The following is a 42,056-nucleotide window of genomic DNA, read 5'->3' as shown; positions in this document are numbered from 1 at the left end:
GCCTGGCTTGAAGTTGGCCTGAAACCACCACTGGCGGCCATCCTTGCTGCGCCGCTCCACACGGAAGTTGTCCAGTCCCTGCTCCCTTAGTGCCAGTTGCAAAGCATCTCCGCTGCAGCCGGCGCAAGTGACGGCAAGTGGCGGTAGCCCAGGCACTTCGACGCAATAGACGGGCATGGGCTTAAGGCGATAGCTCAGGCTGCCACAAGAACGGAGTAGGGCTCAGGCTGCGTCATCCGTAGCGGTGGCAACGCAACCCCACGCCCGGCAGGCCTAGGGTTGCAAAACTTCATGATTGGGCTTTGCGGGATGACTTCTACCCCAGATCTGGCCTCCCTCTATCAGTTGCTGTCTCTCCAAGAGCGCCCGATCCTGCCCACGGGTGAGCGTCGCGCAATCCTGGGTTGTGGCTACGTGGGCGAAGCGGTTGCCAAATCCTGGAAGCAGGAGGGGCACGCACTTTGGGGCACCACAACCCGGCGTGAACGCTTGCCAGAGCTGGCCGATCTAGTCGAGAATCCATTGGTTTTTGATTCGACGGATCCCTCCAGCAGCCTGGACTTCGCAACAGATGTCGACGGCATCTTGGTGTCCTTCGCTCCGTCGAAGAGTTCCAGTGTTGAGCTGAGCCAATACGAGCAGACCTTTCTTGGCGGCCTGCAGCGGCTGATCGAAACGCTTAGCCGTAGGCCTGTCAGCTCGCCACTGCAGCTTGTTCACCTCAGCAGCTGTGGCGTGTATGGCAACCGGCAGGGAGCGCTCACAAGTGAGAGCGATCCAACCGATTCAAATCATCCAGTGAATTCCGTGCTCGTGAGAGCAGAGCAGATGATCGCGTCGGTCCGCTCCGACTCGATCAAGGTCTGCGTGTTGCGCCTCGGTGGCATATATGGGCCTGGACGCGATATTCCGGCCATGTTGCTGAGTGCAGCTGGCGGCTTAGTGCAGCGTAATGGCCTGAATGTGCCGTGCTGGATTCACCGCGACGACATTGTTCGCGGTATCAACTTTGCCTTTGATCAAGGTCTCAATGATACCTACAACCTGGTCAATGACACCCAGTACAACGGCCAGGAGCTCACAGATCGGCTGTGTGAGCGCGCTGGCCTGCCACTAGCTAAGTGGTTGACCAGAGACACCAGCGATCGAATCCTTAATGCGCGGGTGAGTAATGAGAAGCTTAAGCAGCTTGGCTTCAGTCTCTCTCATCCATGCATGTTGGGCTGATATCGGCGCTCTATCCAGGCCAAGAGATTGTGATTGGCATCAAACTCAATTGTCAAATGCACAAAGCTTTGTCGATCCAGTATGCAGCCAAAGTGGATGTCAAATGAATGCTTTGGCAAGCTCTCAGGCAGGCTGCAGATTAAATTATCCGTAAACAGCCCATTCACTTCATTCTTGATAAATAATTCGCTACAGAATGGTGTCAACCGCTGATCTGACGTTTCATTTACAGAATTGAATCCTGGTCTGATCACTGACTCCACTCCTTGCCAGCCAAAGACGGTCTCGAATACCGCCTCCAGCGATTGGAACTGAACGCGTTCGGGGTCAGGACTGGTGCGTTGGCAACGGAAGGGTGTGGCGGCGATTGAGTCCAGCAGCATCTGACCATCAGGTTGTTGCTGGTAAAGCGCCACCAGCATCGAACGACTGCGACCGCTGAAGAAGTTCACTTCATGCCCAGCACGGGCGCTGCTGCCGGCCATTTCCAGGCTCGACTGGCCCGCCGTCTGCGGAAAATGCCAGCAGTTATGGCCGAGGTTGTAATTATGCCGATATAGGGGGAAGCGGCGTTCTCCACCGGGCGCGAATCGCAGGCCGGTTCCATGCCATTCACCCGTGTGCGCATCCGAGAAGTGGATGGAGTAAAGCGAGGCCTCCGGGTTAGCGCTGCCCTGCTTCAGGTTCATGGCATGGCCGTTGCGGCCATGCCAAGTGGTTATTCCCTTCCAGTCGCCATCAAAGCTGGCGCGCATGAGGTTCCATTGCCGATCAGCTGCTGCTTTGGCGTGATTGTCTGAACCTTCCATCGTCTTCAGTTCGGTAGTCGGGTTTTCCAGAATCGGCTAGCTGATGTGCGACGGTCGAACGGCTTGGTTGTGAGGGCGTGTCCCTAAACGTTTCTTATTCAACCGAGCGAGTGCAGTTGCCAGCAGTTATAGACGTAAGGTGATGTTTGGCCTCATGATCGCCAAGCCATGGCCAAGGTAGGTGTGCTCCTGCTGAACCTCGGGGGTCCGGAGCGCATCCAGGACGTCGGCCCTTTCCTCTACAACCTCTTCTCGGATCCGGAGATCATCCGGCTACCCAGCCCGGCCCTGCAGAAACCACTGGCTTGGCTGATCAGCAGCCTGCGGGCGAGCAAGTCGCAGGAGGCTTATCGTTCAATCGGCGGGGGCTCACCACTGCGGCGAATCACCGAGCAGCAGGCTCGGGAGCTACAGAGTGCCCTTCGCCTGCTTGGGATCGAGGCCACCAGCTACGTGGCGATGCGCTACTGGCACCCCTTTACCGAATCGGCGGTGGCAGACATCAAAGCCGACGATGTGGACGAGGTGGTGGTGCTGCCTCTTTATCCTCACTTCTCAATTAGCACCAGCGGTTCCAGCTTTAGGGAGCTTCAGCGTCTTCGCCAGGCTGATCCTGTCTTTGCAGCTTTGCCGATTCGATGTATCCGCAGCTACCACGATGACCAGGGCTATATCGACGCCATGGCCGGGCTGATCGCCCGCGAGATCCAGGCCTGCCCGGACCCTGACAGCGCCCATGTGTTCTTCAGCGCCCACGGTGTTCCTAAGAGCTACGTGGAAGAAGCGGGCGATCCCTACCAAGGGGAGATCGAAACCTGCGCCCGGCTGATCATCGAGAAGTTGGAGGCCACATTGGGCCACAGCAACTCTTTCACCCTTGCTTATCAGAGCCGGGTGGGTCCTGTGGAGTGGCTCAAGCCCTACACCGACGAGGCATTGGCGGAGCTAGGGCGGCAGGGTGTGAAGGATCTGGTGGTTGTGCCGATCAGTTTTGTGAGCGAGCACATCGAGACCCTTGAAGAGATCGACATCGAGTACCGCAAGCTGGCTTTCGAGTCGGGCATCACAAATTTTCGGCGTGTGCCGGCGCTTGACACCAACCCTGCGTTCATCCAGGGGCTTGCGCGACTTGTCCAGCAGGCCCTGGATGGGCCCGAAGTGAATATCGACCAGGCGGCGGCTTTGCCCAGCACTGTGAAGCTCTACCCCCAAGACAAGTGGGCTTGGGGCTGGAACAACAGCTCAGAAGTGTGGAATGGCCGCTTAGCTATGGTCGGATTCTCCGCTTTTCTAGTGGAGCTGATCAGTGGAAGTGGGCCTCTTCACGCCATAGGCCTGCTTTGATCTTCTTTTTACTCGGGATAGTGTCTGTCTAGATCGAACAACACCTCATGGATATATGCCTCGGTCCATTCCGCGCCGTGAAAGCGGCTGAGCATCCCTCTTGCCGGATCTTTCTCTGCCCGATAGCTGGTGTAGCGGCGTTGGCCCTCGAGCAATATTGCTGAGCGATCATCTGCTACGGGGGGTGCTTCATCCACGAGCTGTAAATAAAGCTTTAAATACTCAGCAAAGGCTTGAAATATAACGGTGGCTATCAGCTCATCGGAGGCTGCACCCAGAGGTAGACGGGTCCAGAGAAATGCAGGCGAAAAGTAAGGTTCCGCCTCGGCAGGAATGGGCCCGCCATCAGGCAAGTGAGGCTTCCAGCTGTTAAAAATTGGGAGTAATCGATCCCAGACAGGTTGGGTATGGAGGGAATCGCTGCGGTCAACTGGCTGCAGGTCGAGGGCTAGCAGATGGCCTGAGGGCAGCGTGACCAAATCGGCTCCGAAGAAAGGCAGATCAAAACGGCAGTCGGGATTGATAACTAGGTTCAGCACAGACGCTGCTGGTCCCGCTTCCACACAGGCGGCCCTCACCTGGCGAAGCTTGCTGGTTCGACAGGCCCAGGTTGCAGTTTGCACAACTACCGGCTGTGCCTTCGAACCGGTGGATCCGGTTTTTTGCAGAAACTGCTCCGGCACGGGGTAGGCGGCTGGCTGCAACGCCTGAAGCATGTCGACCGCATGATCAAGAAAGGGCTGCCAACGCCAACCGGCGATTCTGACCTGATCAAGGCTGCAGCTTTGCGGTGCTGTCATTGCTGCGGGCTAGATGGGAAGAGGAACTCGTGCAGAAAACGATCCGACCATGCCTTGCCGAAGTGGCTGCTAAACAGGCCATGAGCCGGATCTCTTTCGGCGCTGTAGACATCGTATGCCTCCTGCAGGGTTTTAACCCTTTCTGCTGTAACTATGGAAGTGCGTTGGCTGGCTTCGGCGCTGAGCTGCCAGTAGCAGTCGAGAAAGGCGGTGAAAGCTCTGGGCAACGATTCCTGCGCCTCCTCAGCACCTCCACGGCAGAACAGCAGCCAGGGCGAAAAATATTGGTTTGGATCAAATGAGCGCATGGCCTCAGCACCGTGAAGATCCGGGTGGCGAGAAATAAGTTCTTTTAGGCCTTGATAATAGGTATCAAGATAATTCTGATCTTGCAGTAGGGGCTGAAAATCAAGCACTGCGACCAGCTTGCCGCGGGTGCCGAACCAAAGAAGATCAATTCCCATCAGGGGCTGATCGTTGTTGTATTCGGGATAGGCCACCGAATTCAGCACTTGCAGGCTGTCCCCCGCGTCCATCCTGGTCACCCGCCAGCGTCGGAAACCCGGCACCTGCCAGAGCCAGCTTTGGATCACGCTCTGCCTCTTCAGCGAGCGACATTCAGCGAGCCCATCGGGTGGGGCAATGGGCTGCGCCCCAGACCGTTCCAGCCTGCTATGGAGCTCTTGCAAAAAAGGGTCGAACATCTCGGAGGGCTCAGGAGCAGGGTGGGTTAGCTGAAACCGGCGGCCAGGGAATCGGCGCTTTCCCGAAGCGACTGCAGAGTTGCGTCGGAGGGGCAGCGAAGCTCCGTGCAGTAGGTGGTCATCGACACACCGTCGAGGCACTGCACCGAGCTCACCCGCATTCGCACCTGATCCGTGACGAACCAGCAGCGTTCCGTGCCGACATTGCTGTCGTAGCGCGTGGTAACGGTCATGACGCCATCGCTGGAAAAGTTGTATTGACTGAGGACGGGTTGCTTCTCCACGTAGCCCTTGTCACGGACCAGGAAACCCTGAGAGGGATCTCCTGCCAGAGGGATATCTATTAATACAGCCGCTTGATCTTCTGTTCTAGCTAGGGGTTTTAGATTGCTCTCCCACCAGAAACGGGCCCCTCCTGCTGCTAGATGAGGGTTGATATTGAGAGCTAGGCATATCTGTTCGACGGCTGGATCCTGAGCGGAGAAGGGCTCGATCACAAGATTGGAATCGCCGAATTCATCATCTTGGTGGTCGAGGTGGTGCACAGCCCGTCGCGTCAGCCAGGCCCCTCGACTGGCCGCCAAGAACTGATCCATCGTTCGGGCTGGGTCCACGGGTGCCACGGGCGGGTGAGGGGGATGGGAGTTAGTCCTGTTCGGACTTCTGGGCTTCAAGCTGAGCCAGAATTGCTTCTAGCTTCTGCAGCTCGGGATGCTGAGCCAGGGTGAATTCCACTTGCTTCTGAGGAAGCTTCAGTCTCTGACCCATTCCGATCACATCTTTGATGAGTCGATCGCGGTAGGCCGCTAGCTGATCAATCGACTCCTCCAACTCCTGCCGGCTGGGATCGGATGCGTTGATTGCAGACGTGTCGGCGCGAGCGGTGGTGCCGTCGGTCATGGGTTGAATTGGGCGAATGTCAGCATACGGAGTCGACCGCTGCGATCCACTAGAGCAGCTTCAAATGGGCCGCATCCATGGTGAATATGGAAGAAAAGATAAATCTCCTGGTGCTTTGTTCCGCGATTGGGCGGGAGTGCGTGCCCTCCCCTTGCCAAAACCCTTTGCCAGCGCTGCCTTTTTAAGTCCGACCGCGATGGGTGACGAAAGTTTGCATGATTGCTTTGATCGGGGTCCTGAGGCGGGAGATGACCGTAGTTTCCCCTTACGCCTTCCCCGAGAGGCAGCTAAGCCATGCAGACCTAAACAGATCTAACGATCTTCACTGGCTGTCAACTGGCTGAGCACAAGCACCCCTGGTCCCTTTCCCATGCTCGACGCCTTTTCACGCGCTGTCGTTAGCGCAGATTCGAAGACTGCCCCAATTGGAGGCGGTGAACTCGCTGCTCTCCGTAACTATGTTGCTGAGGGAAATAAGCGTCTAGATGCTGTTAACGCCATCACCAGCAATGCCTCCTGCATCGTTTCAGATGCAGTCACCGGCATGATCTGCGAAAACACTGGCCTGATCCAGGCTGGTGGCAACTGCTACCCCAACCGCCGCATGGCCGCCTGCCTGCGCGACGGCGAAATTGTGCTTCGCTACATCAGCTACGCGCTGCTCGCTGGCGATGCCTCGGTTTTGGACGACCGCTGCCTGAACGGCCTCAAGGAGACCTACATCGCTCTGGGCGTTCCCCTTCAGTCTGCCGCCCGCGCTGTGGCCATCATGAAGGCTTCTTCCACGGCTCACATTAACGAGACAAACACCAGCGGTACCAACCCTGTGGAAACCCGTTTCCGCAAGATGGAAACCGTTCAGGGCGACTGCTCCGCTCTAGTGGCTGAAGCTGCTACCTACTTTGACCGTGTGATCAGCGGCCTCAGCTGATTCATCCGAAGAGATTGCTTTTTTTAAACCACTACAACTCAATTAAACGAGGATCTTCACGATGAAGTCTGTTGTGACCACTGTTGTGACCGCCGCTGATGCCGCTGGTCGCTTCCCCTCCCAGAACGACCTAGAAGCTGTTCAGGGCAACATTCAGCGAGCTACTGCTCGTCTTGAAGCTGCTGAAAAGCTGGCTGCCGGCCTGGACAAAGTGACGAAGGAAGCTGGTGACGCCTGCTTCAGCAAGTACCCCTACCTCAAGCAAGCCGGCGAAGCTGGTGAGAATCAGGTCAAGGTGGACAAGTGCTACCGCGACATCGCTCACTATCTGCGTCTGATCAACTACTGCCTGGTTGTGGGCGGCACCGGCCCTCTCGATGAGTGGGGCATTGCCGGAGCCCGTGAGGTGTACCGCACCCTGCGTCTGCCTACCGCTGCTTACGTGGAAGCTCTCACCTTCACCCGCGATCGGGCTTGCTCCCCTCGTGACATGAGCCCCCAGGCTCTCAATGAGTTGAAGTCGTACCTTGATTACGCAATCAACGCCCTCTCCTGATCAGTTTCTGATTAATTGTTGAGGACAAACCACGGAGGCCTTCGGGCCTCCTTTTTTGTGAGAAAATGAGCCCTCTCCCACCCCCTCTCTTGGATGTAGAAATGGAAGCATTGGATATCTTGTTTGATGACCTTGCTCACCCCAATCCTTATATTCAAAGCCAGGCTTTTATAGCTATGGTCAGGGATTGGCCTCAGCAAGCTCTGCCTCGACTGCTTGGTTTATTGGCCCAACCGGATATAGCTTTACGCAGGGCCTCTGTACGTGGTATTGGCGCTTTTGGCGCAGCAGCCCTGCTGCCTTTAGCGGATCTTCTTAAGGCCAGCACGGACAGCACTATCCGCGCTAGCTGCGTCAAGGCCTATGCCCAGGTGGCTTCAAACCAGCCTGGGATACATTTCCCCGATTCTGCTATGCAGGCCCTCGAAGAGGCGCTTGGCGACGACTCACCGGTTGTGGCTGTAGCTACGGTGATGGCCCTTGGGCAGGTGGGTGAGCAGGCGGTGCCGCTGTTGCTGAGAGTGGTGGGCGGAGATAATCCAGCCCAGGCGGTTGCAGCTGTCAATGCGCTCGCACAGATTGATGATCCTGCAATCGAACGGACTCTTAGAGATCTGCAGAACCAACCACAGCTAGACAGTTATGTGCGAGAGACGCTTGAATCAGCCTTGGCTCGAATAAGGGACCTGCAAGCGCGTCAACCTCAGCCGGGCTGACGCGAGACGATTGCCATCCTCACTTGCTTAGCTGACTGATTGCTAGCTCTAGCACTAATCTGACACTAGGTTGTTCTTCCTGCTCCACACTTGCTTTTAATGCAGGCAATGAATCCCTGGCTCCTAGCTTCATCAGCGATAGAGCAGCATTTTTGCGAACCTGTTCTTCCGAGTCGGTGAGCAGGGGGAGCAGGCGCGGGCAGGCCCATTCTGGCTCCTGCAACTTCCCCATCAGCGTTGCAGCTTCTGCCCGCACTTCGGAGTCCAGGTCATCCAGCGCGGTTAGGAGCAGCTGTCTCGCCTCGTCATCCCCCAACGACTGGATCTGTTCGCCGAGAGCTGCTATCGCTGCCGCTCTTATCCTGGCATCCGGCGAGCTGGCTGCTTGGCGAAGCGCTTCGGGCGCCTTGGCGCCTATAAAAGCGATTCCCCAGCTGGCGAGCCCCTGCTGCATGGCCGAAGCTTTTGGATGAACGAGCACTGAGAAGAGTGGATCGAGAGCCTGGTCGCCGACTGCAGCCATCGCTCCGACAGCTGATCCCTGCACGACGGGATCCGAATCTGAGAGCAGGGTTTCCAGTAAAACGGGCAAGGCAGCTGGATCTGCAATCAGGGTCAGAGTTTTCGCTGCAGCGCGGCGAACGGTGACGTTTTCGTGAGTCCGCAATGCACGGCACAGTGTTGGCACCGCCGCAGCACCTACTGCTCCAAGGCTTTCGGCAAAGGTGAGCCGCATCAAGCCCCTGGTATCGCCGAGACCAGCCACCATGCGCTCAATCGCTGGGCTGTCGGATGAAGGAACTAGCCCCTGACGAAGTTGGGAACGAAGCTCTGCAGCCAGAATGTTGGCTTCCTCAACGCTCAGTTGCTGGATGCCAGATGCGGGGGTAGCGGACAGCTCGGTAGACAAGGGTCGCTCCTATCGAACAAAATTATCAGGGATAGCCGCGGCGTTCCTATGGTGGGCTTAACAAGATCAGGACATGACACGCTTTTTGCTCTCCCACAACCTTCAGGTGGTTTCCGACAACCTGAAGGGCCTGAATTCGGCCGATCTGGCGGCTGGCCTCGTTGCACACCTGTCCACCGATGTCCAGGTTCAGGCAGTCAGCCACCCTCACTGGTTGGTTCAGGTGGAAGCCGATCTGCTGCCCATCGATTTGGCCAATGCCTTACTCCTGGCCTGGCGACAGCTTCGCTGCTCTGCAGGGGCCACTGATCATGATTGCCAGCTGTTGGCCTTGGGTGGGCGCAAGGACGGCCAGGGCGCCCCTGGAGCGTTGCTGCAGCAGAGTGACTGGGGGGTCGATGTGGTGGAGACTCTGAACAGCGCAGCTTTCCTTCAGTCGATCAATTGGGAACTGCTTAAGCAGGGGCGTGCTCCTGATGGTGTGTTCGAGCTTCAAGGCTGAGCTGGACTATTTGCGGCGGCGGCGAGGTGATTGCTGTCCAGGCTTGGGTGATTCGCCTGGCTCCATGGCAGCTTTGGCGGCCACTGCGGAAACTGAGCTGGCCGCCTCCATCAGACCCACCGACGAAACTGGGATTCCATTCTGGTGTAGTTGCTGCATAGTCTGGCTCAGCATATGGAGCGGAACTCGCAGCTTCTTAGCAACCCTCTGGGGAGTTTCAGATTTGATGCTTGTAACAAGCAGAAGTGCACCACATTGATGGGGTCCCATTGTGCTTCTAATTTAGATGGGCTCATATTGAACGCTTCCTGGCTGGGTTGCATCAAGACACATAACTCTTAAACTTTCAGCGCTCTTGCCCTGCCGGCTATCAGAGTTGGAGCAGCTCTCCTTTGAGCTCCACAGCCGCGTCCACTTTGACTTCTGAGGACAGTATTTTGGCAAGCTCCAGCAACAGTTACGACAATATCCATCCCGGGCTCAGCCACCATGATGCGCTAGCGATTCTTGAGCAAACTCTTGACTCGCTTGATTCTGCCAGCGATTACTATATGGCGGCCGCCCATTTGGTGAACTTCCCCGGCGATAAAACGGAGCAAGCTTTATTGCGGCTTATTGATAATTCTTCGGGCGAACAGGCGGTTAACCTTGCGCGCCGCAAAGCGGTCGAAGTTCTGGGCCGGCTTGGGGTTCAACGGGCCATTCCTAGCATCGGGCGTTGCCTTAGGAGCAACGATCACTACCTCGTTGAAAATGCAGCCTGGGCCCTTCTTCAGCTCAATTGCCAGGATGGTGAACTCCATCAGGCGATGCTCCTGCTACTCAATGATCCAGGCCAGAGCCGCAGGGTTCTTATCCAGGCTCTTGTGGGGTTAGAAGTGCATGCGGCCTTACCCGTACTTCAATCGCTGCAGGATGAGGCGAATCCAGGGGTTCGCGGCGCTGCCTTGGCCGGGGTTGCACAGCTCAGTGGCGATAGCAGTCGCCTTCAAGAATTGGAAGATCACCTGACCCTGCCTAACCAAATGGACCGGCAGTCGGCGATTCAGGATTTAATTGACTGTCGGGCTACATATCTATTGCCTTCGATCCTCAAGGCGCCCGTGTCCCCTGTGTTCAGGATGCGAGCTCTGCGGACACTCTGGCCGGGCCAAGACAAAGCACACGCAGGCCTTGACCTGTTTACCTGTTTAGATTCGCTGATGTGGGATCAGCCAGAAGATTTGGTCTTGGCGCACTGCTATGACACTGAACCCACCATATTGTTTTTATTTGATGAGTTTTTTGGTACTGACTTTAGCCGTTGCTACCTATCATTGTCCACATTGAAGCATAGGCCAGCAGAAGAGCTCTGGCCTGTTTTCTGGAAGCGATGGCAGGAGGATGCTTATAATGATTATGGTGCTCACTATTTCTTCATTCAGCTTCTTGGCAGTGTGGACATCTGGCCTGGCGCTGCCATACCTGTCATTAAGGCATTGCTGCTGGAAGCGATGAACAGCAAGCGCCCGCAATTTGGTAAGTCAAGAGCGGCTGCTTGCTTGGCTTTGAATAAACATTTTCCTGGTATATGGTGCAAAAGTGTGCCGCAGCTTTTGGCCTCCGATTTCACACCAAGCTGGGAGTTACGTTATGCTGCATTAATTGGGCTTGATTCAATTGATGTTGGGAATAACCATGAAATATTTCAGCTCTTGCAGAATGCTTTGGCCGTGCAGGATCCCGATATTTTTGTGGATTGTAGGCGTCAATTGCTTATTTCCGAAAACCGGGTTTGAAAGGACCCACGCTCAGCCCAGTAGCGTTGAATTTCCAGGCCTTTGGGCCTCGGCACAGCTGCTTCAGCTCTCAGAATCTTGAATGTTCGACGGGGCCCCATGGGCCAGTTTCCAATTGCTCGTACAGACCGCACTTGCCCATCAAGCATATTTAGACAGGCTTCAAAACGCTCAAGCTGACTATGGTCAATTGTTTCAAAAATAAAGTCTTGGCCTTGGCAAATTAGGTGCTGCGAGCGAATCCAGCTACGGAATTGCTGGATAGTTGGTCCATCAGCTTGCATGGCTTCTATTCTATCCAATTTGTTCAGGATCATCTCCTTTATAATTATTTAGACTCGCCCACTCAGCTGTGACTTCATTCTCAAAGCTAGCCACGCGTTCAAAACGTAGTGGCCCATGTTCGGAGCCCCATTGCAAGGTATTGGTAGCTGGATCAAAACCCTGATCTCTACTAATCCAGTTTTCGTGATCAACCAACACCTCACTCACTAGATAGGTAGGCCGCCCATCACGTGGCACTAGGCATTTATTACCAGGTTCTACCTTTCCGCTGAAGCAACCCGGCTCCGTCTCTTGGAAATGCATCGCACAACCGCAGCGTTGTTTAAGGCGATCAATATGAATAAGCTTGAGCAGTTTAGGAGTGAAGCCTGCTCCAGCTAAGCGAATAGGTTGGTCGAATCCAAAATTCTCAACAATCTGCACCTTCTCGGTCGATATCAGTCGATGTACGCCTTGCCTATAAGGTCGCCAAGGATCGTGCCCATAGCTCTGCTCGGAGTAAAAACCAGGGCCCTGAAATATTTCCCAAGGCAGAGGGCGAAAATAGATATTGATATGGGCAAAATTTACTGGATCGCGTTGCGATTGGGCAAAATTACTGAAATGTCCGGCAAGTAATTTTGCGAATCTAAGGGCAGTGGTTGGCACGGCGAATACTGTTAGCTGAAGGAATCTAATCGGCGGATTTCAGATGCGAAGGAGGTTTGCAGTATTCCTGAGCCGGCTGAAGTTCGCAGCACTGATGAGCGGCAGCGAACATTCTCGGATACGAACCAGATCCTTTCTTCTGCAATTGATTGACCATATTGGGTAGTGAGTATAAAAGTATTATCTTCTAGAAAAGCATAGTTTGATACTGCTTGCTCGGCCTCTGCGTATCCAGCGCTTCGCAGTAAGATTCCTTTTTGATTATCAGTTGGGATTGGAACGAGAATGCATGATCCTGCCGATACTTCACTGGGGCCATCTGGCTCCCAGTCACTTTCTGCACTCCATTCCATTCGGAATGGCAGCAGTGGCTTGGCATCGTGTATCTTGCAGTCTTTAATTAACTTAAGTACCAATGGATCTTGGGGCCCGATTGGTTCAATCAATACTGAACTGCGAACATCCTCAAATTGCTGAAACGCAAGAGAATGTCCACTTCTCATGGATCGCCAGCGGCCTAGGCTCCGAGCAACAAAAGATTCCAGCTGCATCTATGCTGCTCAGGCCTTGGTTCTGTGGGTGGTCTTGGTAATTGGCAGACGACCTGCCTGAACCATGTGTACCCATGTATCGATCATCATGTTGATCGCAGGCTGCGCTTCTTCACTGTTCTGATTAATTTGAGTGCACTCTACTTTGAGATAGTCTTTGTCCTGTAAATCCATGGATTGAAGCCAAGGTGCTTGCTGTTGATGCTTTTGGGAGGTGGCTCAAGAGTTGCCTTAATAATATACTATTAAAGACCTTGAACCGCCTCCAGTTTCGTTTGATTTAGGATTCTTTTACTGATGCGATGCGGCCTCCGCGTCGATGAATTGATTGGATGGCTGATGATAGCGAGCTGAAGGGAACTGTTGTCGTTTGCGTTACGCGTCGATTTAGGCCAACAGGATTAGCGCTTGTCCAGCGAATAGCGTAGCGCTGGTTGTTGCGACCACCTGGCCCGGGTGTCTTTTGACTGCCTCCGGGGGGCGAGCTGGTCGCTAGGCTGATTAATAATTGTGATTGTCCGTCACCATCAAAAGTTGCAAAGCCCGATGTCAATGCACGTGTTCTGTTGTAAGTAAGATTGGATTCACCTTGCTGGCTGGCCGCTCCTCTATCGAAAGGAACTGTATCAAAGCCAAAGACCTCTAGATACTCGGCTCCATATATATAGCTGTTGATTTCCGCTTCGTATCCTTCTGTGGCCAGGAGCTGAACATGCTTGCTCAGTTCAGCTTGATTTCTTGGGGCGCGGCCTAAGAGATGCTTGAAGTTGAGTTCAACAAATCGATAGGGCCCGTTTGCATCAAAAAAGAGACGCCGATAGCTGTCGGAGAGGGCTAGGGCATTGACCAGCCCCTGCACAGTGAGGTCGCCGTTGATGAACAAACTCTCTGCAGAGACTGAGAGCTCTTCATCAAAGAGATGGGCATTGCCAAATACTTGGCGGTAGGCGGCTTTCAGCTGGGCTTGGGCTTCTGATTGGCGTAAATCCGAATTGGGCCGGTCAAGAGTTTCGATTTCCATGGTTTTTTGGTTGGTAGGGGAGTGCAGAAATTAACAGTTGTCCCTAATAAATGAACCAGCGTTTTCTAGGTGATTTCGGTTACAGAAATGATCCGACCACCGCGTCTATGGATGTATCCCAGTTGGCTTGTAATGTCATTGCCGCTTACTACGTAACTGGCGTTCGGGTTGCGTTGGCGGCCGCCTGCAGGCTGGGCATTGACGACAACACGGAACCGCTTGGATGTGGGATCAGCTGATCCAGAGGCTGCACCAAGCCTGTTAATCCGTACGGTTGTATTTGTCCAGTTTGTAGGTGCAGATCTTGTTGCTACCGAATTCAGCAGACTTGAGGCACATTGAATGGTGTCACTGGCTGCATAGCCTTGAACTAGTGCTATGTGGCGATTAAAGGAAACCTGTTCGCGACCATTTTCAGTGGCTACACGCAGATAGGGAACAGTATTTTCACCGAAGGTGTTCTGATACTCTTCGCTATCGACGTAGCTGTTGATTTCTGCGTCATAGCCGTGAATGGCTAGCCTTTGTAGATGCTCACTCATCTCAGCCTGAGATGCGGGTGCACGCCCTAAAATATGTTTGAAATTCAGCTCCACAAAACGGTAGGGAGCATTTGTTTCGAAGAACCGACGGCGATAGTCTGCAGAGAGTCCAATAGCTCTTATAAATTCGCGGGTACTGAGCCTTCCCTCAGCAAACTGGCTTTCTGCTGTTAAGTTACGCTCGCTGTCCATTACATGGGGATTGCCCAGCACTTGGCGGTATACCGAGCGGATCAGCGCAGTAATCTGATCAGCTGAATCACCGTTGCAGCGCTCGAACACTTCCTGCTGGCGCTGGCCAAGCCCAAAGCCAACGTATAGATCACCACGCATTGGTGTTGAGTCGCCTCCATCGGCACTGTTCCGCTTGACAGGCTCTAGCATGCTGCCCGAACCAGCCGCTGTTCTACCCATCTGACTAAGGGAACCAGATCGGTAAACCTGTGCAGGCACTTTTATTGAGAGCCTGTAGCCGCTAACTAGATTGCCTAGCAGCTGACTTTTGGTCCCTACTGCTGTGTCGCTGCCAGCGAAATTCTGCTCAAGTGCTGCGATCCTGTTGAACGCTGCTTGAGGCTGGCCTACTGGTGAGTTCCAGCTTGTTGGGTATGGAACTGTTTCCTCGCCAAAGGAGTTTAGATACTCATCGGAATCAAGATAGCTATTGATTTCGCCTGTGAAGCCACTTGTGGCGATTAATGCCACATGGCTAGCAACCTCTGCTTGATTATGGGGGGGGCGGCCCAGCAAATGCTTGAAGTTAAGCTCAACTGCTCGATGTGGAGATACGGCATCAAAGAAGCGTGAGCGATAAAAATCGGATTGGGCCAATCTTCGTACGAATTCGCGTACGTTGATGTCCCCATTGCGTAATTTTGATTCGGCACTCAGCAGGCGTTCGCTTTCCATCGGCTGAACATTGCCGAATACCTGCCGGTATGCAGCTCTTACTGCGATGTGAAAAGCAGCATTGTCGTTTGCAGTGAATGCTGACGGCGTATTTAGTAGCTGCTGGTTACGAAATTGATCTTCGCTTGTGGCAGCTTCTACGGCATCAGTCCTTTGTCGAGAAAACCTCGCTGGGGCTTCAAGCAGCTGAGTGGCTCCGAAGTCAAGTGAATTGCTTTGATTTGTTGTCATGGGGCTATGGGATTAGCGGACTTGCCTTGTTAATTAGGATATAAGCTGTTAGACGTCTCTGGGACATCTAATGCCTTTGTTTTTGCCGATTTGGGAGCTCTGTTGCTAAATAGGGTAGTTTGTGCAATGGATCAGCTTAATGGTGTGATGCTTGCGATCTTGCCTCCCTCGCGGTGAATAAGTTGATACTGCTCGGATAGCTTGTTGAACGGGACGAAGAGTACTCTGTTAGCTTTCCTATAGCGTGATGTGGGTCGCACGTTATTGGCCCTGTATGCTGTTACTTCAACTCGATAGACTTTGCCTGCTTCACCTGCGAGTACACCTATCCGGGTAACGGGATCTGTCAGGTTGGGAGCTGGGCGGAAGCTCCAGCCTTGGGAATCTTGTGATGAGGGAGCTACCACAGGAAGGGGGCGGTTCTGATAAGCAGCACCGCCAAGACGGCTCCTGATTCCAGCCAAGTTGCCTTTTAGGCTGCTGCTGCTGTTCCCACGTAGCAACTGGAATGACCAGGTGAACTCTTGAAGCGTTGCACAGGATTCTGTTTTCCACCCACGCTGATATGGAACTGTCCACTCACCAAAGGTGTTCTGATATTCGTCAGAATCCAAGAAGCTGTCGATGTCTGCTTCGTAGCCACTTGTATCTAGTCTTTCGGCATGCCCCCGCATTTCCTCAAAATCTGCTGGAGCACGTCCGAGTAGGTGGCGAAAAGCTAGTTCGATATAGCGGTAGCGCGCGCATGAGTCAAAAAAGCGCGTGCTATAAAGATCGCTTTTTGCGATACGTCTTACCAGTTCTCTAACGCTGATCTCGCCTAGCTTGAACTGCGATTCCGCAACAACTTGTCGTTCGCTCTCCATGACGTAGGCATTCCCAAGCACCTGTCTATAGACAGCCCGGATCACTGACTCCTTCGCTTGGTCGTCGTCCCCTGGCACTAGCTCACGTGGTGCTTCGCACTCTTGGGAGTAGCTCTCCACACCCAGGATGGAGGCTGGACCAAACGGCATGACTTTCGTGGCGATACCCTGCAATTATCCCTGGCGTCCCATAGCCCTCGACCGCAGCTTTATAAACCTCAATCTTTTGTTTCAATCGCTTCGCTTTGTCTGGCAGTGCCAGCGCGCTATGCCGTTCTTGTTGCCGATTCAAGCAACGATTCAAGGGTCGCCCTGGTTGCCTGCCGGGTGAGTGGGTTCCAACAATCCAGTTCGATGTGAGAGCGAGTTAGGAGGTTTGCGAGCTGTTTCTTGTCCATGCCTGTTACCTGACTGAAGTCAGCGCCTTGAATACTTTCAGCCCCATCTAGGATTGCCTCTGTTAAATCAGCAGCCCTAAAGTCTGCCTGCTGCAATTGACTGCCGGTAAAGCGTGTTGCGATGCAGCGACAGCCTTGCAATTTCGCAAACCTTAGGTCTGCTCCTACAAAACGTGTTCCGTCTAATACTGCACCACTTAAGTCACATCCGCTTAGGTAGGCACCCATGAAGTTGGTGTTCCGAAGATCCATACCCCTGAGATCTGCACCATTTAGAAAAGCCCCATTAAGAGCTGCACCAGGGCCTACCGCTCCTGACTTTTCAAGATCAAAACCAGCGGGTACACGAGTCTTTTTATCATAACGAGCAAGTGTTAGATTGCATCCTTCTAGTAGGCAGGCGCTTAGGTCTGTTCCCCTTATATCCATGCGACAAAGGTTTGCCTGGCGCAGGTCCAGTGGTTGTAGAACACGGTTGTTCCATCTTGCACCGCGCGCGTCTACGGGTTGATGCTGCGCCGCAGTAGGTTCGCACTTTTCAGGAGCACTCCATTGGCTTGGATCTTCTGGCAACAAAGATGCTTGATGCTTTTGATTCATGTTTAGACGGGATTCACTTCGCTTGTAATCAGATGGGTTGGTGTTCTGTGGTTTAGCTTGCAATGCTAATTGGTTGCCGGGTTTATTTGGCTTCTTGTTTTCCGGGCGAGGTTGGTTGCAAGGCCTTGATCAGATTATCAAAAGCCTTGTCGAGGCAGGTTGCCTCGCGAAGATGGCCAGAAGTTTCTAGGACTTCTGTGGTTAGTGTTTGCATCTGGGCTAGGACATACATCATCGCAGGGATAGGTACTTCCATCTCCTTGTATAACTGACACAATGCTGTCATGCCTGCCGTATCTGTTACTTCTGTGCAATCGCACGCGACCCCGTAAATGATCACCCGTAGAAACTGTTGGCAATCTCGCCAGCAGGCTTCTGCCCTTGGTTCGGGGTGTAATTTTCCGCCAGGCAGGATGAGTTGTGGCTGTTGGGCTAGTAATTGTTGTCTTGCTTTATCAACCATCTGGTTTGACTCGGCTATAAGTAGCTCAATGGCATTTCCTGAGGTATTGCAACATTTGCATATCTCTTCTAATTCTTCTGTGTTTAGGAACCGTTTTGAAGTATCGGCTTTAGCTACCACCGCTCTCACTGCTTCGGGGAGACTGTCTCGATTGCTTATGCCGCATACTTTTGCAGCCTTGGCCAGTTGGCTGATCTCCATCTTTCGATCTGCTTCTCTAGTCAGGTTCACGATTCCACAGGAGTTGCGGTAAGCCAGCCATGTCGCTCCAAATGGAAAGCCCATACTGCTTTCCCGCCTAGGCCTGGACAGTGCTCAGATGCTAGATCCACCAGTTCTTCTGACACTCCGAGGTTTTTGAGTAGATCCCTTGCCTGGGCCGTTCCTTCTACCAATGCAGAACGTATTGCTGCTCCGACTACCCAGGTCAGAGTGGTTTCTGCTAGTTCGCCGCTATTACTCTCGCAGGCAAGCAGAATATTGTTGTTGTCAGGATTTTTGTTGTGATGGGATTTCCAAAGCCCAATGTCTTCAATTCTGAGGTCTATGCGCAAGCGTGCCTCGCTCGTACCGTACTGAATCTCCTGCTCCTCTCCAGCTTGGTTTATTAAGTCTTTTATGCTAAAAATTTCATTGGGCGGCATGGTGGTTTTGTTTTGGCAGGAGGACGGTTTTCCCGGGCTGTATGATTATTGCCGAATCGCTGTGGGCGAACAATTCTTCACGACTGCTGTCTTCATGCTTACCTTCGCCCATCCCTTTATCTTTTGTTCAATAAAAATAGCCTCCCTTCGACGGGGAGGCTATTGATTACGTTCTAAAAAGCAGCTTGATCAAACAAGTGCGTTGATTGCGTAATCGAGGTAATTGTTTGCCTCTGTAGCTGCTTCGCCGGCAAGGCCATGGTTGGCTTTGATGTAGTTAAGAGCCTCAACATACCAAGACGGTGAGAGCTCAAAAGCGCGATTGATTTCATCAATCCCGGCAATCAGGTACTCATCCATGGGGCCGGTGCCACCAGCCACGAGGCAGTAGGTGACCATGCGGAGGTAGTAGCCGATGTCACGAGAGCACTTTGCCTTGCCACGGGCATCAGCGGCATAGTTCGCACCCTGCATCTGGGTGGTGTAGGGGAACTTGTTGTAAACGGCCTGGGCAGCGCCGTTCACCAAGTTGTCTGCATTGGCTGTTAGGCCCTTAGCAGCTGCAAGAGCATTTTTGGCGCGGTCAAAGCGACCAAAAGCGGAGTTGAGCTCAGTATTTGAGAGGAACCGTCCCTGGGAATCAGCTGCTGCGACGGCTTCGGTAAGGGGAGTTTTCATGGGAAGGGGGGAATAAGTTGGGTTGAATTTTTAGTGAGCTGATCAGCCGACGGCTGCTGCAGCGCGGTCGAAGTAGGTGCCGATTTCGCTGATCAAAGCTGAGCAGTCTCCTTGGGTGATGCCGTTGCGGTCGTTGGCAATTGCAATGGCTGCGTCCTTCATCTTGCGAACGCCTTCAGCAACTGAAGCCCCAGGAACGCCGAGCGCTAGGTAGGTCTCCCGTAGGCCGTTGAGGCAGCGGTCTTCCAGCACGGATGCATCGCCGTTGAAAATCGCGTAGGTGATGTAACGGAGGATGATGTCCATGTCGCGTAGGCACGCAGCCATGCGGCGGCTGGTGTAGGCGTTACCACCAGGAGCTGTCAGCGCCGGCTGAGCTTCAAAAAGATCGCGGGCCGCATTGGTGACGATCTTGGATGCGTTGGAGGTGATGCGGTTCACAGCATCCATACGCTTGTTGCTCTCGGAAACCATCGCCGCCAGGGCGTCGATTTGACCGGCGTTGATGAATTCGCCACGGGCATCAGCCTGGGCTACAACCTTGGTGAAGGCGTCGAACATTGGGAGGCTCCTAGTCGCGACGAATAGTCGGAAGGGTGGATAGGGGTTCCAGGCTGGTCAGGGCCCAGGGCTGCGCAGTGCCCCTTGTGGGCAGTGTGCAGCAACCTGGCTGTTGTCAACTTGGTTCCCCCATTCTCTTCAAGATGCCTGCCTGCCTACTGCTCCCTTAACAAACGGTCACTGCCCTGAGGAATGGTGGGCTTGCTCGGTGCAGATGACCACAGCACATACTTCATTTTTAGCTCAACAAAGCGTTGGGTGTGGTGGTTTTCAAAAAACTTGGCCGCGCGATCCACATGGGCCTGTCTCGATCGGATTACAAGGCTTTTGCAATCGTTACAAACGCTGCGCTGCAGGCACTGGGGCGCCAACCCCTGGCGCTTACGGGCTGCGCCGATACCATCCGCCCATTCCATCGGCAATGGTTATGGCTGTTGAGCTAAAGGTTTCAGACTGCACCCAGCGGCTGGCGGACCAGCTGCAGACCCTCTCGGAAGTGGCTGAAGCGATCACCTTCCGGCTGCTTGAACTGGAAGAGCGGCTTGCCGCTCAGGAGTTGAGGCTCGAGCCGCTGCTTGAGGGCCAGGCCGATAGCCAGGGCGTGCTCGCTGACGAGACAGAGCTACGACTCGACGACACCGAAGACCGGCTGGCTCGACTTGAGGGCTTGCTAAAAGGCATTGAGAATCAAGGGGTAGGCCGTCACCTGCGTCCAGTTGTTGCCCCCCAGAGGGGCCATGCCCAGGAGTCCTTACAGGACAGCTTTCTGGATGACAGCCTGGCCGAGCAAACCTTCCTTGATGAAGAGGAGCAACCTTTCCTCGATGAGCTCAGCGCCTGAGACTCAATCCCGCCACTCAATCGCGCCACTGCTCAGTCCAATGGGCTGGTATTTCGTCGCTGTAGTCGTTGGTTCGGGCAAATTCAAAGGGACCCGCCAGGGATCCCCAGAGATGTTCGTGGGTGAGGGGATCGTGGCCCCTGTCGATCGTGCGCATGCCCGCTGGGTTTAGTTCCAGCCGGCTCACCAGGTAGGAGGTGGCTCCCTTGCGCTCCACCAGACAGCGACATCCAGGCTCCACTTCCCCTATGAATCCTTCGCTCTCTTCGCGCACCACGTAGGCACAGCCATCGAGGGGCATGAGGTCACTGGTTTGAATGCGGCCACGGAGTTCGCTGTCCTCTACCGCTCCCCAGAAGCGTTGATCTTCTGCCAGCGCCTGGTTGACGATCGTCAGCTGGCCGTTCAGCGCTTCCGCCCTCAATACCCGAATTCGGTAAGGAGCTGCTGGGTTGATTGCGTAGCTCTGCTCCAGCAGTAGGGAGCCCGGTGCCAGCTGGGGGAGGGGGCGGAATTTGACCAGGATGTGGGCGTAGAGGGGCGGATTCTCAAAAGCCTGCTCCTGGTTGCTGAAGCCACCGCTCAACATCCGCACCAATCGCTCCAAGGAGCTCGCCATCACGCCAGTTCACGGCTGTGAGAATGACGCTACTGGCTGGGCCCGGCCAACCCCAAGAGGCGGAGGCGAAAAGCGGCTACTTGCTGAGCCAGCTCTGGTTGGTTTTGCAGAAAGGGATGGTCGCCAAGCCCCTCGAGCATCAGCTCGACCTTGGCTGCTGGATCGAGGCCGTGGTGGGGGTCGCGCTGCTCATGTTTTTGCCAGGCTTCATCGAAAGCCTGAGCAAAGCTGTCGGCGTTATTGAACACCCGGTTGGAGTTCAGTGGATGTTCACGCATGGCATTGGCTAGGGCTCTGGGGGCCTGGAGTTGGCTGGGCTGGACCAAGCAGCATCTCAAGCAGGGTATTGATTGCCGTATCGCATTTTTCAAGTTCGATTGGGGTGCTGCTTTCGCGCCAGAGGATCTGGCAGTAGTGGCGAAGGAACGACCGCCAGGCATCAATAGTGGATTCTTCGTCCCAGGGTGCTAGCTGGTCCACCTTGGCAAGCACCCGGGTAATGGTTTGGGCCACCGCCATGCCACCACGGCTGCCCAGTAGCCGCTTCAGGGCCAAGGAGCGCCCCCCCGCCACCTCGGGCTCCTTGGGGTCGTGGTCACAGATCAGTTCCGTGATAGTGCTAGCGGCCCCGTAAAGGCCCTTGTTGGAGGTGCCTGGCTCGGCCAGTTCGCCAAAACAGAGGGCGATTTCAAGCAGGGCCCTTCCCATGGTGGCGCTCACCAGCTTGGGATCACGGCTGGGATCAGCTTTGTAGTTGAGGCGCTCGCAATGCTCGATAAAGGCTGCATCGCAGTGCAGGAGTTGGCGAATTTTCTCGCCGACGAAAAAGCCTTGGAGTTGGCTCTGCATGGTGCCGCAATATTCAGCCGTTTCTAGTTGAGCCATTCCAAACCCGGGCAGGTTTTTCGCGACAAGAAAGCAGTGGGATGAGAATGCCAGGACCCAGATTTGAACTGGGGACACGGCGATTTTCAATCGCCTGCTCTACCAACTGAGCTATCCCGGCCCGTCGCCTAAGCAACTTTGCAATCTTAGATCACGGACCTGCCACGGGGTTCGGGCCAGGCAGGCCATGCCAGCCACCTGCCAGCCCTGGTCGCGCAGGGTGGCAGCGGCGGCGCAGGCCGTAGCACCCGTCGTGAGGATGTCGTCCAACAGCACCACCGCAGGTTTATCCCGGGGGTGCTGTTGCTGCCCAGACGCGGAGCAGCGAAAGGCCCCAGCCTGGTTAGCCCAGCGCAGCTCGCGGCTTAGATGGTGCTGGCCCAGCACGGCCCGACTGCGTTGCAGGAGGGGTGCCTGGCGCCAGCCCAGTTGCCAGCTAAGGGCTCTGCCCAGCAGACCGGGCAGAGGGTTGGCTCGCCGCTTCCAGCTGGGGATCGCAACCAGCAGCGGTGGTCTGGCCCAAGGTTCGGCGCCCAGTCTTGCGGCTAGTTGCTGTACCAGAACTGCCACCATGGCTGGATTCGGATGGGTACGCAGATAAAGAAGCTGCCGGCGCAGCCGCCCCGAGTACATGCCAGCGGCCCACCAATGGATGGGATCACTACCCTGGCGTCCCCCCTCGGGTAATTCCGCCGCCAGATCGGCGTGCAGGCTTGGTGGTTTGGCGATCCATTCCAGGGGCAGCAGCTTTAACAGCCCTGCCGTGAGGGGAGTTGGGCCAGGGGGCCAGGAGGCCATGGATGGGTCTGCAGGTTTCCCGCAGGATTCCCACGCCGCCGGCTTCAGCGGGGCAGGGCCCGCAGCATCGCCACCAGGGTGCGATGGGCATCCTCACTGTCACTAAGGCAGTGGTCGAAGGGCACTGTGACCTTGGCGCCATCCACCTCAAGCTCCATGGCTTCGGCTCGGACTGCTACCAGGCTTGCCTCCTCGGCTGCGCCTAGGCCGCCGTAGTGACGGGCATAGGCCAGCACCGCCTCGGCATGGTCGTCATTCATGTGTCGGCAAATCCGATCGCTCACGGCGGGAGTGAGGGGGTCGGCGGCCATGGTGATGCGCGGCGGTGGGGGTGGGAGTGATTCTGGCTCGGACGAAGCTGCTAAGGGAGTTAGGCGGCGCCGAAGCGCTGCCACAACAACAGGCCAAAACGCAGGGCACTGAAGCCCACATAGCCAGCCAGCACCACAAACACCGCCATGGAGATCACAGAGCGCAGGCGGTCGTTCATGGTTTTTGCAGGGCTGTTGCGGCCAGTCTGGCCATGCCAAGGGCAGCTGTGCACCCCGGTCGATTCAGCACCGGTATGCCCAGGCTCTGCTGGCGCAGCCGCCGCCATTGGGGGTTGCGGGCCCCGCCCCCCAGGGTGATCACCCGCTCCAGGGCGGGGGCGCCGGCCGCTTGCAACCGCTGCCAGCCCTGTTTTTCGAGGGCTGTGAGGCCCTCCAGCAGGGCCTGGAGGTAGCGGACGTCGCTGATCGGGCGCGGTCCCAGTAGCGGCTCGAGCTCAGGATCGTCCACAGGAAAGCGCTCCCCACGGGCTGGCAGCGGCCGCAGCTGCAGGCCCGTGGGTTGGCGAGGATCGATCTGGCGGCTCAACTCTTCGATCTGGCCGTCACTGAAGAAGCGCCTCAGGATGCCGGCTCCGGTATTGGAGGCGCCACCTACCAGCCAGCTTCCTGCCACTCGGTGACAGCTGATGCCTGGCCCTTCGATTGGTCTGGGGCTGAACTGTTTGAGCACCAGGGTGGTGCCCAGCACGGTGACGCCATCACCCCTGCCTGGCTGGGCGGCTAGCACCCCGGCGTTGGCGTCGGTGCTGCCTGCAACCACCTGGCAGCCAGGCGCCAGTCCCAGCTTTTGGGCCGTCGTAGCAGCGATTCGCCCCAGCACCGCGCCGCTGGGGCGAATCGCTGGCAAGGCTGTGGCCCACGGCTGGAGCGCGATCGAGCCACTCCAGCCCTGCCTTTGCAGGTCCCAGCCGAGGCGCAGGTTGTTGCCCTCTTCTCCCCAGCTCCAGTCACCAAGCAACCAGCCGGTGAGCCAGTCGGCCTGGTGACGCAGCAGCCAGGGGCCGCCCGCTCCAATTGCTTGGGCCTGAGCCAGCAGGTGCAGGGCCCGGGCCAGGCTGCCATTGGCACTAGCGGCTGGGCCTGAACCGGCAAGGGCTGCAGCAATAGGGGCCTGCTCACGGCAGATGAAGTGATACGCCAAGGCTTTACCTAGGCAGCCAGGGCCGGGCTGGCCATCGGGATGGCACAGCAGCAGGGTGCCGGAGGTGCCATCCACCGCCAGCGCCCCAACTTGCTTTCGGGCAGCGGCTGGCAGCAGCCCGCAGAGGCTTATTAGGCCCTCCACCCAGCCCAAAGGCTCCTCCAGGCTGGATGGATAGGGGCTGGACTCTGCGATCAGCTGCTCGCCGTCTGGCCCTATCAGGGCAATCCGCAGGCCGCTACTGCCCAGATCCACTCCAAGGGCATGTGTCGTGTTCACCCGCAGGGGTGGCAGCTCAGGCGTCGACCTGCGCTGCGGTGACCTGCTTGAGCGTGGCAGCGATGGCGTCCACGTTTTCCCAGGGAAGATCCAGGTCGGTGCGGCCGAAATGGCCGTAAGCAGCCACATCTTGATAGAAGCGGCCGCCGCGTTGCTGGGGCAGCTCCCGTAAGCCGAAGGTTGCGATGATGGCCCCGGGGCGTAGGTCGAACTGCTCCTGCACCAGGGTGGTGAGGTCGTCATTGCTGATGGCGCCCGTGCCGAAGCTTTCCACCAGAATGCTTACCGGTTTGGCTACGCCGATGGCGTAGCTGAGCTGCACTTCGCACTTGCGAGCCAGGCCTGCGGCCACCAGGGCTTTAGCCACGTAGCGGGCGGCGTAGGCGGCGGAGCGATCCACCTTGGTGGGATCCTTGCCCGAGAAGGCGCCACCGCCATGGCGGGCATAGCCGCCGTAGGTATCAACGATGATTTTGCGGCCCGTCAGACCGGCGTCACCCTGGGGGCCGCCCACCACAAATTTGCCGGTGGGGTTCACCAGGAAGCGAGTGTCTGCCTGGGAGGGCTTGAGGGCCAGATCGGCGGTGGCGGGCTCCACCACGTGGCTCCAGAGGTCGGCGGCAATGCGCTCCCGAATCGCTTTTTCGTCCGAGATGCCATCGATCTCAGCTGTGTGCTGGGTGGAGATCAAGATCGTGTCGATCGACACGGGCACCTCGTTTTCGTAGACGACGCTCACCTGGGTTTTGCCGTCGGGCAGCAAGTAGCCGAGGCTGCCGTTGTGACGCACCTCCGCCAGCCGCCGCGCCAGGCGGTGGGCCAGGCTGATCGGCAGAGGCATTAGCTCTGGCGTCTCGTTGCAGGCGTAGCCAAACATGATCCCCTGGTCGCCTGCTCCAACCAGATCGAGGGGGTCGCCGTCGTGGTCGTCGGCCTCATTCACCCCCTGGGCAATATCGGGGGACTGCTGGTCTAGGGCCACCAGCACAGCGCAGCTGTGAGCATCGAAGCCGCCGGCGCGGGCACCGGCGTAACCGATCTGGTTGATCACGCCCCGCACCAGGGTGTTGAAGTCAACCCGGGCGCTTGTTGTTACTTCACCAGTGATCAGGCAAAGGCCAGTGTTGACCACGGTCTCGCAGGCAACTCGAGAAGCAGGGTCCTGGGCCAGCAGGGCATCGAGCACCGCATCGCTCACCTGATCACAGATCTTGTCGGGATGCCCTTCTGTTACAGACTCAGAGGTGAAGACGTAGCGGCTCATGCAGCCTTAATTCAACTGAACTCAGCCTATGTGCTGGCCTGCGTTTACCTGGAGCTCACGCCAATGTTGCAGGCAGGGGAAGCGCGGATCTAGCGGCGGGGCGATGCTCCAGCCCGCCCCATAGCCGAGCACTACGGACACCCCCGCCTGCTGGGCCATGCGCAGGTCGCTATTGGCATCTCCGATCAGGGCGCAACGGTTGGGCTGTATTCCGAGTTGGTCGCAGAGTGCGAGCACAGCCGCCGGGTCTGGCTTGCGCGGGTTGTGGTCGGCACTCCACAGGGCTTGAAACCTGGACCTGAGGTTTTGGCTGGCCAGAAAAGCTTCGATGCCAGCCTCGTCATCGTTGCTGATCACGGCGCACACCACTCCTGCTTCCTGCAGTGCTTGCATCAAGTCGTGGAGTCCGGCGGTGGCGATGGGCCGGTGCTCACTTCCCTGGCCATGCAGGCCATCGGTGGCCGCAAAGACGCTTTCGCTGAGTTCTAGGGCTTCCGGCCAACCAAGGCCAACCTGGGCCAACGCTGTGGCGGTGGAGATCAGGTTGTGGCTGCGGGAGCCGACGGCCGTTGCGCCGGCCGGATGGATGGCGCTACTGCGGAGCCCGTAGGCCCGCTGCAGTAGCTGAGCTAGTTCTTTGGCTCGGCTGGTGGGTAGCTCCGGGTGGCGTTTCCCCAATAGCTCGCAGGCATGAAAAACCCTGGCCTCGGCCAGGGTGTGGAGCATGGGTTCGCTGATGCAAAGGGTGCCGTCCTTGTCGAACAACACCGCTTCGATTGGGAATGATGTTCCCGTCGCATCAGCCAGGGGTTGCCCCCGCAGAAACAGCTCGGCCATGGAGGGCTCGTAGTTGGACCTGGCTCAGTCGAGGGTGACGCCCATTGGTTCGTTGTCTTCGGCCTGCTCAAGCAGCATCTGCTTGTAGCGGGCGGCCATTTCCTCGGCTTTCTCGAACACTTTCTGGGGATCGGTGAGCATGTCTCCGGGCTCGGGCTCGAGGGCCTTGGTCGAGAGGGAGATGCGGCCCCGCTCGGCGTCGAGGTCGATGATCATCACCTTCATCTGGTCGTTGACATTGAGCACCGTGTGCGGTGTCTCGATGTGCTCGTGGCTGATCTCGGAAATGTGCAGCAGGCCGCTGACACCGCCGATGTCGATGAAGGCGCCGTAGGGCTTGATGCCACGCACGGTGCCGAGCACCACTTCGCCCACTTCGAGGCGATTCATCTTGCGCTCCACCAGGGCGCGGCGATGGCTGAGCACCAGGCGGTTGCGCTCTTCGTCCACCTCAAGGAACTTGAGGGGCAGGAAGTCGGCCACCAGCTCTTCTTTGGCCTTGCGGGTGCTGATGTGACTGCCGGGAATGAACCCGCGCAAGCCTTCCACCCGCACGAGGGCGCCACCACGGTTGGTGGCAAATACTTCGCTGTAAATGGTCGCGTCTTCTTTTTGCAGCTGGCGCACCCGTTCCCAGGCACGCTGATATTCGATGCGGCGTATGGAGAGCGAGAGCTGGCCGTCTTCGTTCTCCTCACTCATGATGAAGAACTCGCGCACCTCGCCTGGCACGAGAACGTCGCTGAGGCCTTCAACCCGGTTGATTGACACCTCCTGAACGGGCATAAATGCCGCTGTTTTGGCGCCGATGTCGATCATGGCGCCCTTCGATTCCAGGGCAAACACGGTGCCGTTGACAACGTCACCCGGCTTGAAGTTGTAGTCGTACTTGCTCAGTAGCGACGCAAACTCATCCAGGGTGAAACCCACGCCATCAGCATCGTTGCGGGATGCAGCGCGACTGCTGGGGTCATCGGCGGTGGGAACCTCTTCCGGAATGGCTAGATCGAGGTCATCGCCCATGGCGGCGGCGAAATCGAGCTCGGCCTCGGCACTGGTCGCGTCTTGGTTGAGCGCTTCAGTGCTGGTATCGGAAGGGGTCACGGTCATGGATAGGTGGCGGTCTGCCTGAAGCAGTAGGAAAGGAGTGGGTGATCTGCCCGCCAGCAGAGCAAACCCGATTTATTACTGTACCAATCAGGCCTCACACCAATGGAGCCGCCCACCAGTGAGGCTCCTCTGGGAGGTTTGCTTTGCTCTGCCCCGGCTCAGCTGATCTGATTCAGAAGATCTGGCTCAGCTGACCGTGGCCAAGCTGGCTTTGCGCAAGCGGCCACCACTGCGCTTGTGCAGACCTTCCAAGGTGGCCACAAAATCGCTTACGCCCTGGAACTGGCGATAGACAGAGGCAAAGCGGACATAGGCAACCTCACTCATTTCACTGAGCTGCTGAAGCACAAGTTCACCAATTTCGGCACTGCTCACCTCCCTTCCGCTGCGTTGCTGCAGCTGGAGTTCGATTTCATCCACCACTCCTTCGAGCCTTGCCGGCTCTAGACCTGTTTTTTCGCAGGCGCGCAGTAGCCCGTGCAGCAGCTTGACGCGGTTGAAGGTTTCCCGCGAGGAGTTGCGCTTCACAACAGTGATGGGCACTGTCTCTACCCGCTCATAGGTAGTGAAGCGGAATTCGCAGTTGAGACACTCACGCCGCCGTCTCACGCTGCGACCACTGTCGGCCGCTCGAGATTCGAGCACCCGGCTGTCGGTGTGTTGGCATGAGGGACATTGCATCCCTGGCATCCGGGCGTGTCTTTCAAGTGTAAGCAGCACTTTTTCATTTGGAAAGGCCCGCATTCGCCTATTGCGCAACAAAAAAGCCCCTGCCGAAGCAGGGGCTTTAAAGGGCTCTGGCTGATTATTTGCCGATCTTGGGGGGATCGCGAAAAGCGATTGCAAAGAAGAGCGTGGAGATGGCCAGGGCCAGGATCAGGATGTAAGCGAAGCTTTCCATGGATGTCCTCGGGGGTGCTGGCGGTCAGCTGAGGGGACTGCCTGCCGGGGGCACGTAGCCCTCGGGCAGACGACGGGTGGAGCGGTCGCCCAATTTCTGGAACAGACCGAATTCCACTTGTTCGCCAAGGTCCGGATCAATACCGGCAAACACATCGCGATACAGGGTGCGAGCACCGTGCCAGATGTGACCGAAGAAGAACAGAAGGGCGAAGGTGGCGTGTCCGAAGGTGAACCAACCGCGGGGTGAGCTGCGGAAGGTGCCGTCGGAGTGATAAGTCTCGCGGTCAAATTCGAAGGCTTCGCCGAGCTGGGCCTTGCGAGCCAACCGCTTCACATCGGCAGGATCAGTGAAGACCTGGCCGTTGAGGGCGCCGCCGTAGACGGTCGCTGTCACACCGGTCTGCTCAAAGGAATACTTGGCCTCAGCCCGACGGAAGGGAATGTCGGCGCGAACGATGCCTTCTTGATCCTGGAGAACGACGGGGAAGTTCTCGAAGAAGTTGGGCAGGCGCCGAACCTCAAGGTCCCGACCGTCTTTGTCAGTGAAGGAGATGTGGCCAATCCAGCCGGTGGGGAGGCCGTCGCCATTCACCATCGGACCAACCCGGAACAGGCCGCCTTTGGCAGGACTGTTACCGACGTAGTCATAGAAGGCCAGCTTTTCAGGAATCGAGGCATAGGCCTGTTCCTTGGTGGCTCCGTTGTCGAGAGCGGTTTGGACTCGACGATTGATTTCCGTCTTGAAGTAGCTCTGGTCCCACTGATAGCGGGTGGGGCCAAACAACTCAACTGGAGTTGCCGCAGCGCCGTACCACATCGTTCCGGCAACAATGAAGGCTGCAAAGAAGACAGCTGCGATGGCCGAGGCCAGGACCGTTTCGATGTTGCCCATGCGGAGAGCCTTGTAGAGGCGCTCAGGCGGACGAGTGGTTATGTGGAAGATGCCAGCAATGATTCCAACGATGCCAGCGGCAATGTGGTGGGCCACGATGCCGCCTGGGTTGAAGGGATTGAATCCCTCTGGTCCCCAGGATGGTTGAACTGGCTCTAAGTGTCCCGTAATTCCATATGGATCACTGACCCACATGCCAGGTCCGAAAACCCCAGTGAGGTGGAAGGCCCCGAATCCGAAGCAACCAAGCCCGGCAAGTAGCAGGTGGATGCCAAAGATTTTGGGCAGATCGAGGGCAGGTTCGCCGGTGCGAGGGTCCTGCCAAATCTCTAGATCCCAGTAAGTCCAGTGCCAGATGGCAGCTAGGAAGAGCAGGCCGCTAAAGATGATGTGGGCTGCAGCCACACCTTCAAAACTCCAGAATCCAGGATCAACGCCGGTTTCCCCGGTGATGCTCCAGCCGCCCCAGCTGCCGGTTACTCCTAATCGGGCCATGAAGGGCATGACGAACATGCCTTGGCGCCACATCGGGTTGAGTACCGGGTCGGACGGATCAAAAATTGCGAGCTCATAGAGCGCCATGGAGCCGGCCCAGCCGGCAACCAGGGCGGTGTGCATGAGGTGCACTGCGAGCAATCGGCCCGGGTCGTTAATGACGACCGTGTGCACCCGATACCAGGGCAATCCCATTGGGGTAGTTCTGGGTGGGTTGGGCGATCGTAAGGGGGCTCCGGCCGCCGTGCGCGCCAGGTAACGGACCGCAACGGCCTGGCCCAGAATGAATACCTCTGCAGAAAGGTTTCATGCCCGTGATCCGATTTGTTCGCGAGGGCCGCGACATTGAGTGCTACCCCGGCGAAAACCTGCGAGAAGTGGCTTTGCGGGAGGGCATTCAGCTCTACGGGCTCAAGGGTGCCCTAGGCAATTGCGGCGGCTGCGGCCAGTGCATCACCTGCTTTGTGGCGATTCCGGAGGGCACCGGTGCCCAGGTGCTGAGCGGCCGCACCGCCGTGGAAGACCAAAAACTGCGCCGGCGCCCCCAAACCTGGCGGCTTGCCTGTCAAACCATGGTTCAGGAGTCTGTTTTGGTTTTGACTCGGCCCCAAGTGGGCATGGCCGACCAGGAAAATTTGGTGGCGGAGGCCCAGGCCAAGCCCCTGCCCAGCGGCCCCACAGCCTGGCCTGCCCCTCCGGCGCAGGAAGGCGACGAGGATTTAGAGGATGGGGCTGAAGGTCACAGCGAGGGCGGAGAACAGGCCCCAACCGCAACGAGCGGTGAAGCCTCCTGAAAAGCGCCCATTTGGCGGTGATACCCTCCCCTCACTTCCCCTTCAGCCATGGAAACCAACGATCTCGGCTTTGTTGCCAGCCTTTTGTTCGTGTTGGTTCCCGCGGTCTTTTTAATCATTCTTTACATCCAAACCAACAGTCGCCAGGGGGGCTAGTTCCTCCCTTCGGGCTCCCGCACCAGCAACACAGGTGCTGGGGCATGAACGCGGATGTAGTCGCTCACCGAGCTGCCCAGTAGCCGGTCGATGTCGACGAGCCCGCGTGCAACCACTGGGCGCCGATCCTGGGAAGCGATCACCAGCAGGTCGGCTTTGAGATCCTCAGCGGCGGCGCACACGCTGCGGCCGACATCGCCGCTGAGGTGCACCGCCTTGAGCTCCACTCCGTAGCCACGGGCTCGTTGGGAGGCTTTTTCGAGCACGTCATCGGCTGGGGATTTGCCGCCCCGAGAAGGGGTGATGTCTTGGCGGGTGACATGCACGCCTGTGAGGCTGCCGCCAGGAATCTCCCGCACAAGCTCGCAGGCAAGTTTCAGGGCGTCGTCGCCGACCCCGGTGCCATCGATGGCCACCATCACCCGGTTGATGTGGCGGATGTAAAGGTCGTCGCGCACCAGCAGCATCGGCCTGGTCGAAAGCTGGAATACGTATTGGCTGGCGCTGTTGCTAAGGATCGACTGAAGGCGGCCCATGCCTCTGGAGCCCATCACGATCAGGTCGCTGTTGAGTTCGTCGGCCACTTTCAGCACCGTTTGCTTGGTGTCTCCCTGGCGAATGATTGTGTTCACCTCGCTGGGGTTGAGTCCGAGCCGCTGCACCGCTTCGGCGGCGATACTCGCCGCTTTTTGGGATTGGTCCGCGAAGCTCTCACCAGCCTGCTCAGGCACCACGTGCAGCAGGTTGATGCGGGCCGCACGCACCGCCGGGATGTCGCGCAGCATGCGCACCATCTCTTCCACGTGGCCTTTGCCGGAATCGGCGATTAGAACGTTGCGAAACACTGAGACGACTCGAAGTAGCAGGCTGCCTGTCAGCCTATGGCCGATCTGCAAGCGCAAGTCATCTGCCCGTTACACCGCAACCATCCCGCTCCGGCCAAGCTGGCCCGGCTGTGTTGAAGAAAGTGTCTGAAGGCTGGTTGCTGGAGCGCCGTGTGCTGCCCCAGCACACGGACCACGCCGGCGTCATGTGGCATGGCGCTTACTTGGCTTGGCTTGAGGAGGCGCGGGTGGAGGCCCTGGCTGCAGCTGGTATCGCCTACAGCGATCTTTCCGCTCGGGGCTTTGAGCTGCCGGTGGTGAGCTTGACCATTGACTACAAGCAACCCCTGTTTCACGGCGATGCTGTCCAGCTGTGGAGCGAGGTGCTGCCGCGCTCTGGTCTGAAATTGCCATGGCGAAGCCGTTTTGTTGCTGCAAGCGGAAAGCTGGCGGCTGAGGCAAGGGTTGAACTTGTCCTGGTGGAGAGCGCCCCTGGGCTGGATCAGCGCCGGCTGGTGCGCCGCTTGCCCCCTGATCTAGAGGCCGCGGTTACGGCCCTGGTCCGGGGACCGCATTAAGATCAGTACATCTGTACTGAAGGCGGTATGGCGATTCAAGGGCTGCTGCGGAGCGCCGATGGCTCCGGTTGGAATCAGGAGCAGCGGCTTTGGTGGCTGCTGTGGTCGGGTTGTCCGGGGATTGGCGCCCAGCGGCTGGTTGCCATTCGGGACAACTTCTGTGGCTGGGCGGCAGCCTGGGGCGCTCCGCTGGAGGCCTTTGCTGCCCTTGCCGGTTTTGGTGCGGTGGGCTGCCGCCAGCTGCAGCGTTATCGCGATCGCTGGGGTCCCGATCCCTTGCCCCGTTTCGGTCAAGAGCTGCGCGGCGGCAAGGGGGTGTTGGTACCAGCTGATCCGGCCTTTCCGCCCGAGTTGCTCTCCTTGGCGCGGCCGCCTCTGCGCCTGTGTTGGCGGGGTAAGGGCTGGTTGTGGCCCCTGCTTCGTCGCCGCCAGGCCATTGCGGTCGTGGGGACGCGCCGGCCCTCCCTGCATGGGTTGGCCATGGCTGAGGCGATCGGTGCGGCCCTTGCCCAGGCGGGTTGGCCGGTGGTGAGTGGCCTGGCAGAAGGGATCGACGGAGCCGCACACCGGGGCTGCTTGTCCAAGGGCGGCCGACCTGTGGGGGTGTTGGGCACTCCCCTTGAGCGGGTTTATCCCAGGCACCATCAGCAGCTACAGGCTGAGGTGGGTGCCGCGGGGCTGCTTGTGAGCGAGTTGCCGGCGGGCACTGCGGTGCAGGCAGGTCATTTTGCGGCTCGCAACCGGCTGCAGGTCGGCCTGGCTCGGGCGGTGGTGGTGGTCGAGTGCCCTATGCGCAGTGGAGCTCTCCAGTCGGCCACCCTCGCCATGCAGCAGGAGTTGCCGGTCTGGGCCGTGCCGGCTGATGCGGGCAAGTCATCTGCTGCTGGTAGCAATCGTCTGCTCGCCCAAGACGCCACTGTGCTGCTTGAGCCCGCAGATTTAATTCGACAGCTAGGTCCTGGCCCCCTGGCGTCGCCAGATCCCGCTGCTCCTGCGGCCGCCCACGGGCTACTGCGATCAGCCGATCCCGCGCTGCTAACAGCCTTGGGGCACGGAGCTTCGCTTGAGCAGCTCTGTCTGATGCTGGAGGAGCCTGCGGCCACCCTTGCCTCCCGTCTGCTGGCATTAGAGCTTCAGGGGCTGGTGCGGGCTGAGCCTGGGCTTTGCTGGCGTCCGGCCTAGCCTGAATGCATGGTGAATGGGCAGCTCGATGGGGAGCAGTTGTTGGCCTGGCGGCGACAGCAACTAGCCCTGGGCGGGAGCCCTGGAGACTTTGACTGGCTGCTGGATCTGGCGGGAGGCCTGCCCTGGCGGGCTCAACAGCAGCTGCGTCTTCATGCTCAGCTGCCGGTTCAACTGGCCTGTGATCTCAACAAATTGGAGGCGATGTGGCGCCGCCATCTCGATACCGCCGAGCCGCTTCAATACCTTGTGGGGCGCTGCCCCTGGCGTGACCTGGAAATTAGCGTGGCCCCAGGAGTGCTGATTCCTAGACAGGAAACGGAATTACTGGTGGAGCTGGCCCTGGAGCTGGCCCCTTCCGGCCCGGGCTATTGGGCTGATCTCGGCACCGGCTCTGGCTGTATGGCCCTGGCCTTGGCCCTGGCCTGGCCGTCCAGTCGCGGCTGGGCCATCGACTGCAGTCCAGGGGCTCTTCGCCAGGCGGCCCTCAATCTGGCGGCAGGTGGCGTGGCTGATCGGGTGCAATTGCTGGAGGGCAGTTGGTGGCAGCCGTTGAGCTCCTGGTGGGGACAGTTGGAGCTGGTGGTGAGCAATCCCCCCTACATACCGACTGAGGTATGGGCTGGTTTGGAGCCCGGCGTGAGGGAGCATGAGCCTTTAATTGCCCTCGATGGCGGAGTCGATGGACTGGATGCCTTGCGCCTAATAGTGGCGGGTGGGGCGGCGGCCCTTGCTCCAGGAGGCCTGTTGCTGATGGAGCATCACTTCGACCAGAGCCATGCGGTGAACGACCTACTCAGTTCTGCCGGATATGCCGAGGTGTGCTCCCATAGGGATCTCGAAGGTGTAGGGCGCTTCGCGTCGGCTCGCTGGCCAGGATCGGGCAGGGATTGCCATGACCATTAAGCCTGGATTGTTGCCGGTTCCATCTCCAGCTTTGGAGCCACCAGATCTGGCGGCATTGCTCCTTGAGGGTTCAGCTGCCCTGTTCCCCACAGATACCTTGCCAGCCCTGGCGGCTTCACCGGGCCAGGCCAACCAGCTTTGGTGCCTGAAACAACGCCCGGCAGACAAGCCTTTGATTTTGATGGCGGCCAGCTCCGAAGCTCTGTTTGCTTGCCTGGGCATAGCGCCGCGCTCTGAGTGGTTGGAGATGGCTGCCTGGGCCTGGCCTGGGGCGGTCACTTTGGTGCTACCTGCCGTTGGAGTGGTGGCAGAGGCCCTCAATCCCGGTGGGTCGAGCCTGGGCCTGCGGCTGCCGGCCAGTGCGGAAGCCCAGGCCTTGCTGCAGCTCAGTGGCCCCTTGGCTACAACCAGCGCCAATATTTCAGGCTGTCCGGCTGCCTGCACAGCTCAGGAGGCTGCCGAGCAATTTCCAGGGGTGCCGCTTCTGGCACCGATCCCCTGGCCCCTCGGCGCAGGTCAGGCCAGCACGGTTGTTGCTTGGCGCCCCGAGAGAGGCTGGCGGGTATTGCGGGCCGGTGCTCTACTGCCCCCAGGCATTTAGGAGCGTGTAGGCATGGGGGCTCTGATTGTTGTGGTGGCGGTCTCGGTAGCGGTGTTTTATTGGGCTATGGAGCCCTTGCTTCAGGTGTTGTCCGACTTGATGGAGCTCAGCTTTTTGCCCTGGTTGCTGCTGGCCCTTGGTATCTGGCTTCTGGCTGGGCGAGCCCAGGGGGAAACCTAGGGCGCCTGGGTTTGGACTACTAACGGTTTGGCGGTGGCGTACAGATTGGCCAGCATCAAGTTTTCGCCACTTTGGTTTTTATTTCCGCTGCGATAGAGGTAGGCGCCAAGCACCCCAGTCGTAGCGACAGCTGCCGAAGTTTTTCCAGCGGGGAGCTTTGAGTTGCCGGATCTTGTCCAAGATGGCTTGCTCTTTGGTGCTGGCCTCGGTTGCTATTTGGGCCTGGGCGGTTCCGGGGCTCACCATGGGGGAGCCCAACGCTACGAGAGCCAGGATATGGCCATTGGGAGCTGCCGCTGCAGGTGGTGATGCGTTGCTTTTAAGGGCATAAACGGGAAATCGGAGAACAAGCTTGAATGTCCTAAGGCGTCGGTTAGGGGCGAGATAGTCGACCTAACATATTTTGATCACCTGCTGGCTGTCTTAGTCGATTGATTTGAATTCAACGCCATAGCGATAGCTGTAGCCATAGCCGTCAACCAGGTGCCTGGCACTGGTGAACTTGGCTCTGTGTATTTCAGGTGGCACCTGTTTCTGCTGCATAATTAGGCAGGCAAGATCTGCGGAGAGCCCATGACAGTCCTTGTTGCTCTAGTTGCTTCCTTGGCCGTGGCATGGATGGTTGGAAAACTCAGTGCAGGCAAGCCTAGGGCTCAAAGAGAAGGCCTAAAGACTATTAACTTCGAACCGGAACGGCCAAGGGCTCTTTCCTACACAGAGATGATGAACTCTGGTCGGCAACGGATGGTTGAACCACTGCGAGGTGATGATTGAGATCTCTCCTGGGCTGCTTGACAAAGAAGAATGATCAGTGTTGGATCCTTCCGCATCTTGACATCGAATCAAGTCCCATCCGAGGGATATAACTGGCTAGCTATGTCCTGGATCGTCTCGGCAGCGAGTAGGCAAATCCCCTGCCGTTGCAACTGGCGCGGATCTCGCCGTCGTTATCTTTGAGCAATTGCCTTTAATGCCGACCCGAACAATGGATTGGAAGGGTTAGATGCTGTTGTAGGGAGTTTGACAAGACAAGCTGGTCTCAGGTTCTCGTAGTCGATCTTTACTCCTCAACGCGTGCACTTTGTGCCCCTGCAAATTTGATCGACTTGTCTCGATCATTTACGGTCAGGGATGCCACGCGACGCTTCTTGTCGAGCATTTAAGTGAGCATCCCATCTGGCAACTGGACTGAGCTGGCAGACTTCGTGCCACGAATGAAAAAATCAAGTCCTGCCTATTCCACCGGGCATGACCCTTGTGCATGGCCTACGCCGCGACTTTTCCTCGGTGCCCGTCAAGGCCAAGGATTTAAAACCGCTGAGCTTGGGGATGCTGATGGCCATGGGTAGTCACTGGGGCTAACGGCCACGGCCTTCCCGATTCTGTTGGGCGATTGCTTCGGTGCCATTTCGCCTGGCAGGAATCCCAGAACACAAGCCGGCCAGTGAAGTCCAGCCCATACTTAAGGCTTACGTTCTGAGTCCGTGGACCAGCAAACCGTCCATGCTTACATCGAGGAGGTGCCTCGCTGGCAAGACGGTGCTGAGTTGCCCGGCCCGCCCCTCTCCAGCATGCAGTGGCTGGTGTGGTCGCTGGCGACGGCGGGAAAATTTTTTGAGGGGCTCATCGTCTTCATGGGTGGTATCGCCCTGCCCCTGGTGAGCGAACAGTTCGCCATGAGCGCCACCGATCGCGGCTTTGTGACCGCCGCCACCCTGTTCGGGATCATGATTGGCGCCCTCGCCTTGGGCGGCCTGGCCGATCGCTTCGGCCGCAAGCCGGTCTTCATCGCTGAAATGGTGTTGCTGCTGATTGGTTTGGTGGCAGCAGCCTTTAGCCCCAATACCACTTGGCTGGTGGGCTGCCTGTTTGTGATCGGTCTGGCCCTGGGCGCTGACTATCCCACGGCTCATCTGGTGATTTCCGAGAGCATTCCGGCAAGCATCCGGGGCCGCCTGGTGCTCGGAGCATTCAGCTTCCAGGCCGTTGGAGCCGTTGTGGGAACAGCCTTGGCGGCGGTGCTGCTGGCGAGCCGCCCCGACCTCGAAACCTGGCGGATCTTCTATTTGATGCCGGTGTTGCCCGTGGCTTTGGTGGTGTGGGGCCGCCTGTTTCTGCCCGAAAGCAGCCACTGGTTGATCAGCCGCGGCGAGGTGGAAGAAGCACAGACCCACCTGGAGCGTTTGCGCAATCGCCAAGACGTTGCCCTTGCCATGGCGTCCGCTTCTGATGGTTCAATCCGAGACCATTCCAAGCCCGCCGACTGGCGAGAACTGTTTCAGGGCCGGCTGCTGAAGGCCACCACCCTGGCATCCGTGCCGTGGTTCCTCCAAGACCTCTCCACCTACGGCATCGGTATCTTCACCCCGGTGATCATCGCCGCCGCCTTTGGCATGCAGTCGGGCGACCACAACGTAGTAAGCGTAATCCGTGACGATCTGCTCGCTGCCCGGGGCACGGCCTTGATCGATGTGGCCTTCCTGGTTGGGATCAGTGTGGCGATCGTTTTGGCGGATCGCTGGGGGCGGATCCCCTTGCAGATCCTTGGCTTTATCGGCTGTGCCCTAGGCCTGGTTCTGGCCGCCGCCGGAGCCGGCTCCGCTGAGAGCGCCAACAACCTGCCCTTGATTGTGGCGGGCTTTGTGCTGTTCCAATTCATGACCAACCTGGGCCCCAATTCCCAGACGTACCTGCTTGCTGGGGAGGTGTTCCCCACCCGGCTGCGGGGCCTGGGCGCCGGAGTCGCCGCCGCCGCCGGCAAGGTGGGCGCCGTCATCACAGCCTTTCTCTTCCCGGTCTTACTCACCCATTGGGGCACTCAGAGGCTGCTGCCCTTGCTGGCGATTACCTCCCTGGTGGGGGCCGCCATCACCTGGTTTTACCGAATCGAAACCAAGGGCCTCGATCTCGAAAGGTTGCATTGATCGAGCTGGCCGGTGGTGATCGCCCGCAGGGCCATGTCGGGATGGGTTGTGCTGCCCTGGCGCAGGTTCACCTAGATGACCTGCACATTCCAGACCCCGTTGATGCGCCATCAGGTGGGCGTCAGCACTTAATCGATCAAGGGCCGTGAAGAAAGACAAGGGGGGTGTCAGTTGGGTTCTGGGCTTGGTTCAAGGCCCTGGCTGGCTACTTGGCTGGCCCGATTGTCACGGGGTGCTTACGCCTTGTCTTTTGTCCGACTAGCTATGCAAGTTGAGTTCCCAGGGACGGGCTTCGCTTAGTACCCCCGGGCCCCATGTCTTGACAACCATTCATTAGTCAACCTATGGGGCTCCAGGCGCTGTTCCTCACTGCCGCAACCGATCTGAACCTAAAAGCCGGCTAACGGATTTGAACCGATGGCCTTCGCTTTACAAAAGCGCTGCTCTACCACTGAGCTAAGCCGGCAATGGAAGTCGCTATGCGGCAACCATGTATTGAGCTTATCGCTCACCCAGCGCCCAGAGCAGCAGCTGGGTGCGGCTTTGACAGCCGGTTTTGGCCAGTAGGCTCGACATATGGCTTTCGACCGTGCGCCTGCTAAGAATTAAGGCTGCGGCAATTGCTTTGTTGCTGTAGCCCAGTTCCAATTGCTGGAGCACACGCCGCTCAGCGGCGGAGAGTTCTGGATGCTCGAAGGCGGTTGAACAGGGCATGGCATTGGTGCGGCTGCCCCTCAGCGTTCCCACACTGTCTCAGGAATTGAGCTCGCTCTCCAGGGTTGGCTCAGAGATAGGGGCGGGAGCCGGCAGCTTGGCTCGCCGAATCGGCAGGTTGGCTACCAGGGCCGTTACTCGGTCCTCCGTTTCCAGGGTCACATCCCCTTCCTCAAAGTCGATTTCCACATAACGACTCACAACCTCAAGGATTTCCCGGCGCATTTGTTGCAGCAGCTCGGGATTGAGGTCGCTGCGGTCGTGGGCTAGCACCAACTGCAGTCGTTGCTTAGCCGTGTTGGCACTGGCGGGCTGCCGCCCCAACAGTTTGTTGATCACATCAAGCAAGGTCATCGGCTTCAGAAGATCTTGGTTTGCATCAGTCGCCCAATCGTGGCCCGCAGCCCTTGGCGCTCTTTGCTCGGATCGATCAGTGGCACCTCTTCACCCTGCAGGCGGCGAGCCACATTCGTGTAAGCGCGGCCAGCCGGTGAACTATTGCCGGTGAGGGTGAGGGGCTCACCTCGATTGGTGCTCACAATCACCTGTTCGTCTTCCAGGACTAGGCCAAGTAACGGCAGGGCCAGGATGTCGGTGACATCGCTTACTCCCAGCATCTCCTGATTTGCCATCATTTTTGGCCGCACCCGGTTCAGCACAAGCTGGATCGGCTTAACGCCTTCACTGTTGAGCAGGCCAATCACCCGGTCGGCATCTCGCACGGCCGAAACCTCCGGGGTTGTGACCACGATTGCTTCGCCTGCGGCCGCCATGGCGTTCTTGAAGCCGCCCTCAATGCCCGCCGGTGCATCGATTAATACGTAATTGAAATGCTCGCCAAGCATGGCAGCGATCTTGCGCATGTCGTCGGGCTGGAGCCACTCGAGCATCCGTGGATTTCCAGCGGGAAGCAAGGCCAGATTTGGCTCCTGCTTGTGCTTTACCAATGCTTGCTCGAGGCGACAGGTTTCTGCCAGCACCTCCTGGGCTGTGTAAACGATCCGGTTTTCCAAGCCGAGCAACAAGTCGAGGTTGCGTAGGCCGAAGTCGGCATCGAGCACGGCGGTGCGGGCACCTTGCTTGGCAAGGGCAATGCCGAGGTTGGCGGTGAGGGTGGTTTTGCCCACGCCTCCTTTGCCGGAGCAGATCAGGATGTAGCGGGTAGACGTGGCGGCCACGGCACAGGCTGGATTGAGGGCAGGTTAAGGCCAAAGCCTTGAGTTGCAGGTATCGGGGCTGGCATTGCTACTGGCGGCAGCTGCTCTAAAAGGGGTGATCAGGCTCCGAGAAGGGATGACTCAAACCCCAGGCGGGCTTAACCATCTGCACCATCACCAGCAGCTGCTGGTGATGCCCGATGACGGCCCAGTGGCTGTGGTGGCCTTGATTGATGCTGCCCAGGAGAGACTTCGGCTCAAGCAGTTCAAGTTGCAGTCGGAGACCATCGAGCAGGCCTTGATCCGGGCGCAGCAGCGTGGCGTGCAGGTGCGGGTGATGCTCAATCCACACACTTCCGGCGGCGACCGTTGGAATGATGAGGCCTATGCGCGCCTCGGCGCCTGCGGCATTGAGGTGGCCTGGACCAGCGAAGCCTTTCCAGTGACCCACGAGAAATCGCTGGTAGTGGATTCCAACTGCGTGCTGGTTGCCACCTTCAACCTCAGCGACAAATACTTCACTGAGACCCGTGACTACGGGGTCGTCAGCTACGCGGTGCCTGTTGTAGAGCAGGTGATCGCTGGCTTTGAGGCCGACTGGAACCGCAGCTTTTTCCATCCCGATCTCACTGTGGGCCTGGTGTGGAGCAGCGTTCACAGTCGCGGCCAAATGGCCAGGATCATCGATATGGCGCTCGAGAGCCTTTGGATTCAGCACCCAAAATTTGTGGATGCGGTGATTTTGGAGAGAATAATTTCTGCCCGGGAGCGCGGCGTGAAGGTGCGCTTCCTCTGTGGTGGCAAGCACGGCATTTCCGACTGGGACATCTACGACACTTTCTCTTCACTGCGTGTGATGGAGCGCTTTGGCGTGAAGGTGCGCCGGCAGAAGCACCTAAAACTGCACGCCAAGTTACTTTTGGTTGACGGTGCCTACGCCCAGACCGGTTCGATGAACATCGATCGCAGCGCTTTTGATCTGCGTCGCGAACTCGGCATCGAATCCGATGCCCCCGAGGTGGTGGCGAGGCTGCGCAGCACGTTCCAGGCCGACTGGGATGCGGCAAAGAAATATCACGCTCCAGATCCACTTGATCCCAGCCAACACGAGGACGGTGAATTGCCACCGGATCCCCACTTCGTCCATGACTGAGCCGCGCCCCAGCCTTTCTGAGTTGTTCTGGGGGATGCTTCAGGTGGCGCTCTCGGCCTTTGGTGGTGGCCTGTCGGCCTGGAGCCAGCGGATTGTGGTTGAGCAGCGCCGTTGGATGTCCAACGAGCAATTCCTCACTGGACTCACGGTTGCCCGCCTTTTCCCGGGGCCAAACCAGATCAACATGGCCGTGTACATCGGCGCCGAGTTCCACGGTTTGCCAGGCGCTTTGGTAGCCCTTGCCGGCATGCTGCTGCTCCCCTTCAGCCTGTTGATGGGGCTGGGTTTGGCCTACTTCCATTTCCACACCATCCCCTCGGTAGATCGGGTGCTGGCCGGGGTGGTGGCTGCGGCAGCAGGGATGGCCCTTTCCATGGGATTCAAGATTCTTGATCAATATTGGAATGATCGGGTTGCTTTGTTGCTTGCTGCGGTGGTCTTTTTGGCACTCAGCTTGTTTGACCAGCGCTTGATTCCAGTGGTGTTGATCGCCGGGCCTTTGGCCATGGCTTGGTATTGGCCCCGCCGGCAGAGCAATCCATGAGTGGGCTGCTGGCCGTGGCGGTGGCGTGTGAGCCAGCGCGCCTCTCTGATTTGGGCACCTTGGTGCAGGTGCTGTGGCAGTTTTTATCGCTGTCGCTGTTTTCACTCGGCGGTGGCAACACCCTGCTGGCGGAATATCACCATTTGGCGGTGGCCCAGTTTTGCTGGCTCACTAATACCCAATTTGCCGATCTTTATGCCCTGGCGGAGGCGGCGCCTGGCCCCAGCTCAATGTTGGTGGGCTTGCTTGGGCTCGGGGCCGGCTGGCGGGAGGGGCCTCTCTGGGCCCTGCTCTCCGCCTACGGCGCCGAAGCAGCGATCCTTTTGCCCTCTACCTTGCTGATGGTCATCGCCTGCCTTAGTTGGAAGCGCCT

The 42,056-nt window shown here is 57.8% G+C and carries 53 protein-coding genes and 2 tRNA genes; 19 read left to right on the top strand and 36 right to left on the bottom strand.

Annotated features, from left to right (window positions below; all coding sequences use genetic code 11):
• Window positions 1-309 precede the first annotated feature (309 nt).
• Complete coding sequence (locus KBY75_RS12925; protein ID WP_255024192.1) at window positions 310-1,227, top strand: NAD-dependent epimerase/dehydratase family protein; 918 nt, start codon at window positions 310-312, stop codon at window positions 1,225-1,227.
• On the opposite strand, the gene KBY75_RS12920 is transcribed toward KBY75_RS12925, so the two are convergent.
• Window positions 1,206-2,036: a hypothetical protein gene (locus KBY75_RS12920; RefSeq protein ID WP_255024191.1), complete on the bottom strand. Its 831-nt coding sequence runs from the start codon at window positions 2,034-2,036 to the stop codon at window positions 1,206-1,208. The genes KBY75_RS12925 and KBY75_RS12920 overlap by 22 nt on opposite strands.
• 168 nt (window positions 2,037-2,204) lie before the next feature.
• On the opposite strand from KBY75_RS12920, the gene hemH reads away from it, so the two are divergent.
• Entirely contained in the window at window positions 2,205-3,380 is a 1,176-nt protein-coding gene (gene hemH / locus KBY75_RS12915; protein WP_255024190.1) for a ferrochelatase, read from the top strand.
• A gap of 8 nt (window positions 3,381-3,388) precedes the next feature.
• Here hemH and KBY75_RS12910 read toward each other — a convergent pair whose 3' ends face one another.
• From KBY75_RS12910 to KBY75_RS12895, 4 genes are read right to left on the bottom strand one after another with little or no spacing between them, the layout of a single operon-like run.
• Window positions 3,389-4,180, bottom strand: coding sequence for a phycoerythrobilin:ferredoxin oxidoreductase (locus tag KBY75_RS12910; RefSeq protein ID WP_255024189.1), 792 nt, complete (start codon window positions 4,178-4,180; stop codon window positions 3,389-3,391).
• Window positions 4,177-4,884 carry a 15,16-dihydrobiliverdin:ferredoxin oxidoreductase gene (locus tag KBY75_RS12905; protein ID WP_255024188.1) on the bottom strand — a complete coding sequence of 236 codons (708 nt, stop codon included), beginning with the start codon at window positions 4,882-4,884 and terminating at the stop codon, window positions 4,177-4,179. Before KBY75_RS12905 ends, KBY75_RS12910 begins: the two co-directional genes overlap by 4 nt.
• Window positions 4,885-4,910: 26 nt before the next feature.
• Window positions 4,911-5,480 (bottom strand): phycobiliprotein lyase, encoded by a 570-nt coding sequence (locus KBY75_RS12900; protein ID WP_255024194.1) that lies wholly within the window; start codon window positions 5,478-5,480, stop codon window positions 4,911-4,913.
• A 49-nt stretch (window positions 5,481-5,529) separates the two neighbouring features.
• Complete coding sequence (locus KBY75_RS12895; RefSeq protein WP_254937579.1) at window positions 5,530-5,784, bottom strand: hypothetical protein; 255 nt, start codon at window positions 5,782-5,784, stop codon at window positions 5,530-5,532.
• 370 nt (window positions 5,785-6,154) lie between these two features.
• Between KBY75_RS12895 and cpeB the strand changes: the two genes are divergently transcribed.
• From cpeB to KBY75_RS12880, 3 genes are all read left to right on the top strand, one after another.
• Window positions 6,155-6,715, top strand: a complete 561-nt coding sequence (gene cpeB / locus KBY75_RS12890) for a class 1 C-phycoerythrin subunit beta (RefSeq protein WP_197148055.1) — start codon at window positions 6,155-6,157, stop codon at window positions 6,713-6,715.
• Between the two features lie 61 nt (window positions 6,716-6,776).
• On the top strand, window positions 6,777-7,271 hold the full coding sequence (cpeA, locus tag KBY75_RS12885) for a class 1 C-phycoerythrin subunit alpha (protein WP_106632843.1): 495 nt from the start codon (window positions 6,777-6,779) through the stop codon (window positions 7,269-7,271).
• Window positions 7,272-7,360: 89 nt separating this feature from the next.
• Window positions 7,361-7,987 (top strand): HEAT repeat domain-containing protein, encoded by a 627-nt coding sequence (locus KBY75_RS12880; RefSeq protein ID WP_255024187.1) that lies wholly within the window; start codon window positions 7,361-7,363, stop codon window positions 7,985-7,987.
• A 19-nt stretch (window positions 7,988-8,006) separates the two neighbouring features.
• Here the strand turns inward: KBY75_RS12880 and KBY75_RS12875 are convergent, their stop codons facing one another.
• Window positions 8,007-8,756: a HEAT repeat domain-containing protein gene (locus KBY75_RS12875; RefSeq protein WP_255024186.1), complete on the bottom strand. Its 750-nt coding sequence runs from the start codon at window positions 8,754-8,756 to the stop codon at window positions 8,007-8,009.
• Between the two features lie 214 nt (window positions 8,757-8,970).
• Here KBY75_RS12875 and KBY75_RS12870 point away from each other — a divergent pair, with 214 nt between their 5' ends.
• Together KBY75_RS12870 and KBY75_RS12865 are read left to right on the top strand one after the other, a co-directional pair.
• Complete coding sequence (locus KBY75_RS12870; protein WP_255024185.1) at window positions 8,971-9,399, top strand: DUF2656 family protein; 429 nt, start codon at window positions 8,971-8,973, stop codon at window positions 9,397-9,399.
• A 392-nt stretch (window positions 9,400-9,791) separates the two neighbouring features.
• The gene (locus KBY75_RS12865) at window positions 9,792-11,177 is read left to right on the top strand and encodes a HEAT repeat domain-containing protein (protein ID WP_255024184.1); all 1,386 of its coding nucleotides are present in this window, start codon (window positions 9,792-9,794) and stop codon (window positions 11,175-11,177) included.
• A 294-nt stretch (window positions 11,178-11,471) separates the two neighbouring features.
• Here the strand turns inward: KBY75_RS12865 and KBY75_RS12855 are convergent, their stop codons facing one another.
• The 11 genes from KBY75_RS12855 to KBY75_RS12805 all read right to left on the bottom strand — a co-directional run bounded on the left by KBY75_RS12855 (window position 11,472) and on the right by KBY75_RS12805 (window position 19,574).
• Complete coding sequence (locus tag KBY75_RS12855; protein WP_255024182.1) at window positions 11,472-12,110, bottom strand: chromophore lyase CpcT/CpeT; 639 nt, start codon at window positions 12,108-12,110, stop codon at window positions 11,472-11,474.
• An 11-nt stretch (window positions 12,111-12,121) separates the two neighbouring features.
• Window positions 12,122-12,661 carry a phycobiliprotein lyase gene (locus KBY75_RS12850; RefSeq protein WP_255024181.1) on the bottom strand — a complete coding sequence of 180 codons (540 nt, stop codon included), beginning with the start codon at window positions 12,659-12,661 and terminating at the stop codon, window positions 12,122-12,124.
• A 9-nt stretch (window positions 12,662-12,670) separates the two neighbouring features.
• Window positions 12,671-12,835 carry a hypothetical protein gene (locus tag KBY75_RS12845; protein ID WP_255024180.1) on the bottom strand — a complete coding sequence of 55 codons (165 nt, stop codon included), beginning with the start codon at window positions 12,833-12,835 and terminating at the stop codon, window positions 12,671-12,673.
• A gap of 106 nt (window positions 12,836-12,941) precedes the next feature.
• Window positions 12,942-13,682, bottom strand: a complete 741-nt coding sequence (locus KBY75_RS12840; protein WP_255024179.1) for a phycobilisome rod-core linker polypeptide — start codon at window positions 13,680-13,682, stop codon at window positions 12,942-12,944.
• Between the two features lie 65 nt (window positions 13,683-13,747).
• Window positions 13,748-15,364: a phycobilisome rod-core linker polypeptide gene (locus KBY75_RS12835; protein ID WP_255024178.1), complete on the bottom strand. Its 1,617-nt coding sequence runs from the start codon at window positions 15,362-15,364 to the stop codon at window positions 13,748-13,750.
• Between the two features lie 131 nt (window positions 15,365-15,495).
• Complete coding sequence (locus tag KBY75_RS12830; RefSeq protein ID WP_255024193.1) at window positions 15,496-16,380, bottom strand: phycobilisome linker polypeptide; 885 nt, start codon at window positions 16,378-16,380, stop codon at window positions 15,496-15,498.
• A gap of 116 nt (window positions 16,381-16,496) precedes the next feature.
• On the bottom strand, window positions 16,497-17,291 hold the full coding sequence (locus KBY75_RS12825; protein WP_255024177.1) for a pentapeptide repeat-containing protein: 795 nt from the start codon (window positions 17,289-17,291) through the stop codon (window positions 16,497-16,499).
• 19 nt (window positions 17,292-17,310) lie between these two features.
• Window positions 17,311-17,892 carry a phycobilisome polypeptide gene (locus tag KBY75_RS12820; protein WP_255024176.1) on the bottom strand — a complete coding sequence of 194 codons (582 nt, stop codon included), beginning with the start codon at window positions 17,890-17,892 and terminating at the stop codon, window positions 17,311-17,313.
• Window positions 17,893-17,918: 26 nt separating this feature from the next.
• Window positions 17,919-18,335, bottom strand: a complete 417-nt coding sequence (locus tag KBY75_RS12815; RefSeq protein WP_255024175.1) for a hypothetical protein — start codon at window positions 18,333-18,335, stop codon at window positions 17,919-17,921.
• A gap of 189 nt (window positions 18,336-18,524) precedes the next feature.
• Window positions 18,525-19,013 (bottom strand): phycocyanin subunit alpha, encoded by a 489-nt coding sequence (gene cpcA, locus KBY75_RS12810; RefSeq protein ID WP_254937566.1) that lies wholly within the window; start codon window positions 19,011-19,013, stop codon window positions 18,525-18,527.
• 42 nt (window positions 19,014-19,055) lie between these two features.
• Complete coding sequence (locus KBY75_RS12805; RefSeq protein ID WP_094559988.1) at window positions 19,056-19,574, bottom strand: phycocyanin subunit beta; 519 nt, start codon at window positions 19,572-19,574, stop codon at window positions 19,056-19,058.
• 427 nt (window positions 19,575-20,001) lie between these two features.
• Here KBY75_RS12805 and KBY75_RS12800 point away from each other — a divergent pair, with 427 nt between their 5' ends.
• On the top strand, window positions 20,002-20,415 hold the full coding sequence (locus KBY75_RS12800) for a hypothetical protein (protein WP_255024174.1): 414 nt from the start codon (window positions 20,002-20,004) through the stop codon (window positions 20,413-20,415).
• Between the two features lie 16 nt (window positions 20,416-20,431).
• Here the strand turns inward: KBY75_RS12800 and KBY75_RS12795 are convergent, their stop codons facing one another.
• The 13 genes from KBY75_RS12795 to psbB form a co-directional block, all read right to left on the bottom strand.
• On the bottom strand, window positions 20,432-21,034 hold the full coding sequence (locus tag KBY75_RS12795; protein WP_255024173.1) for a chromophore lyase CpcT/CpeT: 603 nt from the start codon (window positions 21,032-21,034) through the stop codon (window positions 20,432-20,434).
• 29 nt (window positions 21,035-21,063) lie between these two features.
• Window positions 21,064-21,312: a hypothetical protein gene (locus tag KBY75_RS12790; RefSeq protein ID WP_254937561.1), complete on the bottom strand. Its 249-nt coding sequence runs from the start codon at window positions 21,310-21,312 to the stop codon at window positions 21,064-21,066.
• Window positions 21,305-21,883, bottom strand: a complete 579-nt coding sequence (locus tag KBY75_RS12785) for a hypothetical protein (protein ID WP_255024172.1) — start codon at window positions 21,881-21,883, stop codon at window positions 21,305-21,307. Before KBY75_RS12785 ends, KBY75_RS12790 begins: the two co-directional genes overlap by 8 nt.
• A gap of 84 nt (window positions 21,884-21,967) precedes the next feature.
• Window positions 21,968-22,040 (bottom strand) — tRNA-Phe (locus KBY75_RS12780).
• Window positions 22,031-22,717: a ComF family protein gene (locus tag KBY75_RS12775; protein WP_255024171.1), complete on the bottom strand. Its 687-nt coding sequence runs from the start codon at window positions 22,715-22,717 to the stop codon at window positions 22,031-22,033. The genes KBY75_RS12780 and KBY75_RS12775 overlap by 10 nt, the downstream gene beginning before the upstream one ends.
• Before the next feature lie 44 nt (window positions 22,718-22,761).
• Window positions 22,762-23,028 (bottom strand): DUF2470 domain-containing protein, encoded by a 267-nt coding sequence (locus tag KBY75_RS12770; RefSeq protein WP_255024170.1) that lies wholly within the window; start codon window positions 23,026-23,028, stop codon window positions 22,762-22,764.
• Between the two features lie 175 nt (window positions 23,029-23,203).
• A complete protein-coding gene (locus tag KBY75_RS12765; RefSeq protein ID WP_396098336.1) occupies window positions 23,204-24,475 on the bottom strand; it encodes an FGGY-family carbohydrate kinase in 1,272 nt (423 codons plus the stop codon).
• Window positions 24,476-24,485: 10 nt separating this feature from the next.
• On the bottom strand, window positions 24,486-25,733 hold the full coding sequence (metK, locus tag KBY75_RS12760; RefSeq protein WP_254937556.1) for a methionine adenosyltransferase: 1,248 nt from the start codon (window positions 25,731-25,733) through the stop codon (window positions 24,486-24,488).
• A 21-nt stretch (window positions 25,734-25,754) separates the two neighbouring features.
• Window positions 25,755-26,570 carry an HAD family hydrolase gene (locus tag KBY75_RS12755; protein ID WP_255024168.1) on the bottom strand — a complete coding sequence of 272 codons (816 nt, stop codon included), beginning with the start codon at window positions 26,568-26,570 and terminating at the stop codon, window positions 25,755-25,757.
• Window positions 26,571-26,594: 24 nt separating this feature from the next.
• A complete protein-coding gene (locus KBY75_RS12750) occupies window positions 26,595-27,680 on the bottom strand; it encodes a 30S ribosomal protein S1 (protein WP_254937554.1) in 1,086 nt (361 codons plus the stop codon).
• 186 nt (window positions 27,681-27,866) lie between these two features.
• Window positions 27,867-28,361: a transcriptional regulator NrdR gene (nrdR, locus tag KBY75_RS12745; RefSeq protein WP_254937553.1), complete on the bottom strand. Its 495-nt coding sequence runs from the start codon at window positions 28,359-28,361 to the stop codon at window positions 27,867-27,869.
• A 124-nt stretch (window positions 28,362-28,485) separates the two neighbouring features.
• Window positions 28,486-28,581 (bottom strand): photosystem II reaction center protein T, encoded by a 96-nt coding sequence (locus KBY75_RS12740; protein WP_010314684.1) that lies wholly within the window; start codon window positions 28,579-28,581, stop codon window positions 28,486-28,488.
• A 24-nt stretch (window positions 28,582-28,605) separates the two neighbouring features.
• On the bottom strand, window positions 28,606-30,165 hold the full coding sequence (gene psbB, locus KBY75_RS12735; RefSeq protein WP_255024167.1) for a photosystem II chlorophyll-binding protein CP47: 1,560 nt from the start codon (window positions 30,163-30,165) through the stop codon (window positions 28,606-28,608).
• 113 nt (window positions 30,166-30,278) lie between these two features.
• Here psbB and KBY75_RS12730 point away from each other — a divergent pair, with 113 nt between their 5' ends.
• Together KBY75_RS12730 and psbM are read left to right on the top strand one after the other, a co-directional pair.
• On the top strand, window positions 30,279-30,764 hold the full coding sequence (locus KBY75_RS12730; protein ID WP_255024166.1) for a 2Fe-2S iron-sulfur cluster-binding protein: 486 nt from the start codon (window positions 30,279-30,281) through the stop codon (window positions 30,762-30,764).
• Window positions 30,765-30,812: 48 nt separating this feature from the next.
• Entirely contained in the window at window positions 30,813-30,920 is a 108-nt protein-coding gene (gene psbM, locus KBY75_RS12725) for a photosystem II reaction center protein PsbM (RefSeq protein WP_015109223.1), read from the top strand.
• On the opposite strand, the gene KBY75_RS12720 is transcribed toward psbM, so the two are convergent.
• On the bottom strand, window positions 30,917-31,765 hold the full coding sequence (locus KBY75_RS12720) for a universal stress protein (protein ID WP_255024165.1): 849 nt from the start codon (window positions 31,763-31,765) through the stop codon (window positions 30,917-30,919). The two genes, psbM and KBY75_RS12720, sit on opposite strands and share 4 nt — an antisense overlap.
• Window positions 31,766-31,878: 113 nt before the next feature.
• On the opposite strand from KBY75_RS12720, the gene KBY75_RS12715 reads away from it, so the two are divergent.
• From KBY75_RS12715 to KBY75_RS12695, 5 genes are read left to right on the top strand one after another with little or no spacing between them, the layout of a single operon-like run.
• A complete protein-coding gene (locus KBY75_RS12715; RefSeq protein WP_255024164.1) occupies window positions 31,879-32,322 on the top strand; it encodes a thioesterase family protein in 444 nt (147 codons plus the stop codon).
• Window positions 32,323-32,349: 27 nt separating this feature from the next.
• Window positions 32,350-33,504, top strand: a complete 1,155-nt coding sequence (locus KBY75_RS12710; protein ID WP_255024163.1) for a DNA-processing protein DprA — start codon at window positions 32,350-32,352, stop codon at window positions 33,502-33,504.
• Between the two features lie 9 nt (window positions 33,505-33,513).
• On the top strand, window positions 33,514-34,410 hold the full coding sequence (prmC, locus tag KBY75_RS12705; protein WP_255024162.1) for a peptide chain release factor N(5)-glutamine methyltransferase: 897 nt from the start codon (window positions 33,514-33,516) through the stop codon (window positions 34,408-34,410).
• Window positions 34,400-35,011 carry an L-threonylcarbamoyladenylate synthase gene (locus tag KBY75_RS12700; protein ID WP_255024161.1) on the top strand — a complete coding sequence of 204 codons (612 nt, stop codon included), beginning with the start codon at window positions 34,400-34,402 and terminating at the stop codon, window positions 35,009-35,011. The genes prmC and KBY75_RS12700 overlap by 11 nt, the downstream gene beginning before the upstream one ends.
• Before the next feature lie 12 nt (window positions 35,012-35,023).
• Window positions 35,024-35,191, top strand: a complete 168-nt coding sequence (locus KBY75_RS12695) for a hypothetical protein (protein WP_255024160.1) — start codon at window positions 35,024-35,026, stop codon at window positions 35,189-35,191.
• Between the two features lie 78 nt (window positions 35,192-35,269).
• On the opposite strand, the gene KBY75_RS12690 is transcribed toward KBY75_RS12695, so the two are convergent.
• On the bottom strand, window positions 35,270-35,437 hold the full coding sequence (locus KBY75_RS12690) for a hypothetical protein (RefSeq protein WP_255024159.1): 168 nt from the start codon (window positions 35,435-35,437) through the stop codon (window positions 35,270-35,272).
• 1,238 nt (window positions 35,438-36,675) lie between these two features.
• On the opposite strand from KBY75_RS12690, the gene KBY75_RS12685 reads away from it, so the two are divergent.
• A complete protein-coding gene (locus KBY75_RS12685; RefSeq protein ID WP_255024158.1) occupies window positions 36,676-38,115 on the top strand; it encodes an MFS transporter in 1,440 nt (479 codons plus the stop codon).
• 394 nt (window positions 38,116-38,509) lie between these two features.
• On the opposite strand, the gene KBY75_RS12680 is transcribed toward KBY75_RS12685, so the two are convergent.
• The 4 genes from KBY75_RS12680 to minD all read right to left on the bottom strand — a co-directional run bounded on the left by KBY75_RS12680 (window position 38,510) and on the right by minD (window position 40,007).
• Window positions 38,510-38,581, bottom strand: a tRNA-Thr gene (locus KBY75_RS12680).
• 35 nt (window positions 38,582-38,616) lie between these two features.
• Window positions 38,617-38,829 (bottom strand): response regulator transcription factor, encoded by a 213-nt coding sequence (locus tag KBY75_RS12675; protein WP_254937542.1) that lies wholly within the window; start codon window positions 38,827-38,829, stop codon window positions 38,617-38,619.
• Window positions 38,830-38,868: 39 nt separating this feature from the next.
• Window positions 38,869-39,183, bottom strand: coding sequence for a cell division topological specificity factor MinE (minE, locus tag KBY75_RS12670; RefSeq protein ID WP_254937541.1), 315 nt, complete (start codon window positions 39,181-39,183; stop codon window positions 38,869-38,871).
• 5 nt (window positions 39,184-39,188) lie between these two features.
• On the bottom strand, window positions 39,189-40,007 hold the full coding sequence (gene minD / locus KBY75_RS12665; RefSeq protein WP_255024157.1) for a septum site-determining protein MinD: 819 nt from the start codon (window positions 40,005-40,007) through the stop codon (window positions 39,189-39,191).
• 115 nt (window positions 40,008-40,122) lie between these two features.
• Between minD and KBY75_RS12660 the strand changes: the two genes are divergently transcribed.
• From KBY75_RS12660 to KBY75_RS12650, 3 genes are all read left to right on the top strand, one after another.
• Window positions 40,123-41,139 (top strand): phospholipase D-like domain-containing protein, encoded by a 1,017-nt coding sequence (locus tag KBY75_RS12660; RefSeq protein ID WP_255024156.1) that lies wholly within the window; start codon window positions 40,123-40,125, stop codon window positions 41,137-41,139.
• A complete protein-coding gene (locus tag KBY75_RS12655; RefSeq protein WP_254937538.1) occupies window positions 41,132-41,683 on the top strand; it encodes a chromate transporter in 552 nt (183 codons plus the stop codon). Before KBY75_RS12660 ends, KBY75_RS12655 begins: the two co-directional genes overlap by 8 nt.
• Window positions 41,680-42,056, top strand: a 377-nt coding sequence (locus KBY75_RS12650) for a chromate transporter (RefSeq protein WP_255024155.1), incomplete at its 3' end; no start/stop codon positions are given. The genes KBY75_RS12655 and KBY75_RS12650, both read left to right, overlap by 4 nt.

This window comes from Cyanobium sp. T1G-Tous (assembly GCF_024345455.1).
Taxonomy (GTDB): domain Bacteria; phylum Cyanobacteriota; class Cyanobacteriia; order PCC-6307; family Cyanobiaceae; genus Cyanobium_A.
This window is presented reverse-complemented; position numbering and strand designations above follow the sequence as displayed.

Bases quoted from the DNA above. Each gene is read 5' to 3' on its own strand.
- KBY75_RS12660 (WP_255024156.1), top strand. From the start codon at position 40,123: ATGACTCAAACCCCAGGCGGGCTTAACCATCTGCACCATCACCAGCAG.
- KBY75_RS12800 (WP_255024174.1), top strand. From the start codon at position 20,002: ATGGCTGTTGAGCTAAAGGTTTCAGACTGCACCCAGCGGCTGGCGGAC.
- KBY75_RS12830 (WP_255024193.1), bottom strand. From the start codon at position 16,380: ATGCCGTTTGGTCCAGCCTCCATCCTGGGTGTGGAGAGCTACTCCCAA.
- KBY75_RS12835 (WP_255024178.1), bottom strand. From the start codon at position 15,364: ATGACAACAAATCAAAGCAATTCACTTGACTTCGGAGCCACTCAGCTG.
- KBY75_RS12845 (WP_255024180.1), bottom strand. From the start codon at position 12,835: ATGGATTTACAGGACAAAGACTATCTCAAAGTAGAGTGCACTCAAATT.
- KBY75_RS12895 (WP_254937579.1), bottom strand. From the start codon at position 5,784: ATGACCGACGGCACCACCGCTCGCGCCGACACGTCTGCAATCAACGCA.
- KBY75_RS12850 (WP_255024181.1), bottom strand. From the start codon at position 12,661: ATGCAGCTGGAATCTTTTGTTGCTCGGAGCCTAGGCCGCTGGCGATCC.
- KBY75_RS12840 (WP_255024179.1), bottom strand. From the start codon at position 13,682: ATGGAAATCGAAACTCTTGACCGGCCCAATTCGGATTTACGCCAATCA.
- KBY75_RS12770 (WP_255024170.1), bottom strand. From the start codon at position 23,028: ATGGCCGCCGACCCCCTCACTCCCGCCGTGAGCGATCGGATTTGCCGA.
- KBY75_RS12695 (WP_255024160.1), top strand. From the start codon at position 35,024: ATGGGGGCTCTGATTGTTGTGGTGGCGGTCTCGGTAGCGGTGTTTTAT.
- nrdR (WP_254937553.1), bottom strand. From the start codon at position 28,361: ATGCAATGTCCCTCATGCCAACACACCGACAGCCGGGTGCTCGAATCT.
- KBY75_RS12875 (WP_255024186.1), bottom strand. From the start codon at position 8,756: ATGGTGGCTGGTCTCGGCGATACCAGGGGCTTGATGCGGCTCACCTTT.
- KBY75_RS12805 (WP_094559988.1), bottom strand. From the start codon at position 19,574: ATGTTCGACGCCTTCACCAAGGTTGTAGCCCAGGCTGATGCCCGTGGC.
- KBY75_RS12790 (WP_254937561.1), bottom strand. From the start codon at position 21,312: ATGCGTGAACATCCACTGAACTCCAACCGGGTGTTCAATAACGCCGAC.
- KBY75_RS12740 (WP_010314684.1), bottom strand. From the start codon at position 28,581: ATGGAAAGCTTCGCTTACATCCTGATCCTGGCCCTGGCCATCTCCACG.
- hemH (WP_255024190.1), top strand. From the start codon at position 2,205: ATGGCCAAGGTAGGTGTGCTCCTGCTGAACCTCGGGGGTCCGGAGCGC.
- KBY75_RS12690 (WP_255024159.1), bottom strand. From the start codon at position 35,437: ATGGTGAGCCCCGGAACCGCCCAGGCCCAAATAGCAACCGAGGCCAGC.
- KBY75_RS12750 (WP_254937554.1), bottom strand. From the start codon at position 27,680: ATGACCGTGACCCCTTCCGATACCAGCACTGAAGCGCTCAACCAAGAC.
- psbM (WP_015109223.1), top strand. From the start codon at position 30,813: ATGGAAACCAACGATCTCGGCTTTGTTGCCAGCCTTTTGTTCGTGTTG.
- KBY75_RS12710 (WP_255024163.1), top strand. From the start codon at position 32,350: ATGGCGATTCAAGGGCTGCTGCGGAGCGCCGATGGCTCCGGTTGGAAT.
- KBY75_RS12730 (WP_255024166.1), top strand. From the start codon at position 30,279: ATGCCCGTGATCCGATTTGTTCGCGAGGGCCGCGACATTGAGTGCTAC.
- KBY75_RS12905 (WP_255024188.1), bottom strand. From the start codon at position 4,884: ATGTTCGACCCTTTTTTGCAAGAGCTCCATAGCAGGCTGGAACGGTCT.
- minE (WP_254937541.1), bottom strand. From the start codon at position 39,183: ATGACCTTGCTTGATGTGATCAACAAACTGTTGGGGCGGCAGCCCGCC.
- KBY75_RS12870 (WP_255024185.1), top strand. From the start codon at position 8,971: ATGACACGCTTTTTGCTCTCCCACAACCTTCAGGTGGTTTCCGACAAC.
- KBY75_RS12910 (WP_255024189.1), bottom strand. From the start codon at position 4,180: ATGACAGCACCGCAAAGCTGCAGCCTTGATCAGGTCAGAATCGCCGGT.
- KBY75_RS12815 (WP_255024175.1), bottom strand. From the start codon at position 18,335: ATGCCGCCCAATGAAATTTTTAGCATAAAAGACTTAATAAACCAAGCT.
- cpeB (WP_197148055.1), top strand. From the start codon at position 6,155: ATGCTCGACGCCTTTTCACGCGCTGTCGTTAGCGCAGATTCGAAGACT.
- KBY75_RS12775 (WP_255024171.1), bottom strand. From the start codon at position 22,717: ATGGCCTCCTGGCCCCCTGGCCCAACTCCCCTCACGGCAGGGCTGTTA.
- KBY75_RS12675 (WP_254937542.1), bottom strand. From the start codon at position 38,829: ATGCCCTGTTCAACCGCCTTCGAGCATCCAGAACTCTCCGCCGCTGAG.
- KBY75_RS12925 (WP_255024192.1), top strand. From the start codon at position 310: ATGACTTCTACCCCAGATCTGGCCTCCCTCTATCAGTTGCTGTCTCTC.
- metK (WP_254937556.1), bottom strand. From the start codon at position 25,733: ATGAGCCGCTACGTCTTCACCTCTGAGTCTGTAACAGAAGGGCATCCC.
- KBY75_RS12920 (WP_255024191.1), bottom strand. From the start codon at position 2,036: ATGGAAGGTTCAGACAATCACGCCAAAGCAGCAGCTGATCGGCAATGG.
- KBY75_RS12785 (WP_255024172.1), bottom strand. From the start codon at position 21,883: ATGCAGAGCCAACTCCAAGGCTTTTTCGTCGGCGAGAAAATTCGCCAA.
- cpcA (WP_254937566.1), bottom strand. From the start codon at position 19,013: ATGAAAACTCCCCTTACCGAAGCCGTCGCAGCAGCTGATTCCCAGGGA.
- psbB (WP_255024167.1), bottom strand. From the start codon at position 30,165: ATGGGATTGCCCTGGTATCGGGTGCACACGGTCGTCATTAACGACCCG.
- KBY75_RS12700 (WP_255024161.1), top strand. From the start codon at position 34,400: ATGACCATTAAGCCTGGATTGTTGCCGGTTCCATCTCCAGCTTTGGAG.
- KBY75_RS12755 (WP_255024168.1), bottom strand. From the start codon at position 26,570: ATGGCCGAGCTGTTTCTGCGGGGGCAACCCCTGGCTGATGCGACGGGA.
- prmC (WP_255024162.1), top strand. From the start codon at position 33,514: ATGGTGAATGGGCAGCTCGATGGGGAGCAGTTGTTGGCCTGGCGGCGA.
- KBY75_RS12655 (WP_254937538.1), top strand. From the start codon at position 41,132: ATGACTGAGCCGCGCCCCAGCCTTTCTGAGTTGTTCTGGGGGATGCTT.
- KBY75_RS12820 (WP_255024176.1), bottom strand. From the start codon at position 17,892: ATGGAGATCAGCCAACTGGCCAAGGCTGCAAAAGTATGCGGCATAAGC.
- KBY75_RS12900 (WP_255024194.1), bottom strand. From the start codon at position 5,480: ATGGATCAGTTCTTGGCGGCCAGTCGAGGGGCCTGGCTGACGCGACGG.
- cpeA (WP_106632843.1), top strand. From the start codon at position 6,777: ATGAAGTCTGTTGTGACCACTGTTGTGACCGCCGCTGATGCCGCTGGT.
- KBY75_RS12795 (WP_255024173.1), bottom strand. From the start codon at position 21,034: ATGGCGAGCTCCTTGGAGCGATTGGTGCGGATGTTGAGCGGTGGCTTC.